Below are 57,671 nucleotides of genomic sequence, written 5' to 3'. Positions count from 1 at the left end.
TCCAGCCAGACTTAATACGACTGCGATAACGGTTACCGTGATAAATGACCAAGCTAAAATGTAATATTTTGCAGGTTTATGCCCCTTTTTATAAGCAATAAGTCCGGAGGTCCATAAAATGACGGCGCCGGCCATAGTAACCACCTGCGCCATATGTGAGGCAATGCTTTTAAATCCGGCAATGCTCGCACATAACATTACAATACTGCATAAAAGGAGGAAATTACAGGCATGAACCAATAATTTAGATACGTTTTTGAGATTTAGGAATTTTTTAGAAAATAGTATGGATGCTATAATGGATATGGCGAGGAAAGAATGAGGGTAGTGGTTAAGTAAAATTCGTGCATCTTGGCCAAATAAATAGCTGTACCCTCTTAAATACATGACCATATAAATGCCCAGCGAAAAAACATATAAACTGTAATATAAGTAGGTGCTGTCTTTTAAACTGAAATAGAGAAAAAAGTTAAATAGCAATAGGGTAAGCAATATGCCCAGGTATATAATTTGGAGGTTGTTCTTTATTGATTTTCCGGGTATAAAATTATCGGAACTAACGATCTTAATAGGGACAATAAGTATGTTGTTGGTCTTTAGCTTAAGCCATAACGTGGTTATTGTATGGCTTTGGGGAGGTAAATCGAAAATGTAATTGTTGGTTGCAATTACTCCAGGTATTGATCGAACAATTGAACCGGCAGTCCTATGTACTATCCCTGTCTCAGTGTTCGTATAAAAATCAATATGGTCAATATTAGGAATGTCCAAGACTAAATAATCTCTGTTGGTGGCACTGCTGATATAATCTATCTTGATCCAGAAAGCAGATTTCGTATTTCCGAAATTTAGGATCTCAGTTTGCCCTTTTTTAAATTGCCCTTTTTTTAATAAAATCTGGATCTGATCAAGCGTAAGCTGGGCACTTTTGTCCTCAAAATAAGAGATGTGCTTGCCTAGGTTACAGTCCCTTAGATTGCTATCTAAATGGATAACTTGTTCTGAACCATAACCGTTAAAGTGCCCGAAAAGAATAAATAATAAGATGAGAAACCGCATAAAACTTAATAAGGATTACTCTAATGTAAACAAATTGCAGTACAAATTAAATTTAAGTAATAGAATTACACTGTATTTCGTATGAGGTAGATTGTCTCATCAAAAAAGCCGTATGAGTGGATAACCACTCGTACGGCTTTGATTTGAATATGTTGCGGCTAAAGGTTAACCGAATTACCACCATTTTAATGGAAGCTCAATTTGATCAACCGAGCTTACTATTAAATCAGGTTTAAAGGCATATTGAGTCAGTTTTTCTTTTTTTGCGATGCCAGAGAGTACCAATATGGTTTTATAACCCATTTGCACACCACCTTGAATATCTGTCTCCATTGTGTCACCAATTACGGTAGTTTCTGCGGTTTCCAAACCTAAATATTTACGAGCTGATCGCATCATCACCGGACTAGGCTTACCAATTACAAAAGCTTTTCGGCCTGTTGCCTCTTCAATCATAGCAGTCGTTGCTGCAATCCCCAGATTACTCCATCCTGGTTTTTTTGGCGAAGGGTCTCTGTTGGTGGTGATGAATTTTGCACCCGCCAGAATCATATCTACCGCACGCTGAACCATTTCTAAAGTAAAGTTTCTGCCTTCTCCCAATACCACAAATTCGGGATCAGTATTGACCAGGTTGATGCCATTTTCATGTAAGCTGGTTAATAAGCCACCTTCACCCAAAACATAGGCTGTACCATTTTTACCTTGATCACCCAAAAACTTACCTGTAGCCATTGCACTGGTGTAAATATGGTTTTCAGTAACTTCAATGCCCAGGAGTTTAAGTTTTCGTACCGAATCGAGTCTTGTACGCTGACTGTTATTCGTCATGAACGTAAAGGGGATATCATTTTTAATCAAGCCATTGATGAACTTATCTGCGCCTTCAATTAAAGTTTCACCGCTATAAATAACTCCATCCATGTCTATCAAAAGTCCGTGTTTCATATGTTTCTTGCTATGCGTTTTAAAAGTAAAAATGATAAAAAAAAATCTCGTTTAGGCACAGCAAATATAGTATTATGAAAGCAAACTCGGATGCGCTACCGACACATTATACAGGTCATACCAGTCTTGATGATCCAAGTCTATTGTAAAGGCATTCGCTGCATTTCTAATCCTTTGCTCATTGGTGGTACCAATAAGTGGCAATGCGCCTAATTTTACCAACCAGGCTACTGCAAGAGATTCAATATTAGCACTGTACTTTACGCTCAGTTCTTCCAGTTTCTCACGAACCTTTACCGCCTGCGGATCAGTGCCAGCAGCAATTCTACCTTCGGCAAGTGGGGCATAAGCCAATGGGCGCATGTAGCGTTGTTTGATGTAATCAAGCTGACCATTGTCCAAAGCCTGGGTGCTCAGTAAATTCAGTTCAATATGATTGGTTACAATTGGTTTGGTTAAATAAGAAGCCAGTAGCTGATGTTGAAAAACAGAGAAATTCGCTACCCCAATACTCTTAATTTTTCCAGAGTCTTTTAGCTTCTCCAAAGTTAAAGCCGTTTCTTCAAGGTTTGAAATCGGGTCAAGCTTATCCAATAAAAAGATATCTAGATAATCCGTTCTCAGTTTCTTTAATGATGATTCTACACTTTTAGTGATGTGTACTGCCGAAGTATCATAATGTTTAACCCGGATATCTGGGTTTTGTGCATCCGGCACCCTTAATCCACATTTACTAAATAGAACCACTTCTTCTCTTTTAAACAAGCCTTCTTTAATCAAGTCGCCAAATAGCGATTCACATTGGTAAGAACCATAGTTGTCACCATGTTCAAAAGTGTTAATCCCTAGTTCTAAGCAAAGCTGCACCGTTTTTTTTAAAACATTAGCCGTATCTTTTACTTCATTCCATCTGTAAAAACCGTAAACCGCAGGAGAAACTTTGGGGCCTGCATCACCCATATATATTTTTTGCATGTGCTGATCTATTTAATTGAGCTCAATGTCGCTTTTTTACCGAACATATCAAATAGAAAATTGGCTTTCTTTTTTTATCTACCAAAGAAATTTATACCTTTGAAATTCATCTGATGATATGATGAATTTAACCTCAGTAATTTGATTAAGAGAAAATCACTTGCAGACGAAGTTGCCTCCAAAATACAGGAGCAAATTTCTTTTGGGAAATATAAGGTAAATGAAAAACTGCCTATAGAACCAGAATTGATGAAAGGCTTCGGTGTGGGCCGATCTACCATTAGGGAGGCCATAAAGATATTGGCCAATTCCGGCTTACTTAGGGTGCAGCAGGGGATAGGCACCTTTGTGGAGCAATCTACCAGCAACCGGGAGCCCATGGAGCAGCGACTAAAGCGCGCCAATGTTCAGGATTTGGATGAAGTGCGGCAACTACTTGAGATGAAAATTGCAGAGAAGGCCGCCATGAATAGAACAGATTCAGATATCATTGCCATCAAAGCACATTTAGAAAACAGGAAGAAATCTGCTGCTGCAGGTTTGATAGAAGATTGTATTGAAGCTGATGTGCAATTTCATATTGCCATAGCCGAGGCTTCTAAAAATGAGATTCTGGCCGATCTTTACCGCTCTACTTCTATACATCTCAAAAATTGGTTTCTGCAGATTTACCCTGATACCGCAGTATTTGAAGAGACTTATGCGCTCCACGAACAATTGTTAAAAAGTATTATCGCAGGTGATGCCAAAAAAGCATGGAGCATCGCAGCAAAAATAATCGGACACGTATCCCAATAAAACATGAAAGAAACAGCTACTACCGCTACTATTGATCCTAAACAACTGGCCCAGCAAACAGTCTTTTCTATATTATTTACCATCAGTTTTTCCCATCTGATCAACGATATGTTACAGGCTGTAATTCCGGCCGTGTACCCAATATTGAAAGATAAATTTAGCCTTAACTTTACTCAAATCGGATTGATTACCTTAACCTATCAGCTTACTGCCTCTATTTTACAACCATTTATTGGCTTTTATACTGATAAAAAGCCAAGACCATATTCTTTGGCTATAGCTATGGCCTTTACCCTTGTTGGTCTGGTTGCCGTATCTTTTGCCTCTAGCTTTATAAATATATTGCTGGCTGTAAGTTTAATCGGTATAGGCTCGTCAATATTCCATCCCGAAGCATCAAGAGTAGCTCATTTGGCTTCTGGCGGCAAAAAAGGATTGGCCCAATCTATTTTTCAGTTGGGTGGAAATGCAGGAAGTGCAATTGGTCCTTTACTTGCCGCAATAATTGTAGTGCCTCATGGACAATTCTATATCATTTGGTTTTCATTGGTCGCCATTATTGGCATGGTAATCCTCTCCAGAATTGCGCAATGGTATCAGCAACAGCTCGCCTTTAAAGCAAAAAATAAAGGCGTCGTTACTGAAGAAATCAAACATACATTTACAAAGAAACGTGTGGCGTTTTCGATGGGGATTTTATTGATGTTGATCTTCTCAAAGTACTTCTATATGGCCAGTATGACCAGTTATTATACTTTTTATCTGATTGATAAGTTCCATGTTTCAGTACAGGAATCGCAGATTTATCTATTCGCATTTTTAGGTGCGGTGGCAGCGGGAACGCTAATCGGTGGACCACTGGGTGATCGTTTTGGAAGGAAATATATCATTTGGATTTCTATACTTGGTGCTGCGCCATTTACTTTGTTATTGCCATTTGTCTCTTTATTCTGGACGGGCGTGCTCTCCGTTATCATTGGTGTAATCATTGCATCGGCCTTTTCGGCCATTCTGGTTTACGCTACAGAGCTAGTTCCTGGAAAAGTAGGAATGATTGCCGGCTTGTTTTTCGGTTTTGCCTTTGGTATGGGGGGGGTAGGTTCAGCCTTTTTGGGCAAACTGGCAGATCAGACCAGTATTACCTACGTGTTTCAAATCTGTGCTTTCCTTCCATTAATAGGTATAATTACAGGCTTCCTACCTAATATTGAAGGTAAGAAGAAACGATAGCTATCGGTAAATCGCAAATAGGTTATTATAAAGGATAAGCGGTGTCACTCTTCGTTTCTGAAAGTACAAAAAAGCTTTGTACCGTACTTACGTTGGGTAGAGTGGCCAGCTTATTCCTCAAAAAAAGATGATAGGCATCCATGTCGCTCGTTGCAATACGCAGGATAAAGTCATACGCACCGGTCATCTGAAAGCATTCCATCACCTCGCTAAACTTAGCCACTTCAGTCTCAAATTCTACTAAAGTCTCCGCAGTATGTGCCTTCAAAAATACGTGCGAAAACGCAATGAGATTCCTGTTGATTTTCTTTCTGTCCAGGATGGCAACAATACGTTGGATGTATCCCTGTTCCTTTAAACGTCTGATCCTTTCGTGCACCGTTGCAATAGATTTGTTGAGCTTAAATGCTAGCTCTTTATTGTTTAATGTGGCATCTTTCTGTAAAAGACGTAGAATTTCTAGATCAATTGGGTCTAAAACGTTTTGCATATTAACTTGCTGAAATGAAAAAAAAACAGTCTGCCTTGGTAAAATTTGGGGTAGACTGAAAGAAATTACTATTAATCGTTATTTTTCTGTAAAATTTCTGGAAATAAAGGTAAGCATTGTTATTATAACTTGTGTTATTGATTTTTACCGAATAATTATTTAATCAAAAACATGTTAGTCGAAACTAAAGAGCAGGCTTGTTTAACTGCTGATCTTACCAATAAATTTGAGCACTTATGGCACCTTGTAGGAAATACACCGATGCTGGAATTGCAATATGTGTACAAAGGAAAGCCGGGAAAAGTTTATGTTAAGTGCGAGCACTATAACCTTACTGGAAGCGTTAAAGATAGAATGGCATTGAACATTATGTTCGAAGCTTATAAATCATGTGCGATTAAGCCAGGCGATACCATTATCGAGGCTACTAGTGGCAACACTGGAATTGCTTTTGCAGCTATAGGTAGAGCTTTAGGACATCCGGTTAAGATCATCATGCCAAACTGGTTAAGTAAAGAGCGTATTGATATCATCAGAAGTATGGGCGCAGAGGTTATCCTGATCAGCAAAGAAGAAGGTGGCTTTTTGGGTAGTATTAAAATGTGCGAGGAACTTGCTAAAGCAGGAAACGTGTTTTTGCCAAGACAATTTGAAAACCGCTACAATGAAGAAGCTCACGAGAAAACTACAGGAATGGAGATCTGGGAGCAATTGAAATTAAATGGTTTAACACCTGATGCTTTTGTAGCTGGAGTTGGAACTGGTGGTACTGTAATGGGTGTTGGTAAAGGATTAAAATCTAAAAATCCAGCGATTAAAATCCATCCATTAGAGCCTGCTGAAAGTCCGACTTTAACAACAGGATATAAAGTGGGTAGTCACCGTATTCAGGGTATCTCTGATGAATTTATTCCGGAAATTGTAAAGCTGGATGAATTGGATGAGGTGATTCAGGCTAATGATGGTGATGCAATTATCATGGCACAAAAACTAGCGAAAGAGCTTGGTTTAGCTGTAGGTATTTCATCAGGTGCAAATGTGATCGGTGCAATTAAGCTGAGAGAAAAAATGGGTGATGCTGCAGTAGTAGTAACCATCTTAAGTGATAGTAATAAGAAATACCTGAGCACTGATTTGGTAAAAGAAGAAACGATTAAAGATTCATTCATCTCTACCGATACCGTGTTTACAGGATATCAGCCAATTTGCCGTTTAAAATAGTATAGTATTCAACTTTAAAATAGTTTTTTAATGCGACTAAACCACAACATATTAATTAGTTTACGTGTACTCATCGTAGGTCTTTTTATATTTTTCGGCACTGCCGGTACTGTGTTTGCACAGGAAGCAGACACTTCGACTGCTGATCTTGAATTTACTGAGATTGCGCCCGAAGAAGCTCCTAAAGTTGATACGGCTATAGTTGCTCCGGCAACAACGGTAAGCGATACCACTAAAACAGCAGCGGCAGCAACTACAAAGACCGATGCAAAAGCTAATAAAGCAGAAAAGGAAAAAACCTTATGGGAAACCTTTATTGCAGGATTAGTAGGTGGGTTTTTAGCATTTTTAATGCCTTGTATCTTTCCAATGGTTCCATTAACCATTAGTTACTTTACAAAAAGAGCCGGAAGTAAAAGCAAGGGCATTGGTCAGGCTTTAATTTATGGACTATCTATTATTGTCATCTACGTAGCTTTTGGCTTGTTGATTACCGTAATATTTGGCTCTGCAGGGTTGAATGCTTTAAGCGCCAGTGGCTTATTTAACTTCTTATTCTTCATCCTACTCGTAGTGTTTGCCATCTCCTTCTTTGGAGCGTTTGAAATCACCCTACCTAGCTCTATTGTAAACAAAATAGACAATAAAGCAGACAACAGTAAAGGCCTTGGCGGTATTTTCTTTATGGCCGCTTCTTTAGCTTTGGTGTCTTTCTCTTGTACAGGACCAATTATCGGTACCTTATTGGTACAGGCAAGTTCTAAAGGTGAATTACTGGCACCAGCAATCGGGATGTTCGGATTTGCGCTTGCTTTAGCTTTACCATTTACTTTATCAGCGATATTCCCTGGCTTTTTAAGCAGTATGCCTAAATCAGGTGGTTGGTTAAACAGCGTAAAGGTATGCCTGGGTTTCCTGGAACTGGCTTTAGCTTTAAAATTCCTTTCCTCAGCTGATTTGGCCTGGCATTGGGAATGGTTTGACAGAGAGATCTTCTTAGTCCTGTGGATCGTGATTTTCACCCTAATGGGAATTTATCTCCTTGGGAAGATCAAGTTTTCACACGATAGCGATGTTCCTTTTGTGTCTGTACCGAGGTTATTCTTTGCCATTCTATCGTTTTCATTCGCGATGTACATGGTTCCCGGTTTATGGGGAGCGCCAGTAAGCGTATTGAGTGGATTGGCTCCGCCGATGAATACACAGGATTTTATTTTAAGTGGAAATGGATCGTCAGGTGGTTCAAGTGCTGCATCAGCTGATTTCCCTGCTAAAGTAAAATATAGCGAATCGTTGAAACCACCTGTAGGCTTTCATCCATTCTTTGATTTAGATGAAGGTTTGGAATATGCAAAGAAGATAGGTAAACCTGTTTTGCTTGACTTTACCGGACATACTTGTGTAAACTGCAGAAGGATGGAAGATCTGGTTTGGGTTGACAAAGAAGTTGCCCGTCTGATCAATGAAGAATATGTATTGATCCAGCTATACGCTGATGATCGTAACATTAAAATGCCAGCAGAGAAAGTTCATTATTCGGACATTTTGAAACGCAAGACGGATGATTTAGGTTATTGGAACCTGGATTTCCAGGCGACAAGATATGGATCAAATGCTCAGCCATTATATGTATTGGCCGGTCATGATTTGAATCCGCTGGTACCTGCTCAAGGCGCCATCTTTGATGCTAAAGAATACGCAACTTATCTTAAAAGTGGCCTTGCTAATTTTAAGAAATAAGTCAACAATACTATCCATAAAAAAACGAAAATAGGTAGTTAATAATTAAGCAAAGGCCGGTGGATACCGGCCTTGTTTATTTTATTTTTTTGCATAATAAAACTTCTTCTTTAATATTTTGTATATTCTTTAGGGCTTGATAATTAATTATTTTCGTCTTTTATCCTTAATAAAACATAGTTAAAGTGCTTAAAATGAACTTGAAAGATATAAGGAGTAAAGTCGTAATAGCTTTAATGCCGAAAAACATCTATTTTTGGCGCAGGAAAGAGTAGTGTCGATTATTAATAATAAGATAAATTGTTCAAAACAACTTTTGTTTTGATATAAAGTAACAAGTAAATATGAAAAGAGTAGTAGTGACAGGTTTAGGTGCTGTAACCCCGGTGGGAAATACAGTAAAAGAATTTTGGGATAACATTGTAGCCGGTAAAAGCGGTGTAGCAGCTATCACAAAATTCGACACTTCAAAATTCAAGACTAATTTTGCTGCCGAAGTTAAAGACTTTGATGCAGAAGCTTATGTCGACAAAAAGGAGCTAAAAAAGTACGATCTATATACTCAGTATGCTATTGCTGCGAGTGATCAGGCCATCAAAGACTCAGGATTGAATTTTGAGACTATGCCTGAAGTGGAAAGATACGAAGTTGGCGTAATCTGGGCTTCTGGTAATGGCGGTATCACCACTTTTGAGCAACAATTGAAAGAATACCATTTAGGCGATGGTACACCAAGGTTCAGCCCTTACTTCATTCCTAAAATGATTGTTGATATTGCTGCGGGAGTAATCTCTATCAGAAATAAACTTCATGGACCAAACTACGCTACGGTATCTGCCTGTGCTTCTTCAAATACAGCCATTATCAGCGCGTTTGATACCATCCGTTTAGGTAAAGCAAACGTTATGGTTGCTGGTGGATCTGAAGCTGCAATTACAGAGTCATCTGTGGGTGGTTTTAATTCAGCTCATGCTTTGTCGAAAAGAAATGAAGATCATGCAACTGCATCCCGTCCTTTTGATGTAGATAGAGACGGTTTTGTTATTGGTGAAGGTGCTGGTGCATTAATTCTGGAAGAGTACGAACATGCGATTGCAAGAGGTGCACACATTTATGCCGAAATGGTAGGTGGTGGTATGGCAGCTGATGCTTATCACTTAACTGGTACGCCACCGGATGGTCTGGGTGCTTCATTAGGTATTTCTAAAGCTTTGGCTGATGCTGGAATCTCTGCTGATAAAATTGACTACATCAATGCACACGCTACCTCAACAGGATTGGGTGATGTTGGTGAGTTAAACGGTATCAAAAAGATCTTTGGTGATTTGCCTGTAGCAATCAGTGCAACAAAGTCTATGACTGGTCACTTGCTTGGTGGAGCTGGTGCAATCGAAAGTATCATCAGTATCATGTCTGTAAAAAATGACATCATTCCTGGAACGATCAATACGAAAGTATTAGATCCGGAGATTCCACAAGGATTAAACATCATTCTTGGCAAATCTATCCATAAGGAGGTTAATTACGTATTAAACAATACTTTTGGCTTTGGCGGCCATACTGCAACTTCAATATTTAAAAAGTATACTGCAGAGTAGTAATTCATAAATCCTGGCCTTCGCCGGGATGACAATTTCGATGGGTTCGGTTGTTTTTAAAAAAATAACCGGGCCCATTCTTGCGTTTAGGGGTTTTGTACCAAAGCCCGAAACGGACTTTTGTTCTCGATAAAAATATAATTTAACTTGGCCCGATGAATATAGAATTCAATAAAAATGAGGATGTGAATAAGCAATCGGTTTTTGAACTAAAAACCAGGCTTAAGAAGATATATAAAGGCGGTGGGGATAAGAGTGCGGCGAAACAAAAAGAGAAAGGGAAGCTGTTGGCTAGAGAGCGTATTGCTTACTTAATTGATAAGGAATCGGACTTTCTGGAGATCGGCGCCTTTGCTGCGGATGATATGTATGCTGAGCAGGGCGGTTGCCCTTCGGCAGGCGTGGTATGCGGCATTGGCTATGTATCGGGTAGACAATGTATGATCGTAGCGAATGATGCTACCGTTAAAGCTGGTGCCTGGTTTCCTATGACCGCTAAAAAGAATTTAAGGGCGCAGGAGATTGCCATGGAAAACAGGCTTCCTGTAATTTATCTGGTAGATAGTGCAGGTGTCTATCTGCCGATGCAGGATGAGATTTTTCCCGACAAAGAACATTTTGGAAGGATGTTTAGAAACAACGCCCTGATGTCCTCTGATGGCATTGTACAGATTGCAGCAATCATGGGTTCTTGCGTAGCAGGTGGTGCTTATTTGCCCATCATGAGTGATGAGGCTATGATTGTTGATGGTACGGGCTCTGTGTTTTTAGCCGGATCGTATTTGGTTAAATCGGCTATAGGTGAGGATGTGGATAATGAGACCCTCGGCGGTGCAACTACGCACTGCGAAATATCAGGCGTAACCGATTATAAGCACCCTAATGATGAAGCTTGTTTAGATAGCATTCGTAACATCATGAATAAGCTGGGTGCCCCACAAGTGGCCGGGTTTGATCGGATTAAGCCGGCACTACCAAAGCTGGACATGGACGAGATTTATGGCATATTGCCCGAAAACAGGGAAAAGCCTTATGATATGCGTGATATTCTTCAGCGATTGCTGGATGATTCTGAATTGGAAGAATACAAGGAATTATACGGACAGAGCATTATATGCGGATTGGGTAGAATTGATGGTTGGGCTGTGGGCATTGTTGCCAATCAGCGTAAGGTTGTTAAATCTAAAAAAGGAGAGATGCAGTTTGGCGGGGTTATTTATTCCGACAGTGCAGATAAGGCTACACGGTTTATCATGAACTGCAATCAGAAAAAGATACCGCTGGTGTTTTTACAGGATGTGACTGGTTTTATGGTGGGTAGCCGATCAGAACAAGGTGGTATCATCAAAGACGGCGCAAAAATGGTAAATGCAGTCGCCAATTCTGTAGTTCCAAAGTTCACCATCGTAATCGGAAATTCTTACGGCGCAGGCAACTATGCGATGTGTGGTAAATCATACGATCCAAGGTTAATCTATGCCTGGCCAAGTGCTAAGATTGCCGTAATGGGTGGTTCGCAGGCAGCTAAGGTATTGTTGCAAATTAAAGAGGCTTCGCTAAAAGCAAAAGGAGAGGAGATTACCCCAGAAAAAGAAGCGGAATTGCTCAAAGAAATTACCGATAGGTACAATAGTCAGACTACCCCTTATTATGCCGCTGCAAGGTTATGGGTAGATGGAATTATTGATCCAAAAGAAACGCGGAAAGTGATCTCTATGGGCATAGAAGCAGCCAATCAATCACCCATTAAAAAGCAGTTTAACGTAGGTATTATCCAAACCTAGGCCGAATTATAATCTATATATCACAATGTTGCATTTGTTACAAAATAGCTATTTGTGTATAGCGGGATAAAGCGTAATTTTGCATTACAATATAAAAATATATGTCACAAGAAGTAGAACACGTTGAATGTTTAATTATAGGTTCAGGACCTGCAGGTTATACTGCTGCAATTTATGCAGCTCGTGCAGATCTTAAACCGGTTATGTATACAGGCATGGAGCCAGGTGGTCAGTTAACACAAACCACTGAGGTAGATAATTTCCCAGGATATCCTAATGGAATAACTGGTCCTGAAATGATGGAAGATTTTCGTAAACAAGCTGAGCGTTTCGGAACAGATGTACGTTTCGGTTATGTAAGTTCTGTTGATTTCTCTTCATTGCCACATAAAGTTGTCGTGGATGATATCAAAACAATTACTGCTGATACAGTAATTATTTCTACAGGCGCTACAGCAAAGTGGTTAGGCCTTCCAAGTGAGCAAAAATACAATGGCTTTGGCGTTTCAGCCTGTGCCGTTTGTGATGGTTTCTTTTTCAAAGGACAAGATGTTGCAATAGTTGGTGCAGGAGATACAGCTGCTGAAGAAGCAACTTACCTGGCTAAACTTTGTAAAAAAGTATATATGCTGGTTCGTAGAGACGAATTCAGAGCTTCAAAAGCAATGGTTCACAGGGTGATGAATACCCCAAATATTGAGGTGATCTACAATACCGAAACTAAAGAGATCCTAGGTAATGGTAAGAATGTTACTGGGGTTAAAGTGGTAAACAATCAAACGGGTGCAGAAACAGATATACCTGTTGAAGGATTCTTTGTTGCAATTGGTCATAAACCAAATACAGATATCTTTAAAGGTTGGTTAGATATGGATGATACTGGTTATTTGAAAACAGTTCCAGGATCTACATTAACCAACGTTGAAGGTGTTTTTGCTAGTGGAGATGTACAGGACAGCTATTACCGTCAGGCAGTGACTGCCGCGGGTTCTGGATGTATGGCCGCATTGGATGCTGAACGTTATTTAGCAGCTAAAGAACATGATGTAAAAGTGGTCTCTTAATTACTAATAAAAAATACAAAGGGGCAGGATCATTTTTATGGTCCTGCCTTTTTTGTGGTTTATAATTAGGATTTTTTTATCTTAGTCATAGAAACAACGTAATTATTAACCCTAATGATGAAAAAACTCCTATCAATTGTATTATTGGCATTCGTTTATGTCAACGGTTTTGCTCAGAACGACATTAATGTAGGGATCATCCCCGCACCCGTATCCGTAAAAAAGAACTCAGGAAGTTTTAAACTGGATAAGACAGTTGTGCTGGTTTCCAGCGATGTAAAAGACACAAAATCGGCCGATTTATTAAATGCCTATATCGTTGCTAAAGGAGGTTTTGCATTAAGGCTAGCTAAAACTGCTGCTGCTAACACGCGCAGTATCATACTTAGCACTTCAGATGCTGATCAATTGCCTGCCGAAGGTTATAAAATTAAGATTACTCCTAAAAATATTACCATTATCGGTAAAGATGCCGGCTTGTTTTATGGTGTACAGTCTTTAATACAAATGATGCCTGAAGTAGCAGGGGATGGGATGACCATAAATGCTGTTGAAATTAATGACTATCCGCGTTTTAAATATAGAGGATTGCATTTGGATGTAGGACGTCATATGTTCCCGGTTTCCTTCCTTAAAAAATACATCGACATGATGGCTCAGTATAAGTTAAACAACTTTCACTGGCATTTAACTGAAGATCAAGGCTGGAGAATTGAAATTAAGAAATATCCAAAATTAACTACTGTTGGCGCCAGCAGAAATGGAACGATTATAGGTCATCACCCGGGAGTAAATACCGATGGTACACCTTATAAAGGCTTTTATACCCAAAATGAAGTGAGGGAAGTAGTCGCTTATGCAGCTGCTAAATTTATCAACGTCATTCCTGAGATTGAATTACCTGGCCATAGCTCTGCCGCAATTGCGGCTTATCCTGAATTAAGCTGTTTCCCAGAACGGGATACTTTTATAAGTGATAAAACGCCATGGACGGGCTCCCGTAAAGGCAAACAAGTACAACAAACCTGGGGCGTATTTGACGATGTATTTGTACCCACAGAGCAGACATTTAAGTTTTTAGAAGATGTGCTCGATGAAGTGATTGCGCTTTTCCCATCTAAATACATCCACATTGGTGGTGATGAAAGTCCTAAAGCCTACTGGAAAGAAAGTGCGTTTTGCCAGCAATTAATCAAAAAACTGAATCTGAAAGATGAACATGAATTGCAAAGTTATTTCATCCAAAGGATTGAGAAATACATCAACAGTAAAGGCCGTAGAATTATAGGCTGGGATGAAATATTAGAAGGTGGATTAGCACCAGATGCTACCGTTATGTCCTGGAGAGGAGTAAAAGGTGGTATCGCAGCTGCTCAACAAAAGCATGATGTGATCATGACCCCTAATGCCGGTGGTCTTTATTTTGATCATAAGCAGTCCGATTCAGCTGATGAACCTACAAACATTGGCGGTTTAGCGCCTTATTCTAAGTCTTATGCCTATAACCCTGTTCCTACAGAACTTACAGCAGATGAACAAAAATATATTATTGGTGTTCAGGCGAACGTTTGGACGGAGTATATTCAAACTTCATCAAAAGTAGAGTACTTCTTGTTGCCAAGGTTATTCTCTCTGTCAGAGATCGCCTGGACTCAGGATTCACGTAAGGATTTTAAGAACTTTTCGGAAGAACGCCTTCCACTGCATCTGGCTAGATTGGATAAAACAAATACAAATTATTGGGTGCCAACCCCATTTGGTCAGGATAAGAAAGTGCTGAATGGCGAGGACTTTAACATAGCATTAAAAGAACCTGTTTTAGGCTCTAAAATCTATTACACGTTTGATCTTACCCGTCCTTCAGAAATTGGTACTTTATATACCACACCTATTAAAATTACCGTTCCTAAAGGTCAGAAGCAAATCCTCAAAACAATTGTGGTTACTGCTGGCGGAAAGAGGAGTGTCGTAACCGAGACGATATTGAACAACGCTGCACCGGATGTTAAAACAAAATAAGCGATAAAACAATTATATAATAATGAAACAAATAACCAATTTATTCCCACACACCCTGTTATTGGCAGGAACACTTTTATTGGCATCATGCGGTCCTCAAACCAATGAAAAAGTAGCACCTGCAAAGGAAGATGCTACTGCAGCCATTACAAAAGCTGCCGGTCAATTCCCGTTTTATAAAGATTTGAATGTAAAACCGGGATTGAATTTTGAAGTGGTAAGCTGGGGTAAGGGGGTAGATAGCATTGGTGGCTTTCTGGTACTGATGTCTGATTCTGTAAAAAACAATTATAAGACTTTATCAGGCGAGCGTAAAGGAGTTATTACCGATGCCTGGAATATGGATATGGATAATGATGGAAATCCTGAGATTTATATCGAACTGCTGAGTAAGAAAAATGTGTTGGATCTCAACGTTTATGAGTACGCAGGTGGTGATTTCAGGAAGATCAGTTTTCCTCCTTTAAGCAGTAATACGAAGAAAAGCTATGCCGGGAACGATAAGTTTATCATTAAGAATGGGGATTTGTTTCGCACTTTCCCGCTCGTAAATCCAAAAGATACCACTATTAAAGCTGGTGAGGTTAAGACGTTAGTATACCGCTTAAGCGGAAATAGTTTCTCTGTAAACGAAGTAAAAGTAGAGTAATTAAAAACAACAGGCTGGTACCTTATACCAGCCTGTTGTTTCTAGCCACTTTTATAGCATCAGCCTTAGAGTTTACGTTCAGTTTAAGGTAGATGTTCTTAATGTGTGTTTTTACGGTTTCAGTTTCAATAAACAACTCCGTAGCAATTTGTGAACGATCCTTTCCTCTTGTAATCAGGTTAAGTATTTGAGTTTCCCTTTTCGTAAGCGGCGAATCTGGATTTTTCTGCAGTGATGTGATCACCTTTTTGGCCACATTCGGACTCATAGGACCACCACCTTGCATCACATCTTTAATGGCCTCGATGATTTTTGAAGAAGGGGTATTTTTGGTAAAATAACCCGAAGCCCCGTTTGCCAACGCTTCTAAAATGATCTTTTCTGTTTCGTGCACGGTCAGCATGATGATATACACATTTGGCAGCAGCTTTTTTAATAAGGGTAGTGCATCTATTCCATTGGTGCCCGGTAGCTGTATATCCAGAATAATCACATCCGGATTGTCTTTTGTGATCTTTAGTTTGGCCTCATCAAAAGATGCATAGGTATTCACCACCTGGTAGGGAGAGGTATTGTTCACCAGATAGGTATAGCCCTCTCTGATGGTCTCATCATCTTCAATGATCACGATTCTTGCTGCTGGCTCATTCATTTTTTTATGCTTTAAAATTTAACCGAGAGCGCTATGGTTGTACCATTATGGTTTGAAGTTATGTTTAAGTTGCCTTTAATTCGGCTGGCCCTTACCTGCATATTGTTCATGCCGTGACCATTTTTTGCTGATTCTAAGTTAAATCCTCTTCCGTTATCAGTAAGCGTGATTTCCAAAAGATTGTCATTCATTTTTGCTGTAAAATTAATGCAATCAGCATTCGAATATTTTAAAGCATTATTGATGGCTTCCTTAAAAATCATCAGGATATTTCTGCTCATTTCCAGCGAGAGCCGCTTGTCACTATCGTTTATCGTGGTTTCCTCTTCAAAATGAATTGGGGTATCATTAAACATTTCATACCCAAATTCTTTAATGTAGTTTAACAATTCTCCGATCGTGTCGTGTTTTGGGTCTAAAGACCAAAGAATATCTTTTGTTCCGGTATACAATTCGTTTACATTGGTTTTTATCTTTTGTATAATGCTTCTTTTTTCCAGATCATTTTCGTCTGTCATACTACTCAGTACCTCAGATAAGACTGATATTCTGGTCAGTTTGTTACCAAGATCGTCATGAAAATCTTCCGCAGTTTGTTTTCTGATTTTAAATTGCTCTTCCAGTTTTATTTTGAGCCTTAACTTACGTTTACGTTCGTTTAGATTAAGGATCACATATACCGAAAATAGGATCAGCAATAGAATAAGGACAATAATAAATACTTTAAAAATGGTGGTTTGATAGTAAGGCGGCGTAATCTCAAAATTAAAAGTCGCTGTATGGAGTGATGATATGCCCGACGAGGTAACCGCCTTCACCTGAAAGCTATATTGGCCAGGGGGGAGGGCAGTGTAATTAACAGAGGTGTTACCGTTAAGTGGACTGTATTTATCATCCAATCCGATCAATCTGTATTTATACAATACAGATTTAGGGTTGGTTAGATAAATCCCCGTAAAATTGATGTTCAGGTGATTGTGTTGGTAAGTTAATTTTACTTTTTGGTTTAATTCATGGCCTTTGTAGGTGACTTGTAGATTGTTTTGTGTTCCTTTTTTGTTTTGCGCCAATATACTGGCCGAATTGATGAAAATGTAAGGCCTGTTTAAAGTAGCCGTTTCTGTATTGTTATCGTATACCACAACGCCTTTGGTGGTGCCGATCCAGATTTTCCCATTACTTTCAAGTATCGCATTTTGATTGCATTCCACTAATGGGACATTTTCATTGGTATTGGTTGTGATACTGAAGTCTTTAGGGTTTAATTTATTGATTCCTCGTCCAGTTCCTATCCATATTACTCCTTTTTTATCCAACAGCAAGCTGTAAACATGGTCAGAAGACAAACCGTCCTTTGTACTCAGTTGCTTAATTTTTCCGGTACTAAAATTCCATATAATGACACCATTATCAGCCGTTCCAAATAACACGTAGCTCCCGTATTTGAGCATAGATAAGATGCTCGATCCAGCAAGTGGTTTAAAATTTAGGGGTTTGATGTCCTTTTTGTTTCGGATCAGGTAGGCTCCATTTTGTGTACCCGTTATGATCAAATTGTTTCCTATTTCCAGTAAACTGGTTTCAAAATTTTTGCTAATCCATTGGATCTTTCCCGCTTTGGGCATCAACATAAAACAGCCTAAATTTGTGGATATCCAGATGTTTTTATACCTGTCCTCCATAATCGCATTCGAAGTAATGGCACTATTTCCGCCATCTACACGTTTAAAAGTTCCCTTACTATAAATCCATAAACCACCGCCAACTGTTCCTATCCAAATGTTATGACTGCTGTCTTTAAACAAAAAGTTAATGCGCTTGGTGTCTTCATTTTCCGAAGGGATGTTTATCCGCTTGATCTGGTTGTTTTTGTGTACAAATAGGCCGTCGTAAGTCCCAAGCCATATTTCATCAGGGCCAGGACCATTAATTATGCTCATTACAATGCTATTCTGTAAACCCTGAGATTCATCAAAAGTCACATAATTTTTGCTGTTGAATTTAAAAATGCCGGAGCCATCAGTCCCCAGCCAGATGTTGTTTTCGGCATCCCTGAATATCTGGCTAACCACATTGTCGGTAAAGCCATTCTGCGCATTGAAATGAATCCGTTGATGTTTAGAAATATACCAGGCACCTCGGTTCGTACCTAGCCATATATTTCCTCTTTCATCCTGATTAATCGCCGTAGCTTTTTTTATGATATCAGCATATGCAGGTTTTACGGTCCCATTTTCGGTTACAAATACGCCCGTTGTGGTCAGAAACCATACTTTATCTTTCTCAAACTGGTCTACCATCATATCGGTGATGATTAAATCACCCAATTCCTCATAACGTAGTTTTTGATGCCATTTTTCGGCCTTGAGGTAGTACAATCCATGGCGAAAAACGGTGGCCCAGATCTGGTGTTTATGATCCGTTTTTAAGGTGGTCACAATTTCTGAAGTATCGCCAGTTATGCTGATGTGTTCGGCCTTTGGACCATTTAGTTTAAAAACGTTTTTACCCGATATGCCATATACTATTCCAGATGGACTGGTGTTTAGCCGGTCTACCCAATCATTTTTCCCTTTAAAGTTGTGAAAACGGCCCTCTTTATAGGTTGATAAACCTCTTTCTGTGCCGATCAAAAGGTTGACTTGCTGATCTAAAGCCAGGGAAAGTATAAAGTTACTATTCAAGCCATTGGTTTTACCCATGTTGATGAACTGGTTCCCGTTAAAGCAGCTTAAGCCCCCAAGTGTAGCAATCCACAATCTCCGCTCTTTATCCTGGGTTATCGCGGTAACCTGCGATTGCACAAGCCCATCCCTGATATCATATTGCTCAAAGTTATAACGTTGTGCAAAACCTTCAATGCCAGAAATTAGCAATAGGAGGGTGATAAATATGGGTTTTAGGTAAAGCACAAATTGTTGTTTTTTGAGTTCGATTGAATATAGCTAAAATCAATAATAACTAAAGGACATGTAAATATAATGTTAAAATAAAAATACCCCTTAAAGGGTTACTATTTTTTTATTGCATTATATTAAATTTGTTTAATCTACAGTTATTAGGGATAACTGTCATGTCACATTAAAAGTATGGACTTTAATCAGGTATATCAGGTTGTTTTTGTGAAATGTGAGGAAAGTTCCTTAAGTTTTTTTTGCAACATACCCGGCTTTACCATCGCAGAAAAAATTGAGATACAAGGTAAAGAATGTCCTATCCTACAATCGGGCAATGGCGATTTGATCATGCTTGTTGAAAAGGCAACTATAGAGGCAGATACGATTGTCTTAAAGACGGATGATTGTGTCAGAGACTACTATTTGTTTAATCAGAAAAATATTCCAGGCTTAACAAAACCAAGATATGTAGCCCATGGCATGGAGCTTTGCTTCTTGGATCCGTCAGGTAATCGTTTTATCCTGACAGAAGAGCGAGATTACTCAGAAGCTTGAAAAGATAAAAACTAAAGAAATGAAGTATAATAGGGTATTGGTGGATAAAAATGAGGTTATAAGTGAAAGCACTTATAGCGCTTATTATCCTAAAAATACCGGTAAATATGCTTTAAATGTAGTGCTCAGTGGTCAAGCCAACTACACCATAGAAAAGCGGGAAATTACCCTTGTACCAGGGAGCTTCATCTTCTTAAACCACGATACCTCTTATAGCAATAGCATCGAATCGAAAGTCGAAGTGAATACTTTTTCCGTATTATTTGATCCTGATTTTGTAGCTGATTTCGAATATTCTAATTTACTACAGGACCATGTCCTATTAGATCAACCCTTAAGATTTAAAGAAAGAGAGCGCCGGTTTGTAGAATCGATTCATCCATTAAAGGGAAATATTAAGTTTAATCTGCAGCACCTTGCCAAACACGTCGAAAATGGGGTGAATGACGAATTGCTTTTAAGTGAATACTTAAACCATTGTCTGGCTAATTATTATAAACTCTACCACTCAGAAATTATTAAAAGAGAAGCTTCTTTGCAATTTTTAAATGGGACTACCAAAGTCGAGATCTTGAAGCGCTTAACTGTGGCAAGAGATTTCATGATCAGCAACCACAATAAACGGATTCGTTTGGAAGAAGTTGCACAGGTAGCCTGTTTGTCTGTAAATCATTTGCTACGAACTTTTAAACAAGCTTATCAGCAATCACCACATCAGTTTTTAACTGGCGTCAGACTTCAGCAAGCCAAGCATTTTTTAAGAAATACCGATTATCCGATCAATGAAATTGTGGATATCGTTGGTTTTGAATGTCCAAGCTCCTTTATTCGATTGTTTAGGAACTCTTTTCAAATCACACCAGGACAGTATAGGTAAGGTTAGTATACAGTTTGGTGAGATTCGCACACTACTAAATGGGTATGTTAAGCTAAATTTGAAGCAGGAAACCCACTATATAGATTTGGATGAATTTAATTTGGGTTAGTTAATAATAGGGCCTGGTCATAGATTATGATCAGGCCCTTTTTTATAACTCCTTAAATTGTTTACCCAGGCGTTCAAATTTCTCTATAAGTAACGCTATTCGCTCTTTTTCCTTTTTTATAACCGCTTTACGTACCAGCGTCGAACAGAATATGATCCATCCGAAAGTCAAGACGACAATCAGGCCTTGTGCCCATAAGTCGAAATAGCTTAGAATCTCGAAGAAGTATAAAACAATACCCAGACTTAAAGCAAAGGCATAAAACCAATACAATTTGCTGTACAGACTAAACCTGCTCAATTGATATTGTTTTAGGTTATTTAAAAACTCATTGGGGTCAGTGGTGAAGTCGTGCTTAGCCAACAGCTGGTGACTTTTATACAGCATAAATGTAGATACCGCAATTGCACTCAGAAAAATCGTCAAGCCTAGCTGGGGTACCCAGGAGTTAAAGTCGTAGAACAACCATAACATAGCCATTGCAACAAAGGAGAGCAGCATTCCAATGATATTAAAAAGAGATTTGTTGCGGATTGCGTTAACTTCTTTTTTTGCTTGCTGCAGCATTTGCTCTGATGAGATTTTAACCTCAACCGAATGCGATTGCCAAAGCGATTGTATATGATCAAATTCTTGCATGCTGATTGTATAATTCGGTAAGTTTTAATTTAATACGGTGTATTTTAACCCTTAGGTTACCTTCACTAATTCCTGATATGTCTGCAATTTCATTGTAAGGCAGTTCATCCAGTACCATGGTGATAATGAGGCGGTCATTTTCTTCTAATTTTGAGATGGACTTATAAAGGAGGGCTACCTGCTCATTCTTTTCAGAAAACTCTTCAGGCTGGTTCTCAATAATGTTGTCCGTCAGCTCATCTTTCGATTGTCTTTTTTCAGATCTTAAATAGGTTAAACAAGTATTTACAGCAATTCTGTAAATCCAGGTTGATATCAGCGATTTGTTTCTGAACTTATCCAGATTCTGCCAAACCTTTAAAAAGGTTTCCTGAAGCAAATCATTCGCAGCATCCTCATCGCCCGTATAACCATAGCATAAATGAAATATCTTTTTAGAATTTGTATCGAAAATCTGCTTAAATAATAGATCCTTTTTTTCCAATTGAACTCGTTTTATTCCCTAATTAGATAGTGTTACACCTATTTTGTTACGCTGTGAAGTTATATAAATAAGTACGTGATGAACAATTTTAGAGAATAATTTAATTATTGTAGTTTTACACCCTTAAAAACCATTAAAATAAGATAGATGTCGAAAAAAAACAGGTTAACCTTTTTTATCTTTCTGGCCCTGGTTCTGGGGATAGCATTAGGATATTATCTAAATGTAAAAACATTTAGTATTTATAATGAGAAAATCGCCCAGGCGGATACCAGGGTAAAAGAGCTGGATGCACAGATTCTAAAAATTCAAGATACCACAGCTGTTTCTTATATAGCGCTAAAAGCAGAAAAGAAAGCAACGGAGAAATCACGTCATGAAACTGAAGTGATCCGCGAAAAAAAGCTAGAACCTTTAACCTTATTGAGTGACATCTTTCTTCGTCTGATTAAAATGATTGTAGCCCCCCTGGTGTTTAGTACGCTTGTAGTTGGTGTGGCAAAAGTGGGCGACGTTAAAGCGGTGGGTAGGATAGGTGGTAAAACCATGCTTTGGTTTTTAAGTGCCTCTCTATTGTCGCTGGTACTAGGTCTCATCATGGTTAATATTTTCAAACCAGGCTTAGCCATGAACTTGCCTTTGCCTCCGAGCAACATTGACACAGGTATCCATAAAGTATCACTTTCTCTTAAGGAGTTCATTTCCCACATTGTGCCAAAAAGTATGGCCGAGGCGATGGCCACCAATGAGATCCTTCAAATTGTTGTTTTCTCCTTGTTTTTCGGTGTAGCTACAGCTGCCATTGGCGAAAAAGGGAAGATCATCATCAGTTTCTTTGATTCAGTGGCTCATGTGATTTTAAAAGTAACCGGATATGTCATGAATTTTGCGCCCTTTGCTGTATTTGGAGCGATGGGTGCCATTGTAGCCAAACAGGGACTGAGTGTATTGTCAACCTATGCTTTATTCATTGGGGAGTTTTATTCTACCATGTTGCTGCTATGGATTATTCTGATTGCTATTGGTTTTATGATTTTGAAATCAAGAGTATTCAACCTGATGAGCAGAATGAAAGAGCCGGTAATTTTGGCTTTTAGTACGGCGAGTAGTGAAGCCGCTTATCCTAAAACTATGTTGCAGCTGGAGCGCTTCGGTTGTAAAGATAAGATCGTTAGTTTTGTACTGCCTTTGGGATATTCCTTTAACCTTGACGGTTCCATGTTGTACATGACCTTCGCCTCTTTGTTTATCGCACAGTCGTATGGCATTCACTTGTCTTTCGAGCAACAGGTTACCATGCTATTGATCCTGATGTTGACCAGTAAAGGGATTGCAGGTGTGCCAAGAGCTTCTCTGGTTGTTATTGCGGGTACTATAGCTACTTTCAATATTCCTGAGGCAGGTTTAGCCTTATTGATTGGTATTGATCCATTATTGGATATGGGTAGATCTGCAACTAACGTAATCGGAAATAGCTTAGCTACGGCAGTGGTGAGTAAATGGGAAGGTGAGCTTACAGGGCCGCAGGATTAAACGCATTTAAGAGAAAAATTTCAAATAAATAATAATAAAATAGAATGAGTGATAAAGGAAAAAAAATATTTTTAGCCTTAACTATCGTGGTTCCTTTTCTGATCTATTGTGTGGTTTATTACACGCCAATGTTCAAGAATGCACCATTTAAGCTAAAAGAATTTGAGTCCATCGATTTAAAGTGGGGTATGGGGAATAATCTGGAGAATTCGTACAACTCGGCTACGGGCGACTATCAGTATGTAAACGGTCAGGATTCTTTGATTAAAACGAATGTGAAATTAAGAAAGGATGATATTCTGTATCTGCATTCAAAAGCGAGCGAATTGGGCTTCTGGAATTTCCCTGATGTGCTGGCCAATCGCGGAACCAACGTAGATTCTTCGAAGGTACTTCGCTATGTGATCCAGTTTAATTACAAAAAGAAGTCTAAAACAGTAATTTACCTAACTGATTACAACGAAATACCAAAGCTTAAAGGGCTTGCAGAGCAGATGAAAACCCTTTTGCAGCAGAGTATTAACGATGCAGAAGAGCGGTATGGAAAACAAGCTGGATCAAAAAACTAAATCATTTGTGTATTTAGAAAATAAAGTTCTATATTTGCACCTCGATAAAAATAAACAATTTAAAAATAATAACTAATTAACAATGTACGCAATAGTAAATATAGCAGGACAGCAATTCAAAGTTGCAAAAGACCAGCACCTTTTTGTACACCGTTTGCAAGGAGATGAAGGCGCTAGTATTGAATTTGACAATGTATTGTTGGTTGAAGATGGTGGTAAAATCTCTGTAGGAGCTCCTACATTGAAAGGTGCATCGGTTTCAGCTAAAATCGTGTCTCATTTAAAAGGTGATAAAGTAATCGTTTTCAAAAAGAAACGTAGAAAAGGATACAAAAAGAAAAACGGACACCGTCAGTATTTCACCAAGATCCAGATCTCTGGTATCAATTTATAATTATTGTTGAACAAAAAATACCGTTCATTTCGGTAGTTAATAAAATATAAAACAAGATGGCACATAAAAAAGGAGCCGGTAGTTCCAGGAACGGACGTGAATCGCATAGTAAACGCCTTGGTATTAAGATCTTTGGTGGACAGGCTGCAATCTCTGGAAACATCATAGTACGCCAACGCGGTACAAAACATCATCCTGATAAAGGAGTAGGTATTGGAAAAGACCATACTTTATTCGCTTTAGTTGATGGTACTGTGGTTTTCAAAAAGAAACAAGATAACAAATCATATGTTTCTATTCTTCCTTTCCCAGTAGTACTTACTGAAGAAGAAGTAGTAGCACCTGCAAAAGCTGTTAAAGCTGATGCTCCAGCTGTAGAAGAAAAAGCACCTGCTAAAAAAGCCCCTGCTAAGAAAGCAGCTAAAGCTGAAACAGCAGAGTAATTAAAATATACGCTATAAAAAAAAGGGCTGATCATTTGATCAGCCCTTTTTTTTATTGGTTTAGTTTAGTGTAATTTCGATTTATGCGTATCGTCATCCTGAATTTATTTCAGGATCTCGCACCTGCTTTGCCGTCTTTCTCTTTCGGGGTCCTGAAATAAATTCAGGATGACGAACGCCTTATGATAAACTCTTTTTTAATGTAATTTCGATTTATATTTCTTAGCCCTAATATGGTTCAACTCATGCTCCAGCTTTTTTAATGAATTTGTAAAGCTCTTAAATGCGTTTTCCAGATCGCTTAAAATTAAGCTAATCTTCGCTGGGGCTTCAGGCGTCTGTTCTGCACTGTCGCCGTGTAACAACCAATCGTAAGTTTTACTGTAGTACCTTGCTATTTCATGCAAGGTATTGAAAGAGGGGTACTGGTTACCAAGTTCTATCTGCGAATAGTTACTCCTCGACAAGCTCAATATATTAGCTATAAATGCCTGTGAGAGGCCGCTATTCACTCGTAATTCTTTTATACGTTCTCCGATCTCTTTCTTGGATAGAATTTCTTGCATAATTAATAATTATTTCGTTGATTTGTCCTCATTGGGATGATTAATTGCTTGAAAAACAAGACAATTTTAGCTCCATAAAATTTAATAGGGTGTCAATTTACTTAAGGGGATGAACAGGGTTGATGCTAAAAACAATGCGATTTAGTCGGGTTAGGATATACCTATGTCGGCCAAATATGCCTTATAGCGCTTAAAACAAGTTAAACAATGCCACATAGAAACAATTGCGAAGGGGCCTCAGGTTCATTTTTTTTGATCAATAAAAAGTATGAGCTCTCATTTTTTAAGATCAATTCATTAAGCGACCTGGGTAGTTTTTTTGAGAAAAATCCCGTAGTTGGGGAGTCAATTGTGGAAATCATTGCACAGAAATATAAAAAAAACTTTGGCCGTTTATTGGCAAGAAGCTTCGATGGCCATTGTTTTAGTATAGAACAACGCCTCTCCGTATTCAAATCCACAGACCTTGTCTTTCATATCGTTTTTACGCCCTTAACGATCAATGGCGTAACAGACGGGGTAGTTTGCAGCATCATGGATGTAAGTAGCGCTAAAGGGCTAGTTAGCATGATTAGGGAGTATTCGCACATGGCCTCTCATCAGTTACGGGCGCCCATTACCAATATCTTAAGTCTTTCTACTATAACTAATTATAGCCAGTTGGAGAGCTACGATGTGCTCAAAATTACACAGCTGCTTGGTGATATCAATACCCAGGCGGTAAAGCTGGATGAGATTATTAAAATGCTAAACGAAGTACTCAATAAGCGCGAGAACGTTGCACTCTTTGATAAATTTGGTGCCAAATCTGCGCATCAGCATATTGTGTTGGTCGATGACGATGTGATCACCAATAAAATGCACAAGATGTTGATCCGAAAGCATCCGAGCGAAAAGAGGATCGTCGTATTTGACAATCCCCAAAAGGCATTGATTTATATTCAAGAGCATGCACCAGATCTTATTTTATTAGATCTGCATATGCCCAATATTGATGGCTGGAGGTTTCTGGAAATGATGGAAGAACTCGATATTTTCATTGATGTGGTTATCGTATCCTCCTCAATTGATCCAAGCGAACATTCTAAAGCGAAATCATTCCTATGTGTGAAGGATTTTTATACCAAACCTTTAACCATAGAGAAAGTGAATCAATTACTCGATTATTAAGCCCTAATACTCCCTGTTCATTAACAGAGCAGCCAATTTAAACAACTCCGTCTTACGCTCCTCATCAACTTTTAAAGAGGTTAACGCGCTAAAAGCATTGTCAGAGTAATTTCTCATCTCCACATTTGCCAGCTCTCTGATGTTGTAATCATCATAAAGCGCAGTCGTGTTTCTAATTTTATCTGTATGATCTTTGTTAATGCTTTGCTGCTCCAACTCCATTAAATCACTTTCATTAGCCAGTTCTTTTAATTTGAGCAGCAATAAGGTCTTTTTATTGGCAATGATATCGCCGCCTACCTGTTTCCCAAACTTCTCCGGGTCGCCGTACACATCTAAAATATCATCCTGCAATTGGAAAGCTATACCCAGGTTTTCGCCAAACTCATACATCTGCTCGGCATCAGTCACACTGGCTCCGGCCACTTGTGCGCCTAGCTTCATGGCACCCCCTAAAAGAACAGCTGTCTTTAGGCGAATCATGTTAATATAGTCGGTAATGCTTACTACTTGTTGCTCTTCAAACTCCATATCCAATTGCTGACCTTCACACACACCTTGAGCAGTAGTGTTAAAAGTGTTCAGCGCGTCTTTTAAAACCGTACTGTTCAGCATAGATAATTGTTTATTGGCTTCTACCATCATCACATCGCCACTTAAAATGGCATTGTTTACACCCCATTTCTCATGCACCGTTTGTTTACCCCGTCTTAGTGGCGCATTGTCCATAATGTCATCATGGATCAAGGTAAAATTATGAAAGGTCTCAATAGCCAATGCGGCAGGCATTGCAGTCTGTATATCCCCATTAAACAAATCTGCAGCCATCAAAGTCAATACAGGTCTTATTCTTTTGCCCCCTAAGCTCATAATGTAACGTATGGGCTCATAAAGTCTTTCAGGATGTGCAGGATAATTAATGTTTCGAACAGCGTTTTCTATAACTTCTTGTAATTGATTAGGAGTATACATTTTTTGCAAAGGAATTTACCGGAATCTTATTTTATTGTTGAATTAATGAGAAATCTATCTGACGTTTAGATAAGTCTACTTTTTTTACTTTTACCATCACCTCATCGCCCAACTGGTATTTTTTATGTTTACGCTGACCAACAATACAATAGTTTTTTTCGTCTAGCACATAAAAATCATCGGTAATGTCACGCAGTCGGATCATGCCCTCACATTTGTTTGCGGTGAGCTCTACATACATTCCCCATTCTGTAACACCCGATATGATGCCAGCAAAGAGATTGCCTACATTTTCTTCCAGGTATTCAGCTTGTTTGTATTTGATGGATGCACGCTCAGCATCAGCCGCACGTTTTTCCATGGCCGATGAATGCGATGCTGCAACTTCATATTCTTCCTCATTAGCCGATTTCTCATTGTTTAAATAAGCAGCAAGCAGTCGGTGTACCATCACATCGGGGTAACGACGGATAGGAGAGGTGAAGTGGGTATAATGGTCAAATGCCAATCCGTAATGACTGGTTTTTTTAGTCGTATAAATGGCTTTTGCCATCGATCTAATGGCCAGCTGTGTCAACACGTTTTGTTCTTTTTTGCCTTCCACATCTTCCATCAGGTAATTTAAAGATTTTGCAATCTCCTTATCCGATTTCGTATTGATTTTATACCCAAAGCGGGCGGCAAATAAAGCAAAAGTGTTCAGGTTTTCCAGGTTTGGCGAATCGTGAGAACGGTATACAAAAGTATATTTCTCTTTGCCTTTTCCTTTTTTAGCGATAAATTCAGCCACCTTCTTATTGGCCAATAGCATAAAGTCTTCTATCAGCTTATGGGCATCCTTACGTTCTTTTACGTAAACCCCAATTGGCTTACCATTTTCATCCAGATGAAACTTTACTTCAGTACTTTCAAAGCTGATGGCACCGTTTTTAAACTTTTTGTCGCGTAATATATAGGCCAGTTCATTTAGCTTGAGGATTTCAGCAGCATAATCACCTGCTTTATTTTCAATTACTTCCTGCGCTTCTTCATAGCTAAAACGTCTGTCCGAGTGGATCACCGTACGTCCAAACCATTCTGTAATGATATCGGCTTTATCGTTCAGTTCAAATACAGCTGCAAAACAAAGTTTATCTTCATTTGGGCGAAGCGAGCAAACACCGTTGCTCAAACGCTCAGGTAACATCGGGATCACGCGATCAACCAGGTATACCGAAGTTGCCCTCGAGTAGGCTTCTTTATCCAGGTAGCTATTGGGTTGTACATAATGCGAAACATCAGCAATGTGTACCCCGATCTCATAATTGCCGTTCTCTAATGTTTTAAAAGAAATAGCGTCATCAAAATCTTTGGCATCAGCAGGATCAATGGTAAACGTAACCGTATCTCTAAAGTCCTTGCGGCCTTTTATTTCAGCGTCAGATACCTGCTCTGGGATGGAATTTGCTTCGTTTTCTACCTCAGCAGGGAAACTTAGCGGAAAGCCATACTGTGCAAGGATGGCGTTCATCTCGGTATTATTCTCACCCTGAGTACCTAAAATGTTGATGATGCGGCCAATTGGGTTTTTAGCTCCTTCAGGCCATTCCGTAATGGTTACCTGTACTTTTTGTCCATTTGTAGCGCCGTTGATGTCGCTCAAAGGAACAAAAATGTCATGCAGCATTTTACGGTCGTCGATATTTACGAAAGCGTAACGGTCAGAAATTCTGATCACACCAATAAAATCGGTCTTCGCACGCGTAATGATTTCTACAACTTCACCTTCATTCTTGCGCCCACTCTTTTTGGCGTATATATATACTTTTACCTTATCGCCATGTAGTGCATTGTGCAGCTTTCTGGCGGATACAAAAATGTCTTTTTCAAACTCATCATCAGGAATCACAAATGCAGAACCATCCGCGGTCATATCGACCTTTCCAGTCAAGAATGTTTTCAGGTCTTTTAACTTGAATTTTCCTTTCTCAGGTTCCAAAAATACGCCCTTTTTTGACTGCTCTTTTAGTACGTCCAGTATGGTGTCCCGGGATGCCGCATCCGTAATATTTAATTTAGCCGAAATCTGCTTATAATTCAGGGCTTCGTTGTTGCTCTTTTCCAGCACATCGCTAATCAATTGGATTAAAACGAGTTCCAGATGAGACGATTTCTTTTTTGCCATAGTCTATGTATGAATCACCCGAAGGTAACAATTTGAACCGAGTATTGTTGGATTTTGTATCTTTGATTACACGCAGATTGCCGAACTTAAAACGATTTAAAATGATTGAAGACAGAGAACGAAAAACAGGGAAAGAGCTTTTTATGCTTGGGATCAAAGCAGTTGTTTGTTTATTTCTGGTCTATTTGTTTGTCAATAAACCCATTTTATTTAGCCAATACCCGCGTATAGAGAAGCTTGCAGGTGCAGTAGTGGTCTTCCTTGGTCCCAGTTTGGTAGTTTCTGTTTTGCGATTGATCATCATTTACTGGTATATCCGTAAACATCGTTTTAAAAGCAATATCAAGGATAACTTCATTCTTGGTATCAACCGGATTACCTCTATTCTCAACGTGGTGTTTTTTGGCCTTGCTGTTGTGTCTTTGTTAGAAGTAAAGCTGGTTGATCTTGTTTTTAGCGTATCCATCGTTGCGGCGGCCGTAGCTTTAACCTTTAAAGACTATGTAACCAATATGATCAACGGTTTAATCATCATGTTCTCAGATCGTTTATCCCTTGGAGATCACATCAAAATGGGGGAGCATGAAGGGAAAATTCTCGACATTACCTTGATCAATATGATCCTGCAAAATGAAGACAGTGATATGGTGATCATTCCCAATTCTGTAGTATTCAGCTCTGTCATCATCAATCAGTCTAAACAGAACATTAAAAAGCTAAGTATTGAGTTCGATATGTCCATTGCCAATGGGTATACCCCAGAGTATATAGAGAACCATCTGAACAAAATTATCGAGCCCTATTCTGAGAATGTGGTAGAGGGTGGGTTGACGGTTAAAACGATCTCCATTAATAAAGATGTGGTGATATTTAAGGCGATGATCTTATTAAAAAGATACGATAAAATTAAAGAAAGAGAGATCAGAAGAGCCGTGAATACTGGTTTAATCCGACTTTCAGCTACGCTTATAAAAGATTAGCCTGGTATTGCTGCAATCAGTTTCTTGGTGTACTCCGCTTGCGGGTTGTTGTAAATATCTTCCGGGAAACCTTGCTCTTCAATTTTACCTTTATTCATCACAATCATGCGGTCCGACAAGTGTTTTACCACTGCCAGATCATGAGAAATGAATATATAAGTTAGTCCAAATTCCTGCTGTAGTTCGCGCAGCAAATTCAATACCTGAGCCTGAACCGATACATCCAGCGCCGATACAGATTCATCACAAATGATGAATTTCGGCTGTAAAGCCAAGGCTCTGGCGATCACAATCCGCTGCCTTTGTCCACCAGAAAACTCGTGCGGATACCTGTTAAAATGCTCAGGTTTTAAATCTACCCGGTTCAATAAATTCATCACATGCGCCTTACGTTGCTCATCATTATCGAACATTTTATGTACTTGCAAAGGCTCCATCAAGGCATTGCCCACTGTTAAACGTGGGTTTAACGAAGAGTAGGGGTCTTGAAAGATAATCTGCACATCCCGTCTCATTTTTCTCAGCTCCGCTGTTTTCAGCGAAGTAATATCGCTTCCATCAAATAGAATGCTACCCGATGTTGGTTCGACTAAGCGAATGATGCTCCGCCCTAAAGTCGTCTTTCCACATCCCGATTCGCCTACCAGCCCCAGCGTTTCGCCCGGAAACACGTCAAAAGTGATATCATCTACCGCTTTAACGTAGTCCTTTGCCTTACCAAACAAACCTTTACTGATGGGATACCAGGTGCATAGCTGTTTTACTTGCAGCAAAGGAGCTGTGCTGTACAGCTTTTCCCTGCGTGCAGCAATTTCCTCAGGGGTATAGCTATTTATCTCCAACAGGTGGGCGATAGCCATATCCTTGTTCTCATTTAAAAAATCAGCCACTACAGGCAGTTTTTTCAATAATCGCTGTGGACTAGGTCTGCAAGCCAGCAAGCCTTTAGTATAAGGATGTTTCGGTGTTTCAAATAAGACTTTTGCCGGGCCTTGTTCTACAATTTCTCCTTTGTACATCACGGCCACTTCATCGGCAATCTCCCTTACTACTGCTAAGTCGTGGGATATAAAAATCATGGCCATGCCACGCTCGGTTTTTAGCTTTAATAACAGCTCCAGTATTGTTTTTTGTACCGTTACATCTAATGCCGTGGTAGGCTCGTCAGCAATCAACAATTCCGGGTTACAGCTCAAAGCCATGGCAATCATTACCCGTTGTTTTTGTCCGCCCGACAACTGGTGTGGGTAACTGTCAAAAATATTCTCGGGACGAGGCAATTGCACTTCCTTAAACAAAGCGATGGTTTGTGCCTTGGCTGTATGTTTATCTACTTTTTGGTGCAGCATAATGGCCTCTTTAACCTGGTAACCACAAGTAAATACCGGGTTAAGCGAAGTCATGGGTTCCTGAAATATCATGGCGATTTTGTGTCCGCGATATTTCCTGATTTCCTCGGACGATAAATTGAGGAGGTTGATTTGTTGAAAATCAATTTCACCACCAATTTTGGTGCTTTGCGGATCGTGCAAGCGCATAATAGAAAACGAAGTCACAGATTTTCCGGAGCCTGATTCACCAACAATGCCCAATACTTTTCCCTTTTCAATACTGAAACTGACATCGTTAACTGCTTTAAGCCAGGTGTTGTCTTCCTTATTGAGGAATTGTATGTCGAGATTTTTAACGTTTAGCATTATTAAGATACGATCTTGATAAGAGAAAATTGAGATCAAGGTAGTTATTTTATCGTCCAAATTCGGCAGTTTGCTTAATTTTGCGCTATGGAAAGAGAAATCCTTGATACTAAGCGTAAAGCTTTAAAGATTAACTTAAACCCTAAAATTTACGGGACTTTCGCTGAGATTGGGGCAGGACAAGAAGTAGCTCGTAACTTTTTTACCGCAGGTGCTGCTTCTGGTACAGTTGCCAAAACCATGTCTGCTTACGACATGACTTTTAGTGATGCAATTTATGGGGTAGAAGAGTCTGGCAGGTACGTAAGTCAGTCGAGGTTATTAAAGATGCTCAACCACGAGTTTAGCTTGTTAACGGAGCGTTTAAGTGGCGAAAAATACGACGACCGTACTTTCTTCGCTTTTGCAGATACGGTTACTACACTAAACTATAATAAGTCTAACGATCCGCATGGCTGGATTGGCATACGTTTTCAGGCCGAACCTGATGGCGAACCTAATGAAATATTCTTTCATGTTCGTTTACTCGATACTGATGCTGCATTACAGCAAAATGTTTTGGGTATCATCGGGGTTAACCTGGTGTATGCTGCATTTTATTACATGAACGACCATAAGGCGATGATTGAATCGCTGGCCGACAATTTAACTGTTGGTTCTGTAGAGATTGATTTGATTTCTGTAAATGGTTCTGCGTTTCAGGGTGTAGACAATATCTTGTTAAATTTATACCTGATTGTAAAAGACTTTTCGGATGCTGCCATCTTTGATGCACAAGGCAGTCCATGTTTACCAAAAGATTTATTGTACAAAAAGGACATCATGATTTTGCGTACTAAGTATGAACAGAAATCTAATCCTAACTTTAGTATGTTAAATAAAGCTGTTGATCAGTTTGTAAGAACAGAACATGTAAAGGAAGAAAACCTGAGTGTATTGATTGAGGTATTGATGTCTAATGTTTTATCAGCAGATGATGTAGCCCCTGAGATCGACCTTATAGCTGTTGCAAAAAGGGCCGAGGAGATGTGTAAAACAGGTAATAGAGTAATTGTATCCAATTTTACACGTCACAATAAATTGGCTAAATATCTGGATCGTTGTCGCCCTAAAAGCGTGGGGATATCCACCAACATCAACAACTTAAAGTTTGTATTCAACTCCACCAACTTCGGCGAAAATTACACCAGTCAGCTGCTCAGTTATGTGAGCGATATGTTTAGTAAAAACGTGAAGCTTTTTGCTTATCCGTACCTCGATAAAAAGACCAATCAAGTGATCACCAGCATCAATATGCCGGTAACGGCTGATGCAAAGCCATTGTTCGATTTCTTAATCATCAACGGTTACATTACGGACATTGAAGAGTACAGTGAGAGCGATGTAAAAACCGTTTAATCCTCGTTTTTATAAGGATTAGAAATTACAATAGCCATCATTCTTTCGGGATGTTCGATGGCTTTAAAACCGAACTGGGCATATAAACCATGTGCGTCTACTGTGCCCAGTACGTATCTTCTTAAACCCTGCAAGTCTTTGTGGAACATCATTAACGATAACAGCTTTTTAGAAAGCCCCTGCCCCCGGTATTTTTCCTCCACATAAACATCCGCCAGGTAACCAAAGGTAGCTTTATCGGTTACCCATCTGGCAAAGCCTACCTGTTGTTTGTCTTTATAGATACCAAAGCATAAGGAATTGTCTATAGATCGCTGTACAACTTCGAACGGAATGTCCTTTGCCCAGTACGATTGTGTACTTAAATAATGGTGAATGGCAACAACATCTATCTTTTGTTTGTCGTCAGAGAAGACAAAACCCTTATCTTCGATTTCCATTAGTTTCGCATGTTGATGAACTGCAAAGGTTGACCAAAATCTTCGCCTCTGCAAAGCGAAATTACCGCCTGTAGGTCATCAATACTTTTGCTTTGTACCCTAACCTGATCGTCCATCATCGACGGTTGTACTTTTAAGCCACTTGCTTTTATTTTAGCTACGATCTTTTTAGCTGTTTCCTTGTCAATACCCTCTTTAATGGATATTTCCTTTCTGATCATGTTGCCAGAAGCATATACTTCCTTACCAAAATCAAGACATTTCGAATCCAGATTCTGCTTCACCATACGTGAAATGATGGCATCTTGAATCGCTTTTAAACGCATATCGTCCTCAGTAACAATCGTAATTACATTGGTTTTTTTATCGTGATCAATGGTGCTTTTAGAAGTACTGAAATCATAACGGTTCAGGATTTCTTTTTTAGCATTGTTCATCGCGTTGTCAAGTGTTTGCGCGTCTACTTTGCTTACTATATCGAAAGTGGGCATGATTATTATGGCTTTAGTATAAAAAATAGATTAGATTTAGTTAATTATTTGGGCGTCAATTCTACACAACAAATATAAAACAATTAAAGTTAATGCATATGAAAACCAGTAAGTCAAAAGTGCAAAAAAAAGTGGCAAAAAAGGATGTTAAAAAACAATTCGAAAAAAGCCTGGCAGAGAAAATTCTTGAATCTGTTAAGCAGCTAGGGCATGATGCAGAGAAGATTGGGGATGACATCGCTTTAGTAAGTAAGTTTGTGGCCAAGAAACTGTCAAAAAGGTTTCAAGATGTTAAATTAGTAGTAGAGCGTAACATTGATGAAGCGAGAAAGGCCAATAAGAAAACGATCAAAAAAGCCAAAAAGAAAGCGGAAGCCATTCAAAAGGAAGTGAAGAAAGAGGTTTCTAAAGACGTTAAAAAAGCTAAAAAGGCAGTTAAAGCAGCGACAGCAGCAGTTAAGCCAGTCGTGCAAAGCGTTAAAGTTGCAGCCATTGCTACCGAAGAAAAAGCAGCAAATGCAATTGCTAAACCTATCGCAAAAGCGGTTGTAGAAGCGGTTAAATCTGCGCCAACACCAGCAGCGAAAGCTCCTGTTAAAAAAGCAAGTCCAGCAGCAAAACCTGCAGCTAAAGCGGCTCCAAAACCTGCGGCAAGTAAAGTAGCTCCAGCAGCAAGCAAAGCGGCGACAGCAAAAGCACCAGTTAAAAAGGCAGCTCCTGCAAGTAAAGCGCCTGCAGCTAAAGCTCCTGAAACCAAAGCAGCCCCAGCAGCAAATAAGCCCGCTGAACCAGCAGCTACAACTACTGCTAATGGTATTGACGCAACACCTTTAAAGACCGATTCAGAAAGCAAATAAGGATGCGTTAAGAAAAAATTGGATAATTGCTTGATAATTAACAATTACTTAACAATAGAATTCGCAGTTTTGAGCATCCCTGTTTTGAACAGGGATTTTTTTGATTTAATACATGACGAAGAAAAAGGCTCCATTTCTAAATAGAGAGATCAGTTGGTTGTACTTTAATGAACGGGTTTTACAGGAAGCCGCCGATGATACTGTTCCTTTAATAGAACGGATAAGGTTCCTATCCATTTTCTCTTCTAATCTGGAGGAGTTTTATCGGGTAAGGGTAGCCACTTTAAGTCGACTGGCCAATCTAAATGAGAAAGCCAAGGCCTTGCTGGGTTTTAACCCTAAAAAGATCTTAAATGAAATCAAAAACACCGTTGTAAAGCAAGAACGTAAGTTCGAGCAATTGTTTAGAGCTACGCTGATCAACGAACTGGCTCAAAACCGGATCTTTATATTAAATGATACCCAGCTAAACGTGGCCCGGGGCGAGTTTGTAAGAAACCATTTCAGAGACAAAATTCTGTCTAACCTGGTACCGATCATGATCGATTTGGACAGGCCTTTTCCGGAACTTAAAAACCGGTACCTATACTTTTTTGTCCGCCTTTCTAAAAATACGGCGGGTAAGAATGAAAAATATGCACTGATCGAGCTGCCGACTGATTTGCCAAGGTTCCTGGTGCTACCCGAAACCAATGGCTTAAAATTCATTATCCTTGCCGAAGACATCATTAAGTATTGCATGGACGATATCTTTTATGTTTTCAATTACGATAACATGGAAGCGTATTCCATCCAGCTGACCAGAGATGCCGAACTGGATATTGATAAAAATGTAAGCGGTAAATTCATTGAAGAACTAAAAACCAGTCTCGATAAGCGCAAAAAAGGTAAACCTATGCGTTTATTATACGATACGGAAATGCCCTTCGAGATGCTGACCGTATTGATCAATAAAATGAAAATTGAGGCCGAAAGTCTTATTCCCGGCAATCAATACCATCGGTTTGGCGATTTTATAGCGTTCCCAAATGTGGGGAGTCCCGATTTGGAATATAAACCCAATGTACCCTTAAAGGTACGTGGTCTACATCGCACCGAAAGCATCTTTAATAAACTTCAGGGTAAGGACTTTTTAATTAACCTCCCTTATCAATCCTACGATTATATCATTCTTTTCCTTCGCGAAGCTGCCATTGATCCAAAGGTTACCGAAATCAACATCACTTTGTACCGATTGGCAGAGAACTCCAGGGTAATCAATGCCCTGATCAATGCTGTTAAAAACGGGAAAAAGGTCAACTGTCTGGTCGAGTTAAAAGCCCGGTTTGATGAAAGGGCAAATATTGCCTGGACCAGCCGATTAGAAGAAGAGGGCGTAAACGTAAATTACGGACTAACCGATTATAAGGTACATTCTAAAATTTGCCTGGTCAAAAGAATGGAAAAGGGCAGAGCGGTTTATTATGCCAACCTGGCCACAGGGAATTTCAACGAAAAGACGGCCAGAATTTATTGCGATCACAGTATTTTTACGGCTAAAAAGGAAATTACTACGGACCTGGTTAAGCTCTTCAAAGCCTTAAACAACAAGACGGTCATGAAGGGATTTAAGCACCTGATTGTGTCGCCACTCGAATCCAGAGATAAGTTTTACCAATTGATAGACCGTGAAATTAAGTTTGCCAAACTCGGTAAGCCAGCCTACCTGATCTTAAAAGTAAACAGTCTGGCGGATGAAGGCATTGTTGAAAAGCTATATGAGGCCAGCAATGCCGGTGTGCTCATTAAACTCATTGTTCGAGGTATTTGCACCCTTGTTCCAGGTATTAAAGATTTTAGTGAAAACATTACGGTCATCAGTATTGTCGATAAGTTTCTGGAGCATGCCCGGGTATTTATTTATGGCAACAATGGCAAAGAGGAAATGTACCTTTCTTCGGGCGATTTAATGAGCCGCAACTTTGAGCATCGGGTAGAAGTCGGCTTTCCAGTGCTGGATAAAGATGCCAAACAAGAAATTCGGGACATCATCGAGTTTCAATTGCAAGACAATGTAAAAGCTCGGGATATTACGCGCTTAAACAACAATAAGTACCATAAAAACAATCTGAAAACAAAAATCAGGGCACAGGTACAAACCTACAATTACTTAAAAAATAAACACCAGTAAATCCAATGTTAAGATACGCTGCCATAGATATCGGTTCCAATGCGGTTAGATTGTTAATTGCTGACATCTCTCAAAATGATACCGGTTTTAGTTTCAAGAAGAACACCTTAGTTCGGGTTCCATTACGATTGGGGGATGATGCATTTTTAGATCGTCGCATTTCCGATCGTAAAGTTGAAGAGCTGTTGAAAACCATGTCGGCATTTAAAAACCTGATGGATGTATACCATGTATCCGCTTATTTAGCTTGTGCCACTTCGGCCATGCGCGAAGCAGAGAATGGTGCAGCCATCATTAAAAAGGTAAAGGAATTAACGGATGTGGATCTGGAGATTATCGAGGGACAAAGGGAGGCGAATATCATTTATGCCAATCACATCGAAGAAAACCTGGACATCAAAAAAAGTTATCTATACATCGATGTGGGTGGGGGGAGTACCGAGCTTTCTGTATTTGTAAATCGAGTGCCTATTGCTTCTAAATCCTTTGACATTGGAACGATTCGGATCCTTGATAACCAGGATAAAGATGAAACCTGGGAAGAGATGAGAAACTGGGTAAAAGAAAATACAAAATCTTTAAAAAACCTTGCCGGTATTGGTACTGGCGGCAATATCAATAAGCTTTTCCGCATGTCGGATGAGAAAGATGGGAATCCTTTAACTTTCTTAAAGCTAAAAGCGCTTTACAACCAGCTCAATTCACATTCATTGAAAGAGCGGATCAGTGTTTTTGGCTTAAATCCAGATCGGGCGGACGTAATTATACCAGCTTGCGAAATTTACATTACGCTATTGAAATGGACGGGTATCAAGCAAATCTATGTGCCTAAAGTAGGTCTTGTTGATGGAATCATCAGTTTGCTGATCGAAGAGAATCTAAGCTAAGGGCATAGATAGCGTGGATTTTGTGAGCTGTAAGTTTCGTACTTACGGAATTTATCAATATTTTAGGCCATGGAACGGCATCAGAAGAAGGTAGAAGAGCTCAACTTCGAAACACTAGAAGTGCTTTTCCGCAAGAACCACAAATTTCTTTGCATGATTGCAGTCAACCATGTAAAAGATCCTTTTATAGCTGAAGATATTGTACAGGAGTTTTTTATTAACTTCTGGGAGCGGCAGGATAAAATTAAACTTCATACCAGTTTTGAAGCCTATGCCTGCAGATCAATTAAGTATAAAAGTATTTCCTGGCTTCGCAGTCAGGAAACGGTTATTAAGCGAATCAGCGAGTACGATTATCCAAGTTACGAAGATCCTATGGAAGCCGCATTCAAGGCTGCCGATGAGGAGGGATTAGAACTTAAAATATTGAAGTTGATTGATGAATTGCCGACCGAGCGTAAGCGAATATTATTGCTGAGCACCACAGGTAATTATACCTACGCCCAAATTGCAGAGATGCTTGGCATTTCTATCAACACCGTAAAAAGCCAAATGGTAAAAGCCTATGCTTCACTTCGTTTAAAAGCTGGGCCAATACTCTTTTCAATGATTTTAAATTACTTATTGTTAGGTGTTTAGTTGATTGTTTTATTTTTTTTGATTTTCCAGTAACCCTATAAGTCATTCCTTGCGACTTATAGTTGAACATGGATAAAAACTATTTTGAAAACCAATCCCAATGGGAAAAGGTTTTGGCTATACTTAATCAGGAACAGGACCAACAGGTTGATCATACCGATCTCAGTCCAGAAGAACGTGATCTGCTTACAGAACTTCGCCAAATTAAGGCCTTAAGCGAAAGCTATACAGAAATTCATGATTTCAATACGGATGCCAAATGGCATGAACTCCGGCTACAGCTCCAACCTTCCAAAACCATTAAAAAACTATGGGATGTTACATGGATTAAATATGCGGCCGCTATTTTAATCTTTCTTAGCGCGTTGATCTATTTAAAAGTACATAGGGACAAGACCGGATTCAATACCTCAACGGCTCAGAAGGACTTTCAGCCTGGTGGAAATAAAGCCATCCTTACATTGGCCAATGGAAAAAAAATCAGTCTCACAGATGCTCAAAATGGTCAGCTGACCAAAGAATCGGATATCATCATCACCAAATCTAAAGACGGACAATTGGTTTATACCATGGCTCCTTCCGTCATTGCTAATAAAACGGCTCAAATCAATTTCAACACTATTGAAACGCCTAAAGGCGGACAATATCAAGTCAACCTGCCCGACGGCACAAAAGTCTGGCTAAATGCATCTTCTTCCTTAAAATTCCCGTCCAGCTTTGCTTCGGCCAAGGAGCGGACAGTAACCCTCAATGGGGAAGCCTACTTTGAAGTTGTACACCTTAACAACAAACCTTTCAAAGTAAAAATGAAAGGTTACGATGTCAAAGTTCTGGGCACTTCATTTAACATCTCCAATTATGAGAACGATGGCTTTATTGCGACCAGCCTCTTAACTGGAAGCGTGATGGTGGATGCTAAAAAGAACGGGGATGTCGTTCTGGTGCCCGGACAGCAGGCTTATCTGGATGCCAAAGGCGGAGGCCTACAAGTCAATACCATTGATGTAAATAACGCGGTCGCCTGGAAAAACGGTGATTTTGTGTTCGAAAAAGCACACCTCTTTTCCATCATGAAAAAGATAGAAAGATGGTATGATATCGACGTCATTTACGAAGGGAGCTTTAAAGGTTTCAATTATTCCGGACAGGTATCCAGGCAGCAAAGTTTAATTACTGTATTAGACATGTTGGCCGCTACCGGTAGGATGAAGTATAAGATCAACGTACAAAGAAAGGAGGTGATCTTGATGGAGAACTAATACAAAAATTGACCATACCTATAGATCTGAACGGTCGGCCAACTAAACCAATTTTGATATTTAACCCACAATGAAATGACTATTAAGAAGGTAATTCTATTGTCCTTAATGGGCCTCATACTAACTTTTAATACCGTAAATGCACATAGTCAATCTATTTCTTTAATAAAAAAAGGCAGCAGCCTTAATGATATTTTAAAGGATCTTAGAGTAACATACGGTTATGATTTCTTTTATCCTGAAGGATTAATTAACAATACCAATAGATTTGATATTTCTATAAAAAACGCCAGTATAAACGAGGTACTGGATAAAGTACTCAAAGCAAACGCGCTTGATTATTCCATCACTAAAAACATCGTAGTGATTAAACCTGGGCCAACTTTTCGTCAGCAAAGCCTGATCCAGGGAAAAGTTATAGATGAAACGGGAAACCCGATAGCCGGAGCAACTGTAACCCATGTCGACAGTAAGTCTACGACCACTACCGATGGTCAGGGATTTTTTAAGCTGGTAAACCTGCCTATAAAAGGAAAAATATTAATCTCCTATCTGGGCTACGAAAAGAGAGAAATATCAGCTGCAGCAAACCTAGGCAATATTGTCCTAAAAGCATCCAGTGCAGAACTCGAAGCCGTAGAAATTAACATCGGTTATGGTCGTAGAAAGGCGATAGATTTAACAGGATCTGTAACGAGGGTCACAGAAGCAGAATTAGAGGGTGCACCACCACATGCGGACATTGCATCGATGATTCAAGGCAAGGCTGCCGGTGTAAATGTGATGATCGCCAATGGCGCACCCGGTGCCGGTGTTTCGGTCATGATCAGGGGCAATACCTCCCTAACGGGAAATAGTCAGCCGCTTTGGGTAATTGATGGTGTACCACAATACAACGTAAACAACAATGATATTGGCCAGCTTCTATACGATTACAACATCAACGATATTGAATCTGTCGACATTCTCAAAGATGCTTCCTCTACTGCAATTTATGGTTCCAGGGCAGCCAATGGGGTGATCATTGTAACCACCAAAAGTGGCAAGAAGTTTAAAAAGCCACAGATTGATGTGTCTTACAACCAGGGGATTCAGGTACAGCGGGATAACTTCAGAACATTGAACAGCGATGAGTTTAAAGTTGTGGTGACTGATGCCGCAAGAAACTTCTTTGCCAGCTCAGGCATAAAAGGAACTGGTGCAATGTTAACCCTCATTGATGAAACGAAAGTTGTGCCAGGTGTAGAAATAGATTATTTTTCTGCTCCGCTTTTAGCTACCGCATTTTTTGACGGACAAACCAATTGGTGGAAGGAAATGACAAGAAATGCAGTAGAAAGAAAATTGGATGTCTCTTTAAGAGGGGGTAGCGACGCCAGCAATTATTACATTTCTGTTGGATTACCCCAACAGGATGGGATCATAAAAGGAAGTAGCAGAAGAGGCTTTTCCGGGAGAATAAATCTGGATTCAAAGATTGCCAACAACTTTTTAGTCGGGCTGATGGTGAATGGTTCAAACTCGGATCTAAACAATAAAGATAATATGATTGATAAAATCTGGAATTTCAGACCTGATTTTCCGATGTATGCTGCCGATGGAAAAATATTTGATCCGGGATATAATGAAGAAAGTCCACTAACAGCACTTAAAAATAGAGATCTGTCGTCCAGAAGAGGGTTAAATGGCTCCTCTTTTATTCAGTTCACACCAAATAAAAATCTGGTGTTTAAATCCAGTGTGTCTATCAATTACAATTTAACGGTTACTGATCGTTTTGCCAGGGAAGGCACTGTTAACTCTACCCATAAAGGGCAGGCCAATATCTCACAAAGTGAATCGAGTAACTGGGCATTTGAAAACACGGTAAAATATAACAGGTTGTTTAATAACATCCATGACCTGGATTTATTAGGTGGTTTTTCCATGGAACGTGGGAACTTTAAAACTTTTGCCACAGGCGTTCAGAACTTTCCTGATCAGGATATCATGACGAATTTAACCAGTGGTACGACTCCATTAAAGCCAACCTCTAATAATTATTCAACAGCGCTGGTATCTGCATTTACCCGATTGAACTATAAGCTATATGATAAATACCTGGCTACTTTTACTTTCAGGGCTGATGGTTCTTCCAGGTTTGGGCCTGACAAACGATGGGGTTTATTCCCTTCGGCTGCAGTAGCCTGGATATTGAGTAAGGAAGGTTTCATGAAAAACCTGAATGCTGATGTGTTTAACCTGCTTAAGTTAAGAGGTTCATATGGTGTATCGGGATCCCAGGTATTGGGAAATAATGATTGGAGAACACTTTATGGTGCTGCACAATTTGAAGAACAACCTGGATTTGCACCTAACCAGCTGGGGAATGCAGACTTAAGATGGGAAGAAACATTGACCAAAGAGATTGCTTTTGATTATGGTTTTTTCAAAAATAAGCTCTCTGGTTCCATTGGCTTTTATGATAAGCTGACCAGCGATATTATTTACAATAAAAGCATTCCTTCCAGTAGTGCATTTATTTCCGTTAAGCAAAATATAGCAACTATACAAAACCGGGGAATGGAGTTTTTTATTGATTACAATGTTTTCAGGAAAAAAGACATGAGCCTCTCTATTAATTTTAATATTGCGCACAATAAATCTACTGTTGAAAAAATCAACGGAGTGGATAAATTCCTCGACCTGTATGCTGGTAATGCGCTGGCAATCAGGATGCAGGAAGGACAGCCAATGGGGCAATGGTATGGGTTTAAATGGACTGGGCGCTATTACCAGTCGATGGAAGAGTATAACCTCTTGTCTTCTATGAATCCAACAACCGGAGCAAAGATATGGTATCAGAATGGACTGGGTAGTATCAGACCTGGCGATTTGAAGTTTGAAGATGTGAATAAAGATGGCATTGTAAACAACGACGATATGGTGCCATTAGGCACATCGCAGCCTAATTATTTTGGTGGTTTTGGTACCAACTTCAGAAAGGGAAATCTGAGTTTAACGTTAAACTTTACTTATAGTACAGGAAGCTTAAGGTACTGGTTTACCAATTCACAGAATTGGTATGGTAATGGATTGTATCTGAGAAACTATCCTGATTATGTGCTGGATAGCTGGTCGCCTGATAACCGCCAGTCTCAATGGCCAAGAATGTCATATGGACAGGGCTCTTCTAATATATTTTCTGACTATTGGCTTTCAAAAGCAGATTACCTGAAACTTTCCCAGATAAGAATCAATTATAGACTGCCTGATAAATGGGCTCAACGGAACCTTAAGGGAGGCCTGGACTTCTCCGGATCTGTATCTAATGTGTTTGTCCTGACCAATTATAACGGTATTGATCCGGAGGGAAATTTTCGTTTAGCGGGTGGTGCAACAGGAATGGGGACCGATTTTGGAACTTACCCTACCATCAGGTCTTTTAATTTAAGTGTTAGGTATTCATTAAAATAAAACAAACCGATGAACATGAAAAGATATTTATACATAGGGATTTTGATGTTTACCCTAAGCGGCTGCGAAAAATTCATTACCCAGGAGCCCCAGTACTTACTTACGCCGGAAGTGGCTGTAACTGACGAGGCTTCGGCAAAAGGTTTACTTAATGGTGCTTATGCTGGCATTAGCACCAACGACTGGACTGCCAGGTTTACAGGAGGATTTAGCTCAATGTTAGGGATCATTAATTATAACAATGGTGCTTATACTTTTAATATGACTTCGACGGGTGATAATGAATCCCTTTGGAAAGCATTTTATATTGCAGCGAATAATGCAAATGCTGCTATTGAAGGAATAGGGAATCTGCCCGTTGAACAATTTAAAAATAGCCATGTAAAACCTGAATTATTGGGTGAAGCGCATGGATTACGTGCATTTACTCATCTCTATACTTTTTGGTTTTTTGGAAGATGGTTTGATCAGCCCGATTCGAAATTTGGCATCATTTATAAAAGCGAGTTGTCGACTTTAAGCAATGTTTACCAGGAGCGTCTGGATGTAAAAACCAGTTATGAAAAGCTGATTGAAGATCTGGATTTTGCGATTGTAAATGCACCCACATTTTATTCCAATAAACGTTTTTCTAAACAGCTGGCGAAAGCATTGAAAGCGAAATTGCTGCTGAACAGGGGCTGGGCCGGTGATTATGCCGCGGCCTTGATATTAGTGAACCAGGCGATTACCGAAAGCGAAGCTGCGGGGGCTAAACTGGAGCCATCACTGACGGCGTTATATACAAATAGCTGGGATTCTAAGGAGTTGTTGTTTTGCCGTTACCGGGAAAAAACAGATGACATTGTAGCCGCTTATAATTTCACTTATGGCTATAATTATGCAACGCTGGGTATTACGCCACAAGGAAATGCGGTGATTGGAACAGATCCCAGACATCCGGAAGGATGGGGAAATGTGAAGTCACCAATAACAGGAAACAACACCCTCAAATGGGCACCTAAAAAACTATGCAGGTTAGGGCGTCAGGTAGGGGGCGATAATGATAAATATACCACCTATCATTTAAGACTTACCGAATTGTATCTGATGAAAGCTGAACTGCTTCAAAAAACTGGTGCTACCCTGGTACAAAGTATGGAACCTATCAATTTCATCAGAGATCGGTCTCATCTGCTGCCACTTTCAGCTATTGATAAAGTAGATTTCGAAAAAAAGCTTTTTACGGAGATGCTCAATGAACTAAACCTGGAGAATGATGCCGATTGGATGTCTTCACTGCGCTTGAAAGATGCAAGCGGAAATCCATTGTTACTGCAATTCAGAAGTACATCTGTAGTTGTCGATATGAACAGAATTATATGGCCAATCCCTTCTTCAGAAATGAAGTTCAATAAATTAATCAGTCAGAATACAGGCTACGAACAACTTATTTATTAAGCTATGAAAAGAATATTATATCTCTATACGCTCCTAATTATGGCGTTTGTTTCCTGCAAAAAGGATGGCAAGTTGATTGATGATGTGATTTTGTTACCAACTGACTTACTTTTTGAAGATTTTAAGATCGGCAGATTTACGCATAAAATCCCTGCTGAAAGTTTTACAAGTGCTATTGCGACCTTCAATGTAAAGCACGAAAATAACGATTGGAGCGGTTTCGCCATATCCAACAGGAACTATAAAAACTTTGTCACTGCAGCTAATCTGGTAGATTCCACGCGGTTTAGTGTTTACACCCTTACACCACACGCGGGCGGGAATTTTTTGGTCGTACGGCCAAAAGGCGATGATGCCTTTGTTGAATTGTCGCGTCCGATACAGATTGATAAGATTTTAGTGGGAAATACGGTACAGGTGTATCAAACAATTATGTATGGACCTGGCAATTCAACTGTCGGTAATACTTTTGCCCCTGGTACTACCATCATGAGCGTAGCGAGAAAAGACAATCTGAAGATTACCATAAAAGGTTTTTTGAACAATGTGGAGACGGGTACGGTAGACTTTCTACTGGCAGACAGAAGCTCTGACGCTTTAAAAAGAAGTTTTACGGTTACCGATTGGATGCCTGTGTCATTGCTATCGCTCGGAAAAGTCAACAAAATCGTGTTCTACCTGGAGTCGACGGATAAAACCGCTGGAGTGATGAATACCCCAAATTATTTTTGCCTGGACGGCATAAGATTTACAGAAAACATAAATTAATACAAAATGAACAATCATTTATTTAGAACGTCACAGCTTATTGGCGTTGTGTTATTTTTAACATGGAGTATGAGCGACATGACTTATGCTCAAAACAGGAGGGTAGATCTCAAAGAAAACCTGGCCTTCGACGATGTACTGAAAATGGCGAAAGAGAAGAATAAACTGATCTTCCTTGATTTTGGTTCTATCACTTGTAAGCCTTGTTTGTATATTAAAAAAGAAGTACTCACACTAGATAGCGTGGCGGATTTCATCAATGAAAGATTTGTGAGCGTGGATTATAATGTGGGCAAGGAAAAAGACCGTTTAAGAAAGTTGTATAAGGTAGAAGGGGAGCCGGTATTGCTAATCATGGATCAAAATGGGGTGTTGATGCACAGAATGGCGGGTAAAGTTGACGGACAGCAATTGATGCAAAGATTTAAACAAGGGCTGGATCCTAAAAACAATTTTGTAGCCTTAAGCAAGTCCTATGCGGAGGGCAACAGAGAAGCTAAGTTTGTACTGAAATATCTGGAGGCCCTACATAATGCCAGTGAAACAGAGAAGATGAACCAGGTCGTATCAAAGTTTTTGGAAGGTCCTGTGGAGCGGATCAAAGATCCTGATGTATGGAAGGTTTTTCATAGGTTTAATCAAGATTTAGCGAGTAGGGAAATGATGTATATGTTCGACAACAGGCTGGAATTCTACAAGTTGTTTGGCCAGAGTATGGTGGATGGAAAGATCAATAAATTATATAGCGAAAAGTCAATTTTCTATTTATATGGCCATAAGCCGCCTATTGATGATCCTAAGTTCTCGATCATATTGAACTATGCGCGCAAAACCGACTACCCTAAGGCCAGTGAATGGTTGTGTTACCTGGTTCCGGCAGAACATAAATATAAAGACTGGACTAAGGTAGGGCAGGAAGTAGATCAGATCTATTCTTTTAACATCCTTAAAGGACGTGCGGGCAGCAGCTTTAAAGACATGATGGTTACGCAGTTTATCATGTATTGTAATGATGGGAAAGCCTTACAATATCCGATCAGGTGGTGTGACGAGCTTATTGCGGAACGTCCTGTGGAATCAGAGCAAAAACGTCTGCGGGAACATAAGAAAAGTCTGCAGGAAAGAGCCCTAAATCCGGAGAAGGATAAGCTGAACTGGACCGATATGAATTAAGCTTAGGCTGGATTGGTGCTACTGAGCATCTAAGCTCCATTCAATGATCAATACTTGGTCATTGAATGGAGCAATTTTTATTTCTTCGATTAGGTATTGAAACTAATTTCTGAATTTATTTGCGCATTGATTTGAAAGCGGCTCTTAGTTCTTTGCTGAAGGTCTCAGGCTGTTCCCAAGCCGCAAAGTGACCTCCTTTTTCTAATTTATTAAAGTAAAGAAGATTAGGGTATGCTTTTTCTGCCCAAGTACGTGGTGTCGAATAGATTTCATCGGGAAAGACGCTCACTGCAACCGGGATTTTAACGTTCTTTGGAGCAAAAAAGGCAAGCTTGTTTTCCCAATACAGACGAGATGAAGATACCGCAGTATTGGTTAGCCAATAAAGTGTGATGTTGTCAAGAATATCGTCTTTTGTCAGCCCTTCATCTTTTCCTGCAAAAACACGTGAGATGAGCTCAAGGCTTCTTGCATCATGATCAAGTATCCATGAGGCTAAACCTATTGGTGAATCTTCAATTGCATATAACGTTTGTGGGCGGTTCCCCATTTCCTGTGCGTATGCCAGACCATGTTTATAGAAGAAAGCAAGCTGACCATAAGCTTTCTTTTCATCGGTTGAAAGGTTAGCTGGTTCGGGAGCACCCGTAAAAGCAGCTGCATCTATTTCAAGGGGTACTGCTCCGGCCATATTAGTGTGTATAGCAATCAGTTCAGGGGCAGCCTGTACCCCCATCATGTCAGTGATAAGGGCACCCCAGTCACCTCCCTGCGCCACAAACTTCTGATAACCAAGACGCTTCATTAAGGTCACCCATGTTTTTCCGATGCGCTCAGGACTCCAACCTAGTTCAGTTGGTTTCTCTGAAAAACCATATCCGGGAATCGAAGGGATAATCACGTCAAAAGCATCTTCGGTTTTTCCACCGTAGGCAGTAGGATCAGTTAGTGGACCAATAATTTTCAGATGCTCAATAACAGAACCTGGCCATCCGTGAGTAATGATGATTGGCAGTGCATTTTTATGTTTAGATTTTATATGAATGAAGTGGATATCCACCCCATCAATAGTAGTGATGAAATTGGGGTAAGAATTGATTTTCTTTTCTATTTTACGCCAATCGTATTCGTTTGCCCAATATTTGGCAAGTGCTTGTATAGTCGCTTGAGGTACTCCTTGTGTATGATCACTAACGAGTTCCTTATCGGGCCATTTTGTGTTTTGGATTCTGTGTTTTAAATCATCAAGCTGCGTTTGATCAGCATGATATTCGAAAGGTCGGATGGAATCTGAGGAATTATTAACTGTTGGTTTAATCTGTGCAAAACCAGCAGCTGTCATCAGAATTAGTGCCGCGGTAGTTAGCATACCTTTAATGCTTCGTTTTTTTTGTTGTCTAATCGCTTCCATTGTATTTTAAATTATATGATTGTTTTAGATTTCTGAGACAAAGGTATGGAGACAGTACAGCCTGTACAATCAGCGTATGGGTTAAGCGGACGAAGAGGGGATTGAATCAGGCAATTTAAAAGCTGAAATGCCTGGTCAGAAAAATTTTAATCAAATTATAAGCGAAGAGAAACGCATCTTCAATTCGCTATCAAATATGACTGGTTCGGCAACGACATTGCCTGCTTCGCCTATTTAATGATGGTACAGTATAAGGTACGCCATTACTTTTGAGTACATAATTTTAAAAACTCAAACTGTAAAACAATGAAAACGAAACTGAATTTTTTTATCATCGCAATGTTTTTCATGACGACCCAATTGGCTTTCGCTCAGGATAATGATGATATCAAAAAGGCTGTAACAATCGATTCTAAGCTAGGGACCCTTAAGCAAATAAATGCAGGGGTATTGAATGTGGGGTATGCCGAGTCCGGCCCAGCTAATGGCCCTGTGATTATCTTGCTACACGGCTGGCCTTATGACATCCACAGTTATGAAGACGTGGCACCCATTCTGGTTAAAGCAGGGTATAGGGTTATTATTCCTTACTTGCGTGGTTTTGGTACTACACGTTTCCTCTCCCCTAAAACGCCGCGTAACGGACAGCAAGCCGCCATCGCTTCGGATATTGTGGCTTTAATGGATGCACTCAAAATTTCAAAGGCAACATTCGGAGGCTTTGACTGGGGGGCGCGTACTGCTGATATTATAGCCGCATTATGGCCTGAGCGATGCAAAGCGCTGGTTGCTGTAAGTGGTTATATCATCACCAACAGAGTGGCCACGCTGCAGCCCTTAGCTCCAAAGGCAGAACTCGGCTGGTGGTATCAATATTACTTCTCAACTGAGCGCGGTAAGGCCGGTTATAACGCAAACACGCACGATTTTAATAAGCTCATCTGGCAAATTGCTTCACCTAAATGGAATTTCGACGATGCAACCTACAACCGCAGTGCCACCGCATTTGATAACCCCGACCATGTGGCAATTGTAATACACAATTATCGCTGGCGCTTAAGTTTGGCTGAAGGTGAAGTAAAATATGATGAACTCGAAAAACGACTTGCTGCAGGCCCGCTGATCAAAGTACCCAGTATTACCATCGGCAGCGATTTCGATGGGGCGGCAGCTAATGGTGCGATGTATGCTAAAAAATTCGTAGGGCCATATAAGCATATCGTACTTGAGGACATTGGGCACAATGTACCGCAGGAGGCACCGAAAGCATTCGCAGATGCGATCATAGAAGTTAATGGGTTAGCGGTTTTCGAGCCAATTCAAAAAGATAGTAGTCTTCTCTTTTCCAATTAATAGTTTATCTGGACTGGGGATGACCAGCTTTACGAAGAGTTTCCTGTCAAAGTAGTGTTCTACCTCTTTAATTGCGCTAAAGTTAACGAGATATTGTCTGTTTAGTCTGAAAAATTGTTTAGTTGATAATATGCTTTGCAATTGATCCAGTGATTGCATCAGGGTATATTCTTGCTCCTGAAAGGTCATGAGTGTCGGAGCCTCATTTCTGATATAGAAAAAGGCTATATCCTCAGTTTTAACAGTGGTGTATTTGTTGTTTTTGAATACTAAAAAGCTTTTTTTCCCTTCATCCTGTCCGATCTTTTTCAGTAATTCTTCCATATCGGGTTGTGTATTTTGCTGGAAAAAGTTTTTGAAGTTGTCTACTTTTTCAAAAGCTTTCTGCAGTTCTTCTTTTGAAAAAGGTTTAAGCAGGTAATCAATTCCATTTGCTTTAATGGCATCCATGGTATATTCTCCGTACGCAGTACAAAATATAACAGGACATTGGATGTTTACTGATTTAAAAATTTCGAAACATAGCCCATCAGAAAGCTGAATATCCATAAAGATAAGATCAGGAGCTTCGTTTTCAGAAAGGTAGTCAATAGCACTTTCTATACTTTGCAGCTGAGCGGTGATTTTTGCCGATGGTTTTATCTTTAGAATGAGGTTTTCAAGTGACTTTGCCGCTTTAAGCTCGTCTTCAATGATTAAGATTTTCATGGATGATCGGGAGTTTGATGGTAAATAATGTTTCAGTGCTGAGGATTTCGATCTGCTTGCCCGAAAGGTGCAGATACCGCTGATTAATGTTTTCCAGCCCCAAGCCTGTAGAAGCTTCTGGAGTTCTTTTTACCTGAAGTTTATTTTCGACAATGATGAAATCCTTTTCTGAATATAGGTTGATGTGTAGCGGACGATCTATGGATACCACATTGTGTTTAATGCAGTTTTCTATCAGCAGTTGCAGTGTAAATGGTGGTATCAGCGATTGATAATGTTGCTGTTCTATATGTATAGAAAGATCAATACCATCTTCAAAGCGCGCTTTTAACAGGAAAACGTAAGCATTAAGTATCTCTAGTTCTTCAGCAAGCTTGATTAGATCCAGCTTGCGGCTTTCGAGTGTGAAACGGTAAAAATCAGATAGTTTTAGAATGAAATCTATGGCATGGGGATCATTGCTTTCCACCATATATTTTAAAGTATTCAAACTGTTAAACAGGAAATGGGGGTTTACCTGCTGTTTAAGTAATTCATATTGTGCACCAAGGTTATCTGCTTTAGTACGCTCCAGTTCTATGCCTACCTGCTGATTCTGATAACTCTGATACAAAAGGTGAAGAAACATATAAAAGGTAATGTTAACAAGAATCCCCCGCACTTCGAACATCAGCACTACAGGTCCAAAATTTAGGTGGGATAACAAATATTGTTGGATAGAAGCCAAAATAAACATAAGGCCAATCCCGAAAAAAAGGCCTTTAAGCAGTCGTTTAACCGAAAAGCCATGGGCAACCTCTCTTGAAGAATAGGCCGGAAGCATTAGGATGTTGTAATACCAGATCAGCACGGCAAATAGAAAGGTGACGGTCGAATCAACCAGCGCTTCGTAGGGGTTAAAATGCTGTTCTGCTATTTTAGGAACGGAGGTAAGTACCCCAAGAAAAAAGGAGCTTAGCCATATTATTTTATTTGAAATCTTAAATGTTTTCTTGTTCATATCCGCAATCAAATATAGTACATTATACAGCTACACTAAGTTAGTATTTAGATAGGAGTAAATCCGGATAAGGATAAGCTGAACTGGACCGATATGAATTAAGCTTACAAGTAAATAAGTGCGAGGTAATTGCCGTGGTGACTTACAGAAGCCGGATTGGTGCTTCTGTAAGCGCTATCGGATTCGTCATAATCGCTTATTTTAAGCTGCAGACTACTCAGTACCTTAGTTTTTTCACTTGCAATGGTATGAATGTAAGCCTCAGATAGTGTGCTTTGCGTATAATACATTTTTCCTTGATAAAACACATTTCCAGTCGCCAATGTTGGATGTACGACTACGTTAGTACAGCAGAGGAGTGTTGGGGCAAAGGTTCTTATTTTTGTTTCCTTTGCGTGTGCTTTATAGGCAGACTCCTTCATGGTCCATAGTAGCCATACCATGACTTCCGGGTCTTTGGCAACGTGAATCAGGAACCTTTCGGCCATAGTAAATAGCTTCTCCAGGTATCCTGTTCTTTTCCAGTTGCTTTCTTTTGCAGCCTGGCTTAAATCAACAATGTCATTTCCTATCAAGTGCTTTTAGTTTATCTTCAATAATTGTGACAGTTTCCCCTACATTTAGCATTCGTGCCATCTCCAGGTTGTCAATTTCAATATCAAATTCTTCTTCTACGTCTAAAATTACATCCACCAGATTGGCCGAATTAATTTTAAGGTCTTTAATGAAATCTGTGGATGGACTAATGGTTGCTAAAGCATCTTTGTCATGGGTGTAAGGAGCAACAATTTCTTTCAATTTTGTTAAGAGTTCTTCTTTATCCATTTTCGTACTTTTTAAAGATAATGCAGGCGTTGACATCACCAAACCCAAAGCTTGCTTTAGCTAATATATTAATGTTTTGATACATTATTTGATTTGTAACCTTATTTTTATTTACCAGTTCTGCGATTTCTGGATTTAGGTCTTCACAGTTGATCGAAGGAAAAATAAAACCCTGTTGCAGCTGCAATACCGAGGCGATACATTCTATGCTTCCTGCAGCACTTAAACAGTGTCCAATCATGGCTTTTAAGCTGTTGATATATGGGAAGTGTTCAGGCGTACGATTCAAAGCAATGGCCCAATTTTGTACTTCCAGGGCATCTTTACTGGTCGCGGTAAGGTGACCGTTTATCGCGTCAACGGCATCGGGCCTGATGTCTGCGTTATGCAAGGCGGTTTGAATACAGCGCTGCACCGCAATCGCATTTGGCGCAGTCATGCTGCCGCTGCCGCGTTGTCCGCCCGAATTGATATTACCCCCCAATATTTCCGCATAGATCTTTGCGCCACGGGCGAGGGCAGAATCCAATGACTCTAAAACCAAGGCTCCGGCGCCGGAGCCAGGTACAAAGCCGCTGGCATTGGCGCTCATTGGTCTCGATCCTTTTTCTGGTTCCTGGTTGTGTTTAAAGGTGCAGACTTTCATGGCGTCAAAGCCGCCCCATATATAAGGCCCACTGTCGCTCGTGCTGCCGGCAAGCATTCTGCTCGCTTGTCCGGTTTTAATGCGCTCATAAGCCATTAAAATGCTTTCTGTGCCCGTTGTGCAGGCTGATGAGTTGCTGCTCACCTGATTGCCCAGTCCAAGCTTGCCCCCAAGGTAAGCGCTAATGCCGCTGGCCATGGTTTGCACTACGACTGTGCTGCCCAGTTTGCGTACCTGCAGGTCATCTACCTTGTAAATGGCTTCTCTAAATTTTTCAATGCCCGATGTGCCGGTGCCAAATATAGTTCCGCTGTCCCAGTCGGGCTCATCGGCATTGGAGATTGGCAGGTTGGCATCCTGCCAAGCGTCCATGCCGGCGATAATCCCGTATAAAATTCCACTGCTGTTAAAATTTCGGCGTTCTAAATCGGTCAGGTATTTGGCAATCAGCTCATCGGACAACTCAGGTTTTCCTGCAATCTGGCAAGAAAACTGAAGTCTTTCTAATTCTGGATCGTGTTTAATACCCGAGATGCCTTGTTTAATAGCATTTGTAAATGCAGTTAAACCAACTCCATTTGGTGCTACAACACCCATCCCGGTTATGACAACACGTTTAGCCATTCATTTTATTGGTTACCATTCCAGCAATTGTTCCCTTGCAAACCACTTCTCCGGCTGCGTTGGTCATTTGTACCGTACAATTTAATTTTTTAAAACGGAAATAGACCTTTTGAGCAGTTACCGTTACTTTCTCACCTGGAAATACAGGTTTCATAAAATCGATCGCAGTTGATGTTAACATCACATGGCCGGGCATGCCGCCTTCGGCGCTGCCAGATAGGTATATACCAAGGCATACCAATCCGATTTGTGCCATGGTTTCGGTTAAGATTACACCAGGAGTTACCGGATTGTCTTTAAAATGGCCTTTATAAAAATCAAGACCAGCATCGAAGGTATAAGAACCTTTAGCTCCATTTTCGTCGATCTCTTCTAGTTCGTCTACAAATAAAAATGGTTTCGAGTAAGGTAAGTGTGCTAAGATCTCTGCTTTGTTCATGTTATGTTTAATTGTTGTTATGTTTAATTCTTGTTTTTATGCACCCCGTCATCCTGAATTTATTTCAGGACCTCGCACCTGCAAGGCTTCCTTTCTCTTGCGAGATCCTGAAATAAATTCAGGATGACGACCGACTCAGTATGACGATCGAACTCGGGTCTGCCCGTTCTGCGTTGCGATCACAGCCTCACCATTTCAATAGCATCCGTTGTGCCGAAAACCCTGGTCCAAAGCTGAGCATTAAGCCCAGTTCTCCGCTGCCCAGCGGCCTTTCCATATACCGGTCCAGTACATACAATACTGTGGCGCTCGACATATTCCCGTATTCTTTTAAAATGTTTTTAGTCTCGTTTATATTTTTGCCTAATTTACCAAATAACGCTTCAACTGTATCAATAATTTTTTTTCCACCGGGATGAAATATCAAATGATCAATGTTTTCAATCCTCAATCCATACTTTTCCAAAAAAGGGTGGATGATGTCTGGAAAATGCTGTTCAATATTTTCGGGCACTGCCACATCCAATACCATTTGTAACCCTTTATTAGTCAAGTTAAATCCCATCATAGGTATGGAATCGTAAAAATGGTACATCTCTTCCCCAATAATTTCCGGTCCTTCATCTTCTTCCTTTGAGGAGAGTAATACACAAGCCGCGCCATCTCCAAAAATCGCTGCACTTACAATATTGACCATCGAAAAATCATCCAACTGAAAAGTAGCCGTAGGCGATTCAATAGCAATCACTGCGGCGCGCTTACCCGGATTGGCTTTTAAAAAGTTCTTCGCATAAATCATTCCCGAAATCCCTGCTGCACAGCCCATCTCAGTTACCGGAAGTCGCACAATATCCTGTCGCAGGTTTAGCGTATTGATCAGGTAAGCATCCAGTGAAGGAATCATAATCCCCGTGCAACTTACCGTAATGATATAATCCAGATCCTGGGGTTGCCATCCGGCTTTTTCTAAAGCTTGTTTTAAACAGCTCGTCGCCAGTTTAATACCTTCTTTGATGTAAATATTGTTCTTTTCTTCAAATGAAGATGGTCTAAACACTTCTTCCGGCGACATGATCGAATACCTTTTGTCGACCGCCGCCTGTTCAAATATCTTTTTTACTTTTTTAATAAACCTAGGCTCCTGGTCTTTCAACCAGACATCCAGATAGGGGAGTATCTCTGCAGTGCTTCTCGAATATTGTGGGGCTAGCTTGGAAACGGTCTTAATTTTTACGCTCATATCGTTCTAATTATCCACTGGTAACGGAATGCCCACTTCCATTTTAAAATGTAATCGTTAAAGCGCAACTGTTCAGACAAATCATGCAACTCCTGTCTTTTAAAACCCCTTAATATAGATACCAGTCCATCATTCTTAGACATGTGATTGAGCCTAAAAACAAAGCAAATGCTTACAAATAAGTAATAAGCCAGCGCATTTCTGTGTAGGTCATTTACCACAATTCCCAATGTCGACTGCTCTTCTAAGCCTTTCATAAGTGTGATGATTTCGTCATCTTTAAAATGATGCAATGTCAATGTACACAGAATAACATCGTAAAGTCTTTCTTGTTTAATTTCTTCAAAAATATCTGCGCATACATAGCTGATATTTGGATGTTTTTTTGATAATTGTTCCGCATGTTTGATGGTGAAATAGTTCGCATCTATTCCAGTCAGTTTTAGTTTTATGCGCTTTTTTTTTGCATACCTGGCTAAGGTCCTGAGCATGTCGCCATTTCCACAACCCACATCCAAAATGCGGAGTTCAGACCTGTATACTGGTTTTGATTTAAGCAAACATTTTACCCCTTGCAAGGTAACTTTATTGCCACCCAGCAACCTGTTTATGCTGGCTATTTTATCTAGCGCATTACTTAAAATATCCCCTTCTAATAAAAAATTATCCATTAATTCAGGGGCATCACTTCTGCGGTTGGTATCTACTAACATAAGATCGGTTTTCCGTGAGTCATTTTAACGATTAAGGGTAAGGCTGAGGGGAAATTAACCAATAGCTGTTGCATTGGCCCAAATAATTTTTCTTTCCTGATCATTTCAGATAGAAACCTACCCATTAGCAATCTTGTTTTAAAATTTTTGTTCCAGGTTTTTACATATTCTTGCTCCAGCAAAACTCGGCTGGGGATCTTGTTATTTAGGTAAGCTATAATGAGTTCCGCACAAATTTTTGCACTATGAATAGCCATTGCCATTCCGTTGCCGCAAAGCGGATGAATTAAACCAGCTGTATCACCAATCATTAAAATGTGATCGTGCAGGGCTTCTTTTTTCTCAAAAGAAATCTGGCTTATAGTTAGGGGATGCTCAAATAGGGCCGTGCTGTTGTCAAATATTTTACGAAGATGGGGATTCTTGCAAAGCACATTTTCCTGAAAATCCCGGATGTTTTTATAGGCTTTAAAGCTATTGTAATCTGCGAGATAACAGATGTTGATGCGGTTGTGCTCTACCTTAGATACGCCACAATAGCCACCTTTGAAATTATGAAGCGCAACCAGATCATCTGGGAAATCACCAGTATAGTGCGCCTTTACAGCCAACCATGGCGATTTTTTCGAAATAAAGGGACGAGATAGTTTTTGGTCTATGGCCGATCTTTTACCATAGGCGCCAATTACGATATGGCTTTTTAGTATGCCGTGTGTATCGGTACTTACTTCAAACTCGTTGTCTTTAAAAGTGATGTCGGTCACCCTATCTGTAATTAAGTTACAGCCATTTTGCAGCGCCTTTTGGTATAGCAAATTGTCCAGTTCATACCTGCTTAATCCGAAACCGCCAAGGGGCAAATCACAGGCAATGGTTTTACCAGTATTTGAGGAGACCACCAGTTTTTTTATGAGGGCTGGCTCCAGCGACAAGGGATCTACATCCAGCCATTGTAAATAGGGCAGGACTTCGTTAGAAATGTATTCGCCACAAACTTTATGGTGCGGGTATTTAGTTTTTTCGATTAAAGTAACCTCAAAACCTGCTTTTCGTAAGTGGAGCGCACATGCCAGTCCAGCCAGGCCGCCACCTACAATTATGATCATATTCTTATGTTCAGCTTTTTGTATCATATCCTTTATGCACTTCGTCATTTAAGCGGTCGTCCTTTAGATTTGACCAATGGTCTTGAACCTAAAAAACAATTGTTATTAAGTGTTATGTTTAATTCTTCAGATATACAGAATTTTGCAGGAAGAATGCCTAACCACGGCAGCGGCGAATTAACCGGTCGTCAAGGTTTTTATACCTATGGCATGATGAAATCCGCTGCCGTGTTTTCCCTTAGTGGCCATATAACAATTAGGGTAATACCCATTATTAAGGACTTGGACCGATGGGGCAAAACTGTTAGGTCTTGCTACAAAATTATAATTTAAAACTATGAATGCGAGCAGT

At 39.8% G+C, this 57,671-nt stretch carries 52 protein-coding genes (1 of these 52 running past the window's edge); 28 read left to right on the top strand and 24 right to left on the bottom strand.

Translation table 11 applies throughout. The annotated features are described in order from the left end of the window. The 3 genes from EZ444_RS23415 to EZ444_RS23405 form a co-directional block, all read right to left on the bottom strand. A protein-coding gene (locus tag EZ444_RS23415) for a sensor histidine kinase (protein WP_131611929.1) crosses the window boundary here: on the bottom strand, positions 1 to 1,059 show its 5' portion. 930 nt of this gene lie to the left of the window's left edge; only the first 1,059 of its 1,989 coding nucleotides appear in the window; its start codon is at positions 1,057 to 1,059; the stop codon falls past the left edge of the window. Positions 1,060 to 1,233: 174 nt separating this feature from the next. After that, the gene (locus EZ444_RS23410; protein WP_131611928.1) at positions 1,234 to 2,007 is read right to left on the bottom strand and encodes an HAD-IIA family hydrolase; all 774 of its coding nucleotides are present in this window, start codon (positions 2,005 to 2,007) and stop codon (positions 1,234 to 1,236) included. Positions 2,008 to 2,079: 72 nt separating this feature from the next. Further along, on the bottom strand, positions 2,080 to 2,982 hold the full coding sequence (locus tag EZ444_RS23405; RefSeq protein ID WP_131611926.1) for an aldo/keto reductase: 903 nt from the start codon (positions 2,980 to 2,982) through the stop codon (positions 2,080 to 2,082). 141 nt (positions 2,983 to 3,123) lie between these two features. Here EZ444_RS23405 and EZ444_RS23400 point away from each other — a divergent pair, with 141 nt between their 5' ends. Together EZ444_RS23400 and EZ444_RS23395 are read left to right on the top strand one after the other, a co-directional pair. Then, positions 3,124 to 3,780, top strand: coding sequence for a FadR/GntR family transcriptional regulator (locus tag EZ444_RS23400; protein ID WP_131611924.1), 657 nt, complete (start codon positions 3,124 to 3,126; stop codon positions 3,778 to 3,780). 3 nt (positions 3,781 to 3,783) lie between these two features. Further along, positions 3,784 to 5,010, top strand: a complete 1,227-nt coding sequence (locus EZ444_RS23395; protein WP_131611921.1) for an MFS transporter — start codon at positions 3,784 to 3,786, stop codon at positions 5,008 to 5,010. A 25-nt stretch (positions 5,011 to 5,035) separates the two neighbouring features. On the opposite strand, the gene EZ444_RS23390 is transcribed toward EZ444_RS23395, so the two are convergent. Continuing rightward, positions 5,036 to 5,545: an Lrp/AsnC family transcriptional regulator gene (locus EZ444_RS23390; protein ID WP_449415942.1), complete on the bottom strand. Its 510-nt coding sequence runs from the start codon at positions 5,543 to 5,545 to the stop codon at positions 5,036 to 5,038. A 126-nt stretch (positions 5,546 to 5,671) separates the two neighbouring features. Between EZ444_RS23390 and EZ444_RS23385 the strand changes: the two genes are divergently transcribed. The 7 genes from EZ444_RS23385 to EZ444_RS23355 all read left to right on the top strand — a co-directional run bounded on the left by EZ444_RS23385 (position 5,672) and on the right by EZ444_RS23355 (position 15,575). Next, positions 5,672 to 6,721 (top strand): PLP-dependent cysteine synthase family protein, encoded by a 1,050-nt coding sequence (locus tag EZ444_RS23385; RefSeq protein WP_131611918.1) that lies wholly within the window; start codon positions 5,672 to 5,674, stop codon positions 6,719 to 6,721. Positions 6,722 to 6,751: 30 nt separating this feature from the next. Then, positions 6,752 to 8,461 carry a protein-disulfide reductase DsbD family protein gene (locus EZ444_RS23380; RefSeq protein WP_131611916.1) on the top strand — a complete coding sequence of 570 codons (1,710 nt, stop codon included), beginning with the start codon at positions 6,752 to 6,754 and terminating at the stop codon, positions 8,459 to 8,461. Positions 8,462 to 8,805: 344 nt separating this feature from the next. After that, positions 8,806 to 10,059 (top strand): beta-ketoacyl-ACP synthase II, encoded by a 1,254-nt coding sequence (fabF, locus tag EZ444_RS23375; RefSeq protein WP_131611914.1) that lies wholly within the window; start codon positions 8,806 to 8,808, stop codon positions 10,057 to 10,059. A gap of 155 nt (positions 10,060 to 10,214) precedes the next feature. Further along, a complete protein-coding gene (locus EZ444_RS23370; RefSeq protein WP_131611913.1) occupies positions 10,215 to 11,843 on the top strand; it encodes an acyl-CoA carboxylase subunit beta in 1,629 nt (542 codons plus the stop codon). Between the two features lie 101 nt (positions 11,844 to 11,944). Then, positions 11,945 to 12,907, top strand: coding sequence for a thioredoxin-disulfide reductase (gene trxB / locus EZ444_RS23365; protein WP_131611911.1), 963 nt, complete (start codon positions 11,945 to 11,947; stop codon positions 12,905 to 12,907). A 114-nt stretch (positions 12,908 to 13,021) separates the two neighbouring features. After that, positions 13,022 to 14,926: a beta-N-acetylhexosaminidase gene (locus tag EZ444_RS23360; RefSeq protein WP_131611909.1), complete on the top strand. Its 1,905-nt coding sequence runs from the start codon at positions 13,022 to 13,024 to the stop codon at positions 14,924 to 14,926. A gap of 22 nt (positions 14,927 to 14,948) precedes the next feature. Beyond that, the gene (locus EZ444_RS23355) at positions 14,949 to 15,575 is read left to right on the top strand and encodes a hypothetical protein (protein ID WP_131611907.1); all 627 of its coding nucleotides are present in this window, start codon (positions 14,949 to 14,951) and stop codon (positions 15,573 to 15,575) included. 22 nt (positions 15,576 to 15,597) lie between these two features. Here EZ444_RS23355 and EZ444_RS23350 read toward each other — a convergent pair whose 3' ends face one another. Further along, complete coding sequence (locus EZ444_RS23350) at positions 15,598 to 16,227, bottom strand: response regulator (protein ID WP_131611905.1); 630 nt, start codon at positions 16,225 to 16,227, stop codon at positions 15,598 to 15,600. Between the two features lie 11 nt (positions 16,228 to 16,238). Then, the gene (locus EZ444_RS23345) at positions 16,239 to 19,139 is read right to left on the bottom strand and encodes a ligand-binding sensor domain-containing protein (RefSeq protein ID WP_225874827.1); all 2,901 of its coding nucleotides are present in this window, start codon (positions 19,137 to 19,139) and stop codon (positions 16,239 to 16,241) included. A gap of 177 nt (positions 19,140 to 19,316) precedes the next feature. On the opposite strand from EZ444_RS23345, the gene EZ444_RS23340 reads away from it, so the two are divergent. After that, complete coding sequence (locus EZ444_RS23340) at positions 19,317 to 19,679, top strand: VOC family protein (protein ID WP_131611903.1); 363 nt, start codon at positions 19,317 to 19,319, stop codon at positions 19,677 to 19,679. Between the two features lie 19 nt (positions 19,680 to 19,698). Next, positions 19,699 to 20,556: a helix-turn-helix transcriptional regulator gene (locus EZ444_RS23335; protein ID WP_131611901.1), complete on the top strand. Its 858-nt coding sequence runs from the start codon at positions 19,699 to 19,701 to the stop codon at positions 20,554 to 20,556. Positions 20,557 to 20,707: 151 nt separating this feature from the next. On the opposite strand, the gene EZ444_RS23330 is transcribed toward EZ444_RS23335, so the two are convergent. Together EZ444_RS23330 and EZ444_RS23325 are read right to left on the bottom strand one after the other, a co-directional pair. Further along, on the bottom strand, positions 20,708 to 21,304 hold the full coding sequence (locus EZ444_RS23330; RefSeq protein ID WP_131611899.1) for a hypothetical protein: 597 nt from the start codon (positions 21,302 to 21,304) through the stop codon (positions 20,708 to 20,710). After that, the gene (locus tag EZ444_RS23325; protein ID WP_131611897.1) at positions 21,291 to 21,788 is read right to left on the bottom strand and encodes an RNA polymerase sigma factor; all 498 of its coding nucleotides are present in this window, start codon (positions 21,786 to 21,788) and stop codon (positions 21,291 to 21,293) included. The genes EZ444_RS23330 and EZ444_RS23325 overlap by 14 nt, the downstream gene beginning before the upstream one ends. A gap of 147 nt (positions 21,789 to 21,935) precedes the next feature. On the opposite strand from EZ444_RS23325, the gene EZ444_RS23320 reads away from it, so the two are divergent. From EZ444_RS23320 to rpmA, 4 genes are all read left to right on the top strand, one after another. Further along, entirely contained in the window at positions 21,936 to 23,321 is a 1,386-nt protein-coding gene (locus EZ444_RS23320; protein WP_131611895.1) for a dicarboxylate/amino acid:cation symporter, read from the top strand. 44 nt (positions 23,322 to 23,365) lie between these two features. After that, on the top strand, positions 23,366 to 23,890 hold the full coding sequence (locus EZ444_RS23315; protein ID WP_131611893.1) for a hypothetical protein: 525 nt from the start codon (positions 23,366 to 23,368) through the stop codon (positions 23,888 to 23,890). Positions 23,891 to 23,972: 82 nt separating this feature from the next. Next, complete coding sequence (rplU, locus tag EZ444_RS23310; protein WP_090780463.1) at positions 23,973 to 24,284, top strand: 50S ribosomal protein L21; 312 nt, start codon at positions 23,973 to 23,975, stop codon at positions 24,282 to 24,284. 56 nt (positions 24,285 to 24,340) lie between these two features. After that, entirely contained in the window at positions 24,341 to 24,727 is a 387-nt protein-coding gene (rpmA, locus tag EZ444_RS23305; protein WP_131611891.1) for a 50S ribosomal protein L27, read from the top strand. Between the two features lie 197 nt (positions 24,728 to 24,924). On the opposite strand, the gene EZ444_RS23300 is transcribed toward rpmA, so the two are convergent. Continuing rightward, the gene (locus EZ444_RS23300; RefSeq protein WP_131611889.1) at positions 24,925 to 25,293 is read right to left on the bottom strand and encodes a helix-turn-helix domain-containing protein; all 369 of its coding nucleotides are present in this window, start codon (positions 25,291 to 25,293) and stop codon (positions 24,925 to 24,927) included. A gap of 207 nt (positions 25,294 to 25,500) precedes the next feature. On the opposite strand from EZ444_RS23300, the gene EZ444_RS23295 reads away from it, so the two are divergent. Then, complete coding sequence (locus EZ444_RS23295) at positions 25,501 to 26,463, top strand: response regulator (protein WP_131611887.1); 963 nt, start codon at positions 25,501 to 25,503, stop codon at positions 26,461 to 26,463. Positions 26,464 to 26,466: 3 nt separating this feature from the next. Here EZ444_RS23295 and EZ444_RS23290 read toward each other — a convergent pair whose 3' ends face one another. Further along, positions 26,467 to 27,435, bottom strand: coding sequence for a polyprenyl synthetase family protein (locus EZ444_RS23290; protein ID WP_131611885.1), 969 nt, complete (start codon positions 27,433 to 27,435; stop codon positions 26,467 to 26,469). A gap of 31 nt (positions 27,436 to 27,466) precedes the next feature. Beyond that, on the bottom strand, positions 27,467 to 29,599 hold the full coding sequence (gene rnr / locus EZ444_RS23285) for a ribonuclease R (RefSeq protein ID WP_131611883.1): 2,133 nt from the start codon (positions 29,597 to 29,599) through the stop codon (positions 27,467 to 27,469). A 101-nt stretch (positions 29,600 to 29,700) separates the two neighbouring features. Between rnr and EZ444_RS23280 the strand changes: the two genes are divergently transcribed. Next, a complete protein-coding gene (locus EZ444_RS23280; RefSeq protein ID WP_131611881.1) occupies positions 29,701 to 30,579 on the top strand; it encodes a mechanosensitive ion channel family protein in 879 nt (292 codons plus the stop codon). Here EZ444_RS23280 and EZ444_RS23275 read toward each other — a convergent pair. After that, entirely contained in the window at positions 30,576 to 32,276 is a 1,701-nt protein-coding gene (locus tag EZ444_RS23275) for an ABC transporter ATP-binding protein (RefSeq protein WP_131611879.1), read from the bottom strand. The genes EZ444_RS23280 and EZ444_RS23275 overlap by 4 nt on opposite strands. Positions 32,277 to 32,363: 87 nt before the next feature. Here EZ444_RS23275 and EZ444_RS23270 point away from each other — a divergent pair, with 87 nt between their 5' ends. Then, positions 32,364 to 33,674, top strand: coding sequence for a nicotinamide mononucleotide adenylyltransferase (locus EZ444_RS23270; RefSeq protein ID WP_131611877.1), 1,311 nt, complete (start codon positions 32,364 to 32,366; stop codon positions 33,672 to 33,674). Here the strand turns inward: EZ444_RS23270 and EZ444_RS23265 are convergent. Together EZ444_RS23265 and EZ444_RS23260 are read right to left on the bottom strand one after the other, a co-directional pair. Further along, on the bottom strand, positions 33,671 to 34,114 hold the full coding sequence (locus tag EZ444_RS23265) for a GNAT family N-acetyltransferase (protein ID WP_131611875.1): 444 nt from the start codon (positions 34,112 to 34,114) through the stop codon (positions 33,671 to 33,673). The two genes, EZ444_RS23270 and EZ444_RS23265, sit on opposite strands and share 4 nt — an antisense overlap. After that, positions 34,114 to 34,605, bottom strand: coding sequence for a YajQ family cyclic di-GMP-binding protein (locus EZ444_RS23260; protein ID WP_090780478.1), 492 nt, complete (start codon positions 34,603 to 34,605; stop codon positions 34,114 to 34,116). The genes EZ444_RS23265 and EZ444_RS23260 overlap by 1 nt, the downstream gene beginning before the upstream one ends. A gap of 98 nt (positions 34,606 to 34,703) precedes the next feature. Between EZ444_RS23260 and EZ444_RS23255 the strand changes: the two genes are divergently transcribed. From EZ444_RS23255 to EZ444_RS23215, 9 genes are all read left to right on the top strand, one after another. Next, positions 34,704 to 35,462, top strand: coding sequence for a histone (locus EZ444_RS23255; RefSeq protein WP_131611873.1), 759 nt, complete (start codon positions 34,704 to 34,706; stop codon positions 35,460 to 35,462). 112 nt (positions 35,463 to 35,574) lie between these two features. After that, the gene (ppk1, locus tag EZ444_RS23250; RefSeq protein WP_131611872.1) at positions 35,575 to 37,632 is read left to right on the top strand and encodes a polyphosphate kinase 1; all 2,058 of its coding nucleotides are present in this window, start codon (positions 35,575 to 35,577) and stop codon (positions 37,630 to 37,632) included. A gap of 5 nt (positions 37,633 to 37,637) precedes the next feature. After that, positions 37,638 to 38,519, top strand: a complete 882-nt coding sequence (locus EZ444_RS23245; protein WP_131611870.1) for a Ppx/GppA phosphatase family protein — start codon at positions 37,638 to 37,640, stop codon at positions 38,517 to 38,519. 69 nt (positions 38,520 to 38,588) lie between these two features. After that, complete coding sequence (locus EZ444_RS23240) at positions 38,589 to 39,158, top strand: RNA polymerase sigma factor (RefSeq protein WP_090780486.1); 570 nt, start codon at positions 38,589 to 38,591, stop codon at positions 39,156 to 39,158. A 68-nt stretch (positions 39,159 to 39,226) separates the two neighbouring features. Further along, complete coding sequence (locus EZ444_RS23235) at positions 39,227 to 40,417, top strand: FecR family protein (RefSeq protein WP_131611868.1); 1,191 nt, start codon at positions 39,227 to 39,229, stop codon at positions 40,415 to 40,417. 75 nt (positions 40,418 to 40,492) lie between these two features. Then, positions 40,493 to 43,873, top strand: coding sequence for a SusC/RagA family TonB-linked outer membrane protein (locus EZ444_RS23230; RefSeq protein WP_131611866.1), 3,381 nt, complete (start codon positions 40,493 to 40,495; stop codon positions 43,871 to 43,873). A 15-nt stretch (positions 43,874 to 43,888) separates the two neighbouring features. Next, the gene (locus tag EZ444_RS23225; protein ID WP_165503708.1) at positions 43,889 to 45,313 is read left to right on the top strand and encodes a RagB/SusD family nutrient uptake outer membrane protein; all 1,425 of its coding nucleotides are present in this window, start codon (positions 43,889 to 43,891) and stop codon (positions 45,311 to 45,313) included. A 3-nt stretch (positions 45,314 to 45,316) separates the two neighbouring features. Further along, entirely contained in the window at positions 45,317 to 46,081 is a 765-nt protein-coding gene (locus tag EZ444_RS23220) for a DUF4465 domain-containing protein (RefSeq protein ID WP_131611862.1), read from the top strand. A 6-nt stretch (positions 46,082 to 46,087) separates the two neighbouring features. After that, positions 46,088 to 47,254 (top strand): thioredoxin family protein, encoded by a 1,167-nt coding sequence (locus EZ444_RS23215; RefSeq protein ID WP_131611859.1) that lies wholly within the window; start codon positions 46,088 to 46,090, stop codon positions 47,252 to 47,254. A gap of 115 nt (positions 47,255 to 47,369) precedes the next feature. On the opposite strand, the gene EZ444_RS23210 is transcribed toward EZ444_RS23215, so the two are convergent. Then, entirely contained in the window at positions 47,370 to 48,665 is a 1,296-nt protein-coding gene (locus tag EZ444_RS23210; RefSeq protein WP_131611857.1) for an epoxide hydrolase family protein, read from the bottom strand. 306 nt (positions 48,666 to 48,971) lie between these two features. Here EZ444_RS23210 and EZ444_RS23205 point away from each other — a divergent pair, with 306 nt between their 5' ends. After that, positions 48,972 to 50,018 (top strand): alpha/beta fold hydrolase, encoded by a 1,047-nt coding sequence (locus EZ444_RS23205; RefSeq protein WP_131611855.1) that lies wholly within the window; start codon positions 48,972 to 48,974, stop codon positions 50,016 to 50,018. Here the strand turns inward: EZ444_RS23205 and EZ444_RS23200 are convergent. From EZ444_RS23200 to EZ444_RS23160, 9 genes are all read right to left on the bottom strand, one after another. Continuing rightward, positions 49,965 to 50,726, bottom strand: a complete 762-nt coding sequence (locus EZ444_RS23200) for a LytR/AlgR family response regulator transcription factor (protein ID WP_131611853.1) — start codon at positions 50,724 to 50,726, stop codon at positions 49,965 to 49,967. The genes EZ444_RS23205 and EZ444_RS23200 overlap by 54 nt on opposite strands. Next, positions 50,707 to 51,726: a sensor histidine kinase gene (locus EZ444_RS23195; RefSeq protein WP_131611851.1), complete on the bottom strand. Its 1,020-nt coding sequence runs from the start codon at positions 51,724 to 51,726 to the stop codon at positions 50,707 to 50,709. Before EZ444_RS23195 ends, EZ444_RS23200 begins: the two co-directional genes overlap by 20 nt. A gap of 104 nt (positions 51,727 to 51,830) precedes the next feature. After that, positions 51,831 to 52,301 (bottom strand): 4'-phosphopantetheinyl transferase family protein, encoded by a 471-nt coding sequence (locus EZ444_RS23190; protein ID WP_131611849.1) that lies wholly within the window; start codon positions 52,299 to 52,301, stop codon positions 51,831 to 51,833. Beyond that, the gene (locus EZ444_RS23185) at positions 52,288 to 52,551 is read right to left on the bottom strand and encodes an acyl carrier protein (RefSeq protein ID WP_131611847.1); all 264 of its coding nucleotides are present in this window, start codon (positions 52,549 to 52,551) and stop codon (positions 52,288 to 52,290) included. The genes EZ444_RS23190 and EZ444_RS23185 overlap by 14 nt, the downstream gene beginning before the upstream one ends. Beyond that, on the bottom strand, positions 52,544 to 53,821 hold the full coding sequence (locus EZ444_RS23180) for a beta-ketoacyl-[acyl-carrier-protein] synthase family protein (protein WP_131611845.1): 1,278 nt from the start codon (positions 53,819 to 53,821) through the stop codon (positions 52,544 to 52,546). The genes EZ444_RS23185 and EZ444_RS23180 overlap by 8 nt, the downstream gene beginning before the upstream one ends. After that, the gene (locus EZ444_RS23175) at positions 53,814 to 54,260 is read right to left on the bottom strand and encodes a 3-hydroxyacyl-ACP dehydratase FabZ family protein (RefSeq protein ID WP_131611843.1); all 447 of its coding nucleotides are present in this window, start codon (positions 54,258 to 54,260) and stop codon (positions 53,814 to 53,816) included. The genes EZ444_RS23180 and EZ444_RS23175 overlap by 8 nt, the downstream gene beginning before the upstream one ends. A gap of 187 nt (positions 54,261 to 54,447) precedes the next feature. Beyond that, a complete protein-coding gene (locus EZ444_RS23170; RefSeq protein ID WP_131611841.1) occupies positions 54,448 to 55,500 on the bottom strand; it encodes a type III polyketide synthase in 1,053 nt (350 codons plus the stop codon). Beyond that, positions 55,497 to 56,213: a methyltransferase domain-containing protein gene (locus tag EZ444_RS23165; RefSeq protein ID WP_131611839.1), complete on the bottom strand. Its 717-nt coding sequence runs from the start codon at positions 56,211 to 56,213 to the stop codon at positions 55,497 to 55,499. The genes EZ444_RS23170 and EZ444_RS23165 overlap by 4 nt, the downstream gene beginning before the upstream one ends. Further along, entirely contained in the window at positions 56,207 to 57,367 is a 1,161-nt protein-coding gene (locus tag EZ444_RS23160; RefSeq protein ID WP_225874826.1) for an NAD(P)/FAD-dependent oxidoreductase, read from the bottom strand. The genes EZ444_RS23165 and EZ444_RS23160 overlap by 7 nt, the downstream gene beginning before the upstream one ends. Between the last annotated feature and the right edge of the window lie 304 nt (positions 57,368 to 57,671).

It is taken from the genome of Pedobacter hiemivivus, from assembly GCF_004331685.1.
GTDB classification, from domain to species: Bacteria; Bacteroidota; Bacteroidia; order Sphingobacteriales; family Sphingobacteriaceae; genus Pedobacter; species Pedobacter hiemivivus.
Note: the sequence above shows the minus strand (reverse complement) of the source record. Positions and strands in the feature narration are given on the sequence as shown.

What these genes read in the sequence shown, in the direction of transcription:
- EZ444_RS23265 (WP_131611875.1), bottom strand. Translation starts at nt 34,114, where the DNA reads ATGGAAATCGAAGATAAGGGTTTTGTCTTCTCTGACGACAAACAAAAG.
- EZ444_RS23245 (WP_131611870.1), top strand. Translation starts at nt 37,638, where the DNA reads ATGTTAAGATACGCTGCCATAGATATCGGTTCCAATGCGGTTAGATTG.
- EZ444_RS23230 (WP_131611866.1), top strand. Translation starts at nt 40,493, where the DNA reads ATGACTATTAAGAAGGTAATTCTATTGTCCTTAATGGGCCTCATACTA.
- EZ444_RS23210 (WP_131611857.1), bottom strand. Translation starts at nt 48,665, where the DNA reads ATGGAAGCGATTAGACAACAAAAAAAACGAAGCATTAAAGGTATGCTA.
- EZ444_RS23380 (WP_131611916.1), top strand. Translation starts at nt 6,752, where the DNA reads ATGCGACTAAACCACAACATATTAATTAGTTTACGTGTACTCATCGTA.
- EZ444_RS23165 (WP_131611839.1), bottom strand. Translation starts at nt 56,213, where the DNA reads ATGTTAGTAGATACCAACCGCAGAAGTGATGCCCCTGAATTAATGGAT.
- EZ444_RS23360 (WP_131611909.1), top strand. Translation starts at nt 13,022, where the DNA reads ATGATGAAAAAACTCCTATCAATTGTATTATTGGCATTCGTTTATGTC.
- EZ444_RS23350 (WP_131611905.1), bottom strand. Translation starts at nt 16,227, where the DNA reads ATGAATGAGCCAGCAGCAAGAATCGTGATCATTGAAGATGATGAGACC.
- EZ444_RS23330 (WP_131611899.1), bottom strand. Translation starts at nt 21,304, where the DNA reads ATGCAAGAATTTGATCATATACAATCGCTTTGGCAATCGCATTCGGTT.
- EZ444_RS23175 (WP_131611843.1), bottom strand. Translation starts at nt 54,260, where the DNA reads ATGAACAAAGCAGAGATCTTAGCACACTTACCTTACTCGAAACCATTT.
- EZ444_RS23225 (WP_165503708.1), top strand. Translation starts at nt 43,889, where the DNA reads ATGAAAAGATATTTATACATAGGGATTTTGATGTTTACCCTAAGCGGC.
- EZ444_RS23300 (WP_131611889.1), bottom strand. Translation starts at nt 25,293, where the DNA reads ATGCAAGAAATTCTATCCAAGAAAGAGATCGGAGAACGTATAAAAGAA.
- EZ444_RS23355 (WP_131611907.1), top strand. Translation starts at nt 14,949, where the DNA reads ATGAAACAAATAACCAATTTATTCCCACACACCCTGTTATTGGCAGGA.
- EZ444_RS23335 (WP_131611901.1), top strand. Translation starts at nt 19,699, where the DNA reads ATGAAGTATAATAGGGTATTGGTGGATAAAAATGAGGTTATAAGTGAA.
- EZ444_RS23170 (WP_131611841.1), bottom strand. Translation starts at nt 55,500, where the DNA reads ATGAGCGTAAAAATTAAGACCGTTTCCAAGCTAGCCCCACAATATTCG.
- EZ444_RS23205 (WP_131611855.1), top strand. Translation starts at nt 48,972, where the DNA reads ATGAAAACGAAACTGAATTTTTTTATCATCGCAATGTTTTTCATGACG.
- EZ444_RS23385 (WP_131611918.1), top strand. Translation starts at nt 5,672, where the DNA reads ATGTTAGTCGAAACTAAAGAGCAGGCTTGTTTAACTGCTGATCTTACC.
- EZ444_RS23200 (WP_131611853.1), bottom strand. Translation starts at nt 50,726, where the DNA reads ATGAAAATCTTAATCATTGAAGACGAGCTTAAAGCGGCAAAGTCACTT.
- trxB (WP_131611911.1), top strand. Translation starts at nt 11,945, where the DNA reads ATGTCACAAGAAGTAGAACACGTTGAATGTTTAATTATAGGTTCAGGA.
- EZ444_RS23235 (WP_131611868.1), top strand. Translation starts at nt 39,227, where the DNA reads ATGGATAAAAACTATTTTGAAAACCAATCCCAATGGGAAAAGGTTTTG.
- EZ444_RS23320 (WP_131611895.1), top strand. Translation starts at nt 21,936, where the DNA reads ATGTCGAAAAAAAACAGGTTAACCTTTTTTATCTTTCTGGCCCTGGTT.
- EZ444_RS23240 (WP_090780486.1), top strand. Translation starts at nt 38,589, where the DNA reads ATGGAACGGCATCAGAAGAAGGTAGAAGAGCTCAACTTCGAAACACTA.
- EZ444_RS23370 (WP_131611913.1), top strand. Translation starts at nt 10,215, where the DNA reads ATGAATATAGAATTCAATAAAAATGAGGATGTGAATAAGCAATCGGTT.
- rnr (WP_131611883.1), bottom strand. Translation starts at nt 29,599, where the DNA reads ATGGCAAAAAAGAAATCGTCTCATCTGGAACTCGTTTTAATCCAATTG.
- EZ444_RS23275 (WP_131611879.1), bottom strand. Translation starts at nt 32,276, where the DNA reads ATGCTAAACGTTAAAAATCTCGACATACAATTCCTCAATAAGGAAGAC.
- EZ444_RS23260 (WP_090780478.1), bottom strand. Translation starts at nt 34,605, where the DNA reads ATGCCCACTTTCGATATAGTAAGCAAAGTAGACGCGCAAACACTTGAC.
- ppk1 (WP_131611872.1), top strand. Translation starts at nt 35,575, where the DNA reads ATGACGAAGAAAAAGGCTCCATTTCTAAATAGAGAGATCAGTTGGTTG.
- EZ444_RS23180 (WP_131611845.1), bottom strand. Translation starts at nt 53,821, where the DNA reads ATGGCTAAACGTGTTGTCATAACCGGGATGGGTGTTGTAGCACCAAAT.
- EZ444_RS23280 (WP_131611881.1), top strand. Translation starts at nt 29,701, where the DNA reads ATGATTGAAGACAGAGAACGAAAAACAGGGAAAGAGCTTTTTATGCTT.
- EZ444_RS23255 (WP_131611873.1), top strand. Translation starts at nt 34,704, where the DNA reads ATGAAAACCAGTAAGTCAAAAGTGCAAAAAAAAGTGGCAAAAAAGGAT.
- EZ444_RS23185 (WP_131611847.1), bottom strand. Translation starts at nt 52,551, where the DNA reads ATGGATAAAGAAGAACTCTTAACAAAATTGAAAGAAATTGTTGCTCCT.
- EZ444_RS23410 (WP_131611928.1), bottom strand. Translation starts at nt 2,007, where the DNA reads ATGAAACACGGACTTTTGATAGACATGGATGGAGTTATTTATAGCGGT.
- rpmA (WP_131611891.1), top strand. Translation starts at nt 24,341, where the DNA reads ATGGCACATAAAAAAGGAGCCGGTAGTTCCAGGAACGGACGTGAATCG.
- rplU (WP_090780463.1), top strand. Translation starts at nt 23,973, where the DNA reads ATGTACGCAATAGTAAATATAGCAGGACAGCAATTCAAAGTTGCAAAA.
- EZ444_RS23215 (WP_131611859.1), top strand. Translation starts at nt 46,088, where the DNA reads ATGAACAATCATTTATTTAGAACGTCACAGCTTATTGGCGTTGTGTTA.
- EZ444_RS23340 (WP_131611903.1), top strand. Translation starts at nt 19,317, where the DNA reads ATGGACTTTAATCAGGTATATCAGGTTGTTTTTGTGAAATGTGAGGAA.
- EZ444_RS23160 (WP_225874826.1), bottom strand. Translation starts at nt 57,367, where the DNA reads ATGACGAAGTGCATAAAGGATATGATACAAAAAGCTGAACATAAGAAT.
- EZ444_RS23220 (WP_131611862.1), top strand. Translation starts at nt 45,317, where the DNA reads ATGAAAAGAATATTATATCTCTATACGCTCCTAATTATGGCGTTTGTT.
- EZ444_RS23195 (WP_131611851.1), bottom strand. Translation starts at nt 51,726, where the DNA reads ATGAACAAGAAAACATTTAAGATTTCAAATAAAATAATATGGCTAAGC.
- fabF (WP_131611914.1), top strand. Translation starts at nt 8,806, where the DNA reads ATGAAAAGAGTAGTAGTGACAGGTTTAGGTGCTGTAACCCCGGTGGGA.
- EZ444_RS23295 (WP_131611887.1), top strand. Translation starts at nt 25,501, where the DNA reads ATGCCACATAGAAACAATTGCGAAGGGGCCTCAGGTTCATTTTTTTTG.
- EZ444_RS23290 (WP_131611885.1), bottom strand. Translation starts at nt 27,435, where the DNA reads ATGTATACTCCTAATCAATTACAAGAAGTTATAGAAAACGCTGTTCGA.
- EZ444_RS23315 (WP_131611893.1), top strand. Translation starts at nt 23,366, where the DNA reads ATGAGTGATAAAGGAAAAAAAATATTTTTAGCCTTAACTATCGTGGTT.
- EZ444_RS23270 (WP_131611877.1), top strand. Translation starts at nt 32,364, where the DNA reads ATGGAAAGAGAAATCCTTGATACTAAGCGTAAAGCTTTAAAGATTAAC.
- EZ444_RS23395 (WP_131611921.1), top strand. Translation starts at nt 3,784, where the DNA reads ATGAAAGAAACAGCTACTACCGCTACTATTGATCCTAAACAACTGGCC.
- EZ444_RS23405 (WP_131611926.1), bottom strand. Translation starts at nt 2,982, where the DNA reads ATGCAAAAAATATATATGGGTGATGCAGGCCCCAAAGTTTCTCCTGCG.